This is a genomic window from Bradyrhizobium sp. Ec3.3 (assembly GCF_000472925.1).
Taxonomy (GTDB): Bacteria; Pseudomonadota; Alphaproteobacteria; order Rhizobiales; family Xanthobacteraceae; genus Bradyrhizobium.
Map to the genome: position 1 here is coordinate 1 of NZ_AXAS01000033.1, position 55,656 is coordinate 55,656.

Consider the following 55,656-nt stretch of genomic DNA (forward strand, 5'->3'; position numbering starts at 1 on the left):
CAGACCGGCGAGTACGGCAACCTCGTCACCAAGGGCATCATCGACCCGACCAAGGTCGTGCGCACCGCGATCCAGAACGCCTCCTCCGTGGCGGCGCTGCTGATCACCACCGAGGCCATGGTCGCCGAGCTGCCGAAGAAGGCCGCTGCCGGCCCCGCCATGCCCCCGGGCGGCGGCATGGGCGGCATGGACTTCTGATCCAGCCGTTCTGGCAAACTCAAGAAATGCGAAACCCCGGCAGCGATGCCGGGGTTTTTGTTTTTATGCGCACTTTCTCCGCCCGTCATTCCGGGGCGCGCGAAGCGCGAGCTATGATGCGCAATTGCGCATCTGAGAATCCATAACCACGAACGTCAGTTGGTTATCCCGGAATAGAGATCGTCCCAGTTCGGGTTCTGCTCCTCGATCAGCCGCGTCTTCCAATCGCGCCGCCACTTCTTGAGCTCCTTCTCGCGCGCGATGGCATCGCTGCGTCATCGTAGACCTCAAACAGCACGAGCTTGTCGACGCCGTACTTTGTCGTGAAGCCGGGAACGGCTTTCGTTTTGTGCTCGCAAACGCAGCGTACGAGGTCGTTGGTCACGTCGATGTTGAGCGTGCCGTGCTTCTTGCTCGCGAGGATGTAGACGTAGTAGGCCATTGCAAGCGCCTGGGGTTATGGATTCTCAGATGCGCAATTGCGCATCATAGCTCGCGCTTCGCGCGCCCCGGAATGACAGCTGAGAGAGCTGCAGCCCCCTCACCTCACCACCTTCCAGAACCGCTCCATGCGCGGGTCGCCGTCCTCGTCCATCGACCAGAAGATGCGGCTGACGCGGCCGACGAGATTGTCCATCGGCACGTAGCCGATCGAGGTCATCACGCGGCTGTCGGTCGAGCTGTCCCTGTTGTCGCCGAGCACGAAGACGTGGCCGGCCGGCACGGTGAAGACGAGCGTGTTGTCGTAGAGGCCGTTGTCGATGCAGTCATAGGTCTCGTAGCTCACGCCGTTCGGCAGCGTCTCGCGCCAGCGCTTCACTCTTGCGCGATCGAGGCCGCACACGTTGGTGCTGGGGGAATCCTTCAACCGCTCGCGCGCAACCGGGCGGTCGTTGATGACGAGCTCGCCCTCCTGCATCTGGATGCGGTCGCCGGGCAGCCCCACCACGCGCTTGATGTAGTCGACGTTCGAATCCATCCCTGAGCAAAACACCACGATGTCGCCGCGCACGGGATCGGATGCGGAGATGCGCCCCGAGAACAAGGGTAGTGCATAGGGAAAGGAGTAGCGGCCGTAGCCATAGGCATACTTGCTGGCGAGGACGTAATCGCCCGTTAGCAGCGCCGGCGCCATCGAGCCGGAGGGGATGCTGAACGGCTCGAACAGGAAGAAGCGAAACACGAGCGGCGGCGACCACAGCACCGGGATCAACAGAATCAGGATCAGAACCGCCTTCCATTCACTGGATCGCGGCTTCGGACGAACGGATTCTTGAAGAGTGGTCATAATCCTGCCCGCGATACCTTCGAACGCGTCGAGACTGTCGCGCGGCTCGGCGCACGCAATACTCGCCTCACCTTGGTCGCAGTGTCCCTGCACTTCGTTCACCGGATAAACGAAAGGCCGCCCGTGGGCGGCCTTTCTGACGTCACGCGCTCTCGGGCGCCTTCAGGCGCACCAGCCGGGTGAGCAGGGCATCGAGGCCCTCGCCGTCACCGGCATGGAGGTCGATGCGGCCGACCTTCTCGACCAGCCGCTCCAGCGACTCCAGCTCCTTGAGCCGCAGCAGCAGGGGGTTCTCCTCCATCAGGCGGGCGGTGTTCAGAAGCGAACGCGTCGCCGCGGTCTCTTCCTGCCGGCGGATCAGGTTCGCCTTCGCGACCCGCTCCGCCTCCACCACCTTGTTCACCAGCTCCCGGATTTCGCCGGGCAGGATCACATCCTTGACGCCGAGCTCGGTGACCTCGACGCCGGATACCGCGACGCGTGCGCGCACATAGTCGCGCAGCTCCGCATCCAGCGCCGCCTTCGCCGACAGCACCTCGTCCAGCGTTCGGCCCGCCACCGCCTCGCGGATCGCGAACTGCACCAGGCGGTACAGCCACGCATCCACGTCGGGCACGGTCGCAACCGTCCGCTCGGGATCGACGATCCTGCGGAACGCCGTCAGCGTCACCCGCAGCGCGATGCGATCCTTGGTCAGCATCTCCTGCGCGGTGATCTCGACCGCCTGGGGCCGCAGGTCGAGGCGCTTCACCTCGATCTTGCGGCCGACGGTCCAGAAGGCGTGCCGGCCGGGCGCAAGCCGCTCCACGAGCCGGCCCTCGACATAGAGCAGGCCCGCCTCGTGGTTCTCGACCACCGTCTCGCTCACGACGGTCGAACGATTGCGCTCGATCATGGTCAGGTGCCGCGCATCGACCTGGGGATCGCGCGACACATCGATGCGCTCGACATCGATGCGGGTTGCGACCTTCCAGTAGACGCGCACCTGCCAGGGCGTCATCAGGTGCACGGGCCGCCCGTCAAGGCTGACGATGGCGATCTCGTCCGCCTTGGTCTCGACCGCCTCGAACAGCTCGGCGGCAAGATCAGGCCGTGCGGCCTTCAGCACCGCGTAGCGATCCGCGGAGAATTCCGCGCGCACGACGTCGAACAGCTCGGCCCTGAGCTCGTGCAGGGGATCGAACAGGCGATGCCGACCGGGCGCAAGCACGCGCACGAGCTGCCCGTTGCGCGTGAGCAACGCACGCTCGCCATCCTTCACCGTCACGTTCAGCATCAGCAAATGCCAGCTCATGGCACGCCTCCATCATGTTGCCCTCCGGCCAGACGCGGCCGGACGGCGGGTTTCGTTTGCAAAGGACGTGAGGACGCGGACGACGCTTCCTGAGAAATCGGCGGGCCGGGGCTTGAGCTTGCGTGATGACGGGCGCACGCGCGCAATCGCCCGACGTGTGTCGAGCGGTCGCACGGAGCCACCCGGCATCGGCGCAAGCGGTATCTACCCGCGGCGCAAAGCCGGTCTCACAGTGTCGTTGTGCGGACGGAAAGCCTTTCGGCAAAACGGCCGGACTGCGACTGAAGCGCGCGTCCGGTCCCCTTCAGAGGAATCAGCTTTCTAGGCTGAAACGGAGCGCTGGAGCGGGATTCGAACCCGCGTCACGATGATTAAACGTCATCTGCTCTACCACTGAGCTATCCTTTGGTTGGTACAAGAAATCGGAATCGAACCGATGCCTTCGGATTTTACCCCGACGCTCTCCATGAGCTACATCCTGCATCTTCGTTCGGCGGAACACGAAACCGGAGACCGGCCCGCGCCAGTCGGGTCTCAGAGAGCCCGAACACATGGCCAACGCGAAGGAGCGCGCTCATAAGGCAAGCCGAGCTCGATTGCAAGCGTGATTCTTGCGACAATTTGAATTCGGCGCGCGAAGCCGCGAGATTGGTCGCCGGAAGCCGTTAGCTTTTCGCGAAATCCTTGAAGCAGGAGCGCACCCACTCGATCGTCAGACGCGTTGCGGGATCGCGCTTGAGGTGGTTTTGCACCAGCAGCCAGACGTCGCGGCGCCGGGGAAGCAAGGTGGCGCGCAGGCTGCGATCGGCGAGCAACGCCTCGCAGCTGTATTCGGGCAGCACGCCGATCACCTGATGCGACTGGATCAGGGTGCGCATGACGCGGATGTTGTCGGTGACGCAGCGCGCATTCTTCAGCCGCTTCGCGCGCAAGAATTGCGCCTCGGGGATCGCGTCGAGCTCGTCCGGATAGCCGCACACGATCGGGTCGATGTCGCTCCGATCCGCCGGCTCGAAGAAATACAGGCGCACGTCGGCGAGCTTCGAAATCGTGAAATCGCCCTTATCGGGCTTGCGCAGGCGAATGGCCAGATCGGCCTGCCAGCGCGAGAATTTCACATTCTCGCTCGAGGTGAGGAATTGCAGCGTCAGCCCGGGATTGTCGCGCAGAAAAGCTTGCGCGCGCGGCGCCAGCAGCTCCTCGGCGACCGTATTGGTGGAAGCGATACGCAAGCGGCCGACTGCACCGGGCTCGCTCTCGCCGATGCGATCGATCGCGGCGATATGCGCCGCCATGGCCTTGACGTGCTCGAGCACCGCTTCGCAATGGCGGGTCGGCCGGCGCAATCCGTCGACCGCCTCGAACAGGGGCACGCCGAGGTCGCGCTGGATCCGGGCGAGCCTGCGCCCGACCGTGGTCTCATCGATGCGCAGCCGTGCGCTGGCACCGGCATAGGTGCCCTCCTCCCGCACGGCCGCGATGATGCGGAGATCGTCCCAGTTCATGCAGCCATTTAGCACGCACGGCGCCACGCCTGCAAATTCGCAGCCATATGCTGCAATATTCCTGCACAATAGCAGGCGGGAGCTGCGCTAGGTTTTGTCGATCTGACGTCACCGAAAGGCAGCCTCACCATGACCGCTCCCAAGACCCTGCTCGAACTCGCCGGCGCCGATTTGAGCCTGCCCCGGCTCGGCGAGAGCTGTCTCGTCCTGATCGATCTCCAGAACGAATATCGCGCAGGCCCGCTGGCGCTGCCCGATGCGGAGGCGGCCATCGCGCGCGCGGCGCAACTGTTGGCCCGCGCGCGGCAGAGCGGTGCGGCGATCCTCCATATCGCGCACAAGGGCCGATCGGGCGGCCTGTTCGACCGCGAGGCGGAGCGCGGCGCGATCATTGCGAGCCTGGCGCCGCTCGCAACCGAGCCGGTGATCGAAAAGGCGCTGCCGAATGCGTTTGCCGGCACTGACCTGCAAGCACGGCTTGCCGCGACCGGGCGCAAGAACATCGTCATCGCGGGTTTCATGACCCACATGTGCGTCAGCTCGAGCGCGCGCGCCGCGCTCGATCTCGGTCTGCGCACCACGATTGCCTCGGATGCCTGCGCGACGCGCGACCTGCCTGACGGCCGCGGCGGCACGATCGCAGCCAGAACCGTTCATGACGTTGCACTCGCCGAACTGTCTGACCGCTTTGCCATCATCGCGCGCAGCGATGCGTTGATCTGATCAAATCCGAACACGGAGCATATCAACACATGCTGCAGCTCTTCTTCCGGCCAATGGCCTGCTCGCTCGCAAGCCGTATTGCGTTGATGGAGGCTGGCATCGAGGCGCGCTATCACCTCGTCGATCTCTGGACCAAGAAGGTCGTGGACGACGGCAGCGACTTCCGTAGCGTTTCGCCAAAAGGCGCCGTGCCGGTGCTGGTCCTGGAGAATGGCGAACGGCTGACCGAGAGCGCAGCGGTGCTGCAATATATCGCCGACTTGAAGCCTGAGCTCGGTCTCGCGCCGCGGCCCGGCGATCCCGATCGCTATCGCCTGCAGGAGTGGCTCAGCTTCATCGGCGCCGAGATCCACAAGGCGTTCCTGTTTCCGAGCTTCTGGTACAAGGACGAGGCGTCGCTTGCGAAGCCGCGTGCAAGAATCGGACAGACACTATCGATGCCCGCCACGCATCTCGCCGAGCGCGAATTCCTGGTCAGCGACCGCTTCACCGTTGCGGATGCGCATCTCACCTGGGCCTTGCTGCTGCTCCGTCCCGCAGGCGTCGACATTGCGCAATGGCCGTCGCTGGTCAGCTATCTCGCCCGCATGCAGGCGCGGCCCGCGGTGCGGGACGCGATTGCGACCGAAATGGCGCTGCGCAAGACAGTGACGGCTTAAGGTCTCACTCCACCCGCGCGAGCACGGCGAGCTTGCGGATGCCCCTGTTGCGGTAGGCATCAAGGAAGGCCGAGTAGTCGCGGAACGACACGCAGCCGTTGGAATCGCCGTTGGGTCCGAGCATGAAGGTGTGCGCGAGCAGGCCGTCGCGGCCGTAGATCGCGTTCTCGCCGCCGATCGGCGTCAGCCGCAACGCCGGTACGCCGTGGAACAGCGCCTCGCGCGGCTTCAGCGTATAGATGTGCGGCGGCGTCACGCCGCGCATGCGGACACGCGAGGAGTGCGGATCGTCGAGATTCGAGCCGAGGCCGGAATGCGCCTCGAGCTTCGTGCCGTCGGGCAGATACACCGTCTTGGCGGTGATGTCGTAGACCGCCGTGTCGCGGTCATAGGGCGGCGCACCGCCGAGCATCGGGTTCTGCTCCTTCGGCGCGATGCTCGCGGTCACACTCGCATCGGCTGAAGCGTAAGCAAGCAGGCCGCCTGACGGCTCGCGCTTGCCCCAGAGCTTCTCGACCATCGACTGCCGCGGCCCGGTGATCGCCATGACCGCCGCCTTCGCGCGATCGGCGAAAGACTTGGGCTTCGCCTCTGGCACGCGCGCGGTCTCGGCCGGCTCGGCCGAGGCAAGCTGCACCGGCGCATCTGCGCCGCGCTTGGCCTTTGCGGCGTCTGCGATCTTGGCGGGGCCTTGCGCCTTCGGCGCTTCCGCGACCTTCACAGGCGCGGCGGGCTTCGCGGTCTCCTTGGCGTCGGCAACGTTCGTGGCGGGCGCCTGCGGCGCCGCGCTCGCCGCGTTGGACGCCACGCTCTGCGGGGCTGCGGCGGCAAAACGCTCGTTGAACATTTCGCGGGTCATCGGCGTGACCACCCGCCCGCGATCGGGCAGCATCGCAAAAACTTCCCTGACCGCTTCGCCGGCCTCGCGCAGCGCGACCTTCGGCGCACGCTTGATCACGGGCTCGTCGTAGCCGGCGGTGCCAACGGTCGGATAGACGTTCGCGCCGAAGACGTTGTTGTAGACGGTCCAGCCGGCGCCCAGCACGAGGCAGCCGATCGCGGCGGCGCCGACGATGGTCTGGGTGGTCACTTTCCGGGAAGACTTCCGAGAATTCTTCTTGGACTTCCGTGCCGCGTTACTTTGCGCAGCGATACTCGTACTCATTCGCCTTGCGTCCAGGACGGTGTCACTCAGTCCCCCTTCGAAGTGCCGCTGCTGGTCACGGTCCGAGAGCTGCATCTCGCAGAGGGTCGGAGCGTCATTAAGGCGACTTTTAGTTAAATGCGGATTAAGTTCGGGCGGATATGGGGCATCCCGCAAAGGCTGTCCCATTTCGGGAAAAAGTCCGCAGAATTACGGACTTAGACGAAGTTGTTAACCATATTTCTCGACCGGTTTGGCGCGATGATCTGCCCCCTCCGGTCACATCTCATGACGCATCCAACCACGGCCTTTTCGTGATCTTGAACGCCGCCGGATCATAGCGACGGAGCGTTGCGCGAGGCTGGCGGACTCCTCTGATGCGACACGCGATGCGCCGGCTGACATCGGTCTCATCGCGCGCCGAACGCCCACGCTACACGGCGCGCTGACCCAGAGTTGATTGCTCACGATCTGGAAAAGAGCCCAGCGACAAAATAGGTCCCATCTCGGCACTTTTCGGCAGCCTCTGCGCGTGATACGGTACCGTATCAAGATCGCCTTGAAATGTGCCGAGCACGCCAATGGAGGCTGGCATGAGAAGGGTCGCACACGCCGGATTTTGGTCTCTGGCGTCGTCGTTCTTGTTGATCGGACAGGCTGTCGCGCAGCCTGCCGGCGCGGGTTGCACGTCATCGCCGTCGGCCGCGGGAACGCAGACCGCTCATACGCAGACTTGGCGCTGCGACAACGGCATCACGATCGTTGCGGAAAATGGCGCCAGATTTGAACTTAAGGACGCCAACCGCGACGGACATATCGACTCGGTCGAGTTGAGCAGCAAGGCACTGCTGGTCGAAGTTCCCAAGAAGCCCCGCGGCAATCCCTTCAAGGTGCTGACGCCGCAGGCGATCGCCGCGGTGCGCGGCACGAGATGGGCCGTCGATGCCGCCGACGGCAGCAAGACGTCCGTATTCGTCGCCGACGGACGTGTCGGCGTCAGCCGCAGGGCTCGCGGACGGGCCGTCGTGCTCGGACCGGGCGAAGGCGTCGACGTCGAGGCGACCAGCATGGCGGAGGTCAAGCGCTGGGGCCAGCCACGCATCGACGCCTTGATGGCAAGACTCGGACAATAAGACTCGGACAATAGAGGTTCGGACAATAGGTGACGGCAGAACGAAGGGTATGAGTAGCCGACGTGTTCAGATCCTGGTTGCGCTCGTCCTCACTGCGCTGTGGGGCGCCGCCATTTACGTCGCTCACGCGAACGGCCATCTGCGGTTTCTCGATCGTCTCGAGGCGACGCTGACGGACTTGCGAACCTTGGCGCGCGGCGCGCAGCCTCCGCCCGATCTCGTCACCATCGTTGCGATCGACGACACCGTCGTGAAGCGCGGCGGCCGTTATCCGCTTCCCCGCGCCGACCTCGCGCGCGTCGTCGATGCCGTCGCGCAGTTCAAGCCGAAGGTGATTGCCGTCGACCTCCTGCTGGTCGATCCAGGCGCCAGACTCGGCGATGCCATGCTGGCGCGTTCGCTCGCTGCCGGCCCAACGGTGCTTGCCGCCGCGGCGATCTTTCCAACCACCAGCGATACCGTGGCAAGGAGCAGCGAAGGGCCGCTCGCCGCCCTGCCCCAGGCCGAGCGTTTCCTGCTGCCGCTGCCGGCCTTCGCCGATCACGCCGAGGTCGGCATCGTCAATGTTGCGACGGGGCAGTCCGGCTCCCCGCTCTCGGTCCCGATGCTGTTCCGGACCGGCGACAAGGTTGAGCTGTCGTTTCCGCTGCGTGTTGCGAGCCGCGCGCTCGGCCAGCCGCTGACGATTGCGCCCGATCACCTGATGCTCGGCGATCGCACGGTTTCGACCGACACCGACTTTTCGCTACCGATTACATATTACGGCCCGCGCCGCACGATCCGCACGTTGAGCGCGCAGAACGTGTTCGACGGCACGCTCGATCGCGGGACAATCGAGAACCGGATCGTCGTGATCGGCGCATCGGTGTCCGGCGGCGGCGATTTCTTCCCGACGCCGTTCGACGCCCTGATGCCCGGCGTCGAGGTCGTCTCGACCGCGATCACGCACCTCGTCGCCGGCGACGGCATCGTGCGCGACCGCAAGGTTCATGTCGCGGACGCATTCGCCGCGATCCTGCTGCCAATGGTCCTGGTGGGTCTGCTTGCCTGGCGGCGCAGCGCGATCGGCCTCATTGCTGCCGTGGTGGTGGTGATGGCGTGGGCCGCTCTCAACCTGTTCGCGTTCACGCACGGTATCTGGCTCAACGCCGCAACCACGCTCGCGGCCGCGGTGCCGCCGGTTGCGATCTTTACCGGCGTGCAATTGTGGGCGGGCAGCCGCAGGACGCAGTACCTGACAGCAAAGAGCAGATCGTTGGCGCAATTCCAGGCACTCGCCGTACAGGAGTGGCTGGCGCGCGATCCCGATTTCCTCAGCGAGCCGGTTCGCCAGAATGCCGCCATCGTCTTCATCGACCTCTCCGGCTTCACTGCGCTCAGCGAACGGCTTGATCCGGACACGCTTCGCGAGCTGCTCAAGGCGTTTCATGCGCTGGTCGACAAGACGGCGGTCTCGTCCGGTGGAATGATCACCGGCTTCCTCGGCGACGGCGCCATGATCCTGTTCGGCCTGCCGCGCCCAACGCCTGACGACGCTGCGCGTGCCGTCAAATGCTCGCTCGAGCTGCACCGCGTTGTGAAAGACTGGATGGCATCGCTGCCAGCACCATACAGGGATCAGCTCGGCTTCAAGATCGGCGCGCATTTTGGTCCGATCGTCGCCTCGCGCCTCGGCGGAAGCCACCAGCACATCACCGCGACAGGCGACAACGTCAACGTGGCGAACCGGTTGATGGAGGTCGCCGCCCAGCACGATGCGCGGCTCGCGTTCAGCGATACCCTGCTGGACGCGGCCGACTTCCACGGTGATCCCCACGGCATTCTGACGGGACCGTTGCAGACGAAGGTTCGTGGCCGCGCCAGTGCGGTCACCGTCTGGTTCTGGCACGAAGAGCAGCAGCCGGGACAGACCGCGACTGAGGCCGACGCTGCGGGCTGCGAGCTCGAAACCCGTTACCGGGCTTCCGGCGGCGGCGAACGGTCGAGAACATCGCCTCTGGCGCCCTCCAGCAAATCGATCCCGTAGGTCTCGACGACAAACGGCCCCCGCTTGCGCTGCAATTCCGCAACGCGCGTCACCTGCGCGAAGATCTCGTTGAAGAAGGGGTGACCGCCGGCGCGGAGTTCGTCGACATAGAGCAGCTTGCCGGCCAAGAGTTTCGGATCGGGCTCGCCCATGTTGACCCAGCGGATACGCTGGTCCCGCTGGACCACGCAGGTGCCGGGCGGCAGATAGAAGGCGAGCCAGGCGGTGGTGCCGTAGTCCGGCGCCAGGATGCAGGTCGCGTCGGTCTTCGCGCGGACCGCCTCGATCTCGGATGCGAGCGCGCGCCAGCCGACGCCGACGCTGCGCACGGTGGCGTCGCGGCGATAGCCGGACAGCCAGCCGGTATTGGCCTGCACGATGAGGGCCGCAAACATCGCGATGCCGGCGGGGGCCGCCCATTTCAGACAGAATGCGACAAGGTCCTGCTGTCGCGGCTTCCATCGCGCGATGTGGGCGGCGACCGCGGCCGCGACCGCGAAGGCAGGGTAGACCGGCGCGAACCAGTTCGCCTCGACGCGGGCATGCAGCGAATGCCAGACGAAATAGGCGACGATGGTCCAGAACATCGCCTCGATCAGCACGCGCGAGGCCAGCGCGCCGGCCCGTCGCCAGGTCAGCGCGTGCAGGCCCATCGCACCGAGGATGAAGACCAGGGGTGTTGCGAACGCGATCTGAGTCGGGATCAGCTCGGCGATGAAGACCGGACGGAAGTCCTCGATCCTCGCGCGCCCGAGCTGCTTTGCGAACGAGACCCAGTGATGATCCGCATTCCAGAGGATCACCGGCGAGAACAGCGCGAGCGCAACGAGGCCGCCGAGATAGGGCCAGGGCGACAGGAACCAGCGCCGCAGCTTCGGCACCGCCGCGAGCCAGATCAGGATCGCGGCGCCAAAGAACATCGCGGTGTACTTTGACAGCAGCGCCGCACCGACGGCCGCTCCGACCGCAAGCCACCATGCGCCGCGGCCGGTCTCCAGAACCTTGGCCAGGAAGAACAGCACGAAGCTGGAAGCAACCAGCAGCGGCGCATCCGGTGTCACGATCAGCGTACCGATGGAAGCCATCATGGTCACGTTGAGCAGAATGGCGCTGGTTGCGGCCACGCGCGCGCCGCCGAACAGGATCGCGGCGGCGCGGTAGACCGCATAGCTCATCGGCAGCGCGAGCAGGACCGAGACCAGCCGCACGCCGAGCTCGGTGTCCCCCGCGATCATGGTGCCGGCGCGGATGACATAGGCGACCATCGGCGGGTGGTCGTAGTAGCCGCCCGCCAGGCTATTCGACCACATCCAGTAATAGGCTTCGTCGAAGGTGATCGGCGTTAAGGCGGCAGCGACCAGCCGCAGCACGACGAGCGCGATGATCATCAGCGCGGTGTTACGGACGATCCGCGCGTCGGCCCCGCCCATGATGCGCTATTTCTTGCGCCAGACGAACAGTCCGGACATCGCGTAGTTCCACACCACGCCCATCAGCGCGCCGGCCATGCCGGCAAGCCACCAGATCGGCTCCTGGTCGTAGACCGAAAAGGCGACGCCGACATTGGCGAACAGGCCGACGCTACAGACGATGTAGAAGGCGATCAGGCCGCGCACGATCGCAAAGCCTTTCAGCCGCTGGTCGCGATAGGTGAGGAAGTTGTTGAGGATGAAGTTGCTGGTCATGGCGACGAGCGCGCCGGAGGCCTGCGCCTCCGCGAACGGCGCCTTGAAGATCTCGAGGGCGATGAAAAGCGTCGTGAGATGCACGACGAGGCCGATGCCGCCGACCATCGCGAACAGAAGGAAGCGCAGCGACACCGCGTCGTTGGTCAGCTTCGCCAGCACGAGGCCCAGGAAATCGAGCGCGACCATGGAATCGAGCTTGCTCTCGCCATGCTGGCGCGCGCCGAAGGTGTAGGGAATTTCGACGGTGCGCAAGCCGCCGCGCGCGGACGCGACGACATCGAGCAGGATCTTGAAGCCATGCACCGAGAGTTTTGGCGCCAGTTGCTCGAAGCGGTCGGTGCGGATCATGAAGAAGCCGCTCATGGGGTCGGCGATCTCGACCTGCAGCACCTGCCTGGCGACTTCGGTCGCAAGCGCGCTGGCGCCGGCGCGCTGCTTGTTGAAGCCTTCGCTCTTGTAGCCCTCGATGTAGCGGCTGCCGACGACGAGTTCGGCCTGCCCGCTCGCGAGCAGCGAGAGCATCTTCGGCAGTTGCGTCTCGTCATGCTGGAGATCGGCGTCGATCACGGCCGCATAGGGCGCGCTTGAGGCCAGAATGCCTTCGATGCAGGCGCCCGACAGGCCGCGGCGGCCGATGCGGCGGATGCAGCGCACGCGGCTGTCGCGCCTGGCGAGCGCGCGCACCACGTCCCAGGTTCCGTCGGGCGAATTGTCGTCGACGAACACCACCTCCCAGGCGATGCCGGCCAGAGTGTCCTCCAGCCGCCGGTACAGGACCGTGACGTTGTCACGCTCGTTGAAGGTGGGGACGACGACGGACAGCTCTGGCGACCGCGGACCCGATTGCGGGGCCTGGGGCAGGGTCTCGGGGGCTGGTCTGATCGCTTCGTTCATGACGGTGAGCGTATATCCGCCGCGTCCTGCGATGCCAAGCCGGGGTTTTGAGGGGAGCGCACCCAAAAAAGGGGTACAAAAATGCCAACGACCCCAGAATAACGAGCCGCGCGTACATCCGGCGCAGCCCAAGCTATTCCAAGGTCGTCCCGGCGCCGGAGCGGTGAGCTGCAACGTCGCCGTTATCAGCTAGATAGGAACGTCACTGGCCCTCCGCAAGAGGGCCGGCTTATTGGTTTGGCACTTCGCGGATGACCGGTCCGCGCGGAGCAGGCGCGGCCGGAGCCGCGGGTGCCGCGGCCGCAGGCTGGGCCGCCGCCTTCGGCTTCGGCGGCTTGCCGTATTGGCCGATGGGCCCGAACACGACGGCAACCGCCAGCACGATAGCTGCGACGATCGCGCCAAAAATGCCTCCGACCGACTCAGACGTCATCCTGCCCGTTCCCGCTCCGGTGAGCCCTTCTGATATCACGGAAGCGCAGCCAGCCGGAAGGGCCGCAGGTTCCGACGGTTAATTCGCAGCCAGCTAGCGCTGAGGTGTCCTGTGCTTGGCGAAGGCCGTCACGATGTCCTTCTGCGCCGATTCTACCGCCCTGTTCGCGGTCGCGAGATGAGCGCCAGCATCGATGTTGGGATATTGCATCGTCAGATAGTCGAGCAACGCCACCCGGTAATACTGCCGCTCTGAGGGACAGGCGCCGGCGACCGAGCGGGAAAAATCCTGTTCCGAGAGGCCCTGATTGCTGTCGCGTGAATATTCCCGCGCCAGGCAGTGCCAGTAGTCGTCGCGGCCCTGGATCGCCAGCTTGTGCGCCCCTCCAGCATCATCGTCATCGGCAACGGCAGCAGACGTCATCATGACCAGCGCCAGTGCGATCAGCATCCGCATCTTGTTCTCCTGTTATCGCGGTCGAATTCGATGTCAATCGAAGACCGGTTCGCCCTGAGTTTTTACTGTCAGCTGGATTGTGCGACCCCTTGCGGCGAAATGTTTTTCCGCAGATGGCGTCATCATTTTGTGGCCAGCACTCCGACGGAATTGCTTCTGCATTCAGCACTCCCCCGCGCAGGTGCTTTCCCATTGCCCTCCCCTTCGATCCACAGATGCGCGCTCTTCGCAAGGGACTGATCGACGCTGGATTGAGGGTAAACCAATAAGACGAAGAGCTAGCTTGTCACGAGGTTTACGCGCTATGACGCCGACGACAAGCCGATATTGTCGGCCGATTCCTTCTATGTGATCGTCAAGAAGGATGGGTGCTGGTGAGCGCTGGTGCGATCAAGCTATGTCGGCATCACCGGCAAGAAGACCGCTTTCTGACGAACCCCACTCTCTCAACTGGAACGCAAGGAGCAGACGTCACATTGTGTGACGTCTTCTCATCGCCGCGGCGCATTTGACTAGACCTGCACCGAGGTCAGTTTCTTCAGGCAGCGTAGCGCAAACGACGACCGGCTGTGGCGGATGCCTGGGATGCGATAGAGCTTTTCGCGCAGAAACCGCTCGTAGCCGGCGGTGCTTTCAACGGCGACCTTCACGACGTAATCGTAATCGCCGGTGGTGAGATAGGCTTCGATCACTTCCGGCAAACTCGTGAGCAGTTGACCGAAACGTTCGAGCGCCTCCTCGTCGTGGCGATCGAGCGTCACCTCTATGATGACCGTTTCAGGCAGGCCGAGCTTGTCCTGATTGAGCAGCGCGACGTAGCCATCGATATAGCCCTGCGTCTCGAGGCGCTTCAGTCTATTCCAGCATGGTGTGGTGGAGAGGCCAATCCGGTCGGCGAGTTGCGCCGTGGTCAGGCGCGCATCCTGCTGCAAGGCGCGCAGGATCTTGCGATCGATCTCGTCGAGCCGAAGCGCATCCTTGCGCGGAGCCTTGACTGGCCCTGTGGCATGTCGGACTGGCGCCATACCAAGAACTCCATTCTGAGCCTATGGCCAATGTGCAGAAAATATATATCACATCTTCGCAGGATACCCAGATCAAAAGAACAACAATCCCGAACTTTGCCAGTACGATATACTAACAAAACGAGACACATGCGGTGTATTTTCTAGAGCTCCAGACCAGCGATATGCACGCCGCACTCGGCCGCCTGCTCGACCAGACGCGCGTCGCGGGACTTCGGCTCGTTGCCGTCAGCGCTCGGGCCGAAGCGAACGAATGCCGTATCTCGGCTTCCATAGACATTGATGATCGCGACGTCATCGACCGGCTCGCTCGCCGCGTCGACGCATTGTTCTGCATCGATGCAATTGAGGTGAGAGGTGAATGCCAATGCCCGAACCCAACCTCATGCGTGACGCCATGATCCCGCGGGGCGAGGCGGTTCAATCCGCGGAGCATGCGCCCCTGAAACTGCACGTGCCGGAGCCCGCGGTGCGCCCAGGCGGCACGCCCGATTTCTCGAACATCCGGATTCCCCGCGCAGGCCAGGTCGACCGTCCCGAAATCGACGTGGACTCCGAGGCGATCCGCGACCTCGCCTTCTCTGTCATCCGCGTGCTCAACCGCGAGGGCAAAGCAGTCGGTCCATGGGCGGGCACACTTTCTGACAGCGAATTGCTCGAGGGCCTTCGGCACATGATGACCTTGCGCGCGTTCGATGCGCGCATGCAAATGGCGCAGCGCCAGGGCAAGACGTCTTTCTACATGCAGCATATGGGCGAAGAGGCCGTGAGCTGCGCTTTCCGCAAGGCGCTCCTGCCGGGCGACATGAATTTTCCGACCTACCGCCAGGCGGGACTTCTGATCGCCGGTGGCTACTCGCTGGTCGACATGGCCAACCAGATCTACTCGAACACGCACGATCCCCTGAAGGGACGTCAGCTGCCCGTGATGTATTCCTCACGGCAGCACGGCTTCTTCTCGATCTCCGGCAATCTCGCTACCCAGTACATCCAGGCTGTAGGCTGGGCGATGGCATCTGCGATCAAGAACGATACCAAGATCGCCGTTGCGTGGATCGGCGACGGCGCAACCGCCGAGTCCGACTTCCACGCGGCGCTGGTGTTCGCTTCGACCTATCGCGCGCCGGTCGTGCTCAACATCGTCAACAATCAGTGGGCCATCTCGACCTTCCAGGGCATCGCACGCGGCGGCTCCGGCACGTTCGCGGCACGCGGTCTTGGCTTCGGCATTCCGGCGCTGCGCGTCGACGGCAACGATTACCTTGCGGTCCATGCGGTCGCGAAATGGGCCTGCGAGCGTGCACGCCGCAATCTCGGCCCGACCCTGATCGAGCACGTGACCTATCGCGTCGGCGCGCATTCCACCTCCGACGATCCCGCGGGCTATCGGCCGAAGACGGAATCCGAGGCATGGCCGTTGGGCGATCCCGTGATCCGGCTCAAGAACCATTTGATCGTTCGCGGTGTCTGGTCGGAGGAACGGCATAAGCAGACGGAGGCCGAGATCCTCGACACCGTGACCTCGGCACAGAAGGAGGCCGAAAGCTACGGCACGCTTCATTCCGAGCAACGTCCATCTGCGCGCGACATGTTCGAGGGCGTATTCGCGGCGATGCCGCCGCATCTGCGCCGCCAGCGCCAGGAAGCGGGAGTCTGAAACGTGCCACGGCGGACAATGATCGAAGCGATCCGGGACGCCATGGACGTGATGATGTCGCGCGATGACGATGTCGTCGTGTTCGGCGAGGACGTCGGCTATTTCGGCGGGGTATTCCGGGCAAGCCAGGGCCTGCAGGCGAAATATGGCACGAACCGTTGTTTCGATACGCCGATCAGCGAGCTCGGCATCGTCGGCATCGCCGTCGGCATGGCCGCTTACGGCCTGAAACCCTGTGTCGAAATCCAGTTCGCGGATTACATGTATCCGGCCTACGACCAGATCGTCTCCGAGGCGGCGCGGCTGCGCTATCGCTCCAACGGCCAGTTCACCTGCCCCCTTGTGGTGCGGATGCCGACCGGTGGCGGCATTTTCGGCGGCCAGACGCATAGTCAGAGCCCGGAAGCGTTGTTCACCCATGTCTGCGGTATCAAGACGGTGGTGCCCTCGAATCCCCGCGACGCCAAGGGTCTTCTGATCTCGGCTATCGAGGACCCCGATCCCGTGATCTTCCTCGAGCCGAAGCGGCTCTATAACGGCCCATTCGACGGCCATCATGATCGGCCGGTCACGCCATGGTCGAAGCACGATCTCGGTGAGGTCGACGACGGACATTTTGCCATTCCGCTCGGCAGCGCCGCGATCCGCCGGCCGGGCAAAGCCGTCACCATTCTCGCCTATGGGACGATGGTGCACGTCGCCGAAACTGCGGCAACCGAAACCGGTGTCGACGCCGAGATCATCGATCTTCGCACACTGCTGCCGCTCGATCTCGATACCATCGAAAGCTCCGTCAAGAAGACCGGACGTTGCGTGATCGTGCACGAGGCGACACTGACCTCAGGTTTCGGTGCCGAGCTCTGCGCACTCGTTCAGACGCGATGCTTCTATCATCTGGAAGCGCCGATCGCGCGTGTCGCCGGCTGGGACACGCCATACCCGCACGCGCAGGAATGGGACTACTTCCCCGGACCCGCGCGGATCGGCCGTGCGCTGATCGAAACGCTGGAGGCGTGAGATGGCGGAACGCGCCGTCAAGCTGCCCGACGTCGGCGAAGGCATCGCGGAAGCCGAACTCGTGGAATGGCACGTGAAGGTCGGCGACATCGTGCGCGAGGACGCCGTGCTCGGTGCAGTCATGACCGACAAGGCGACGGTGGAAATCCCCTCGCCCGCCGAAGGCCGCGTCATCTGGCTCGCCGGGCATGTGGGCGATGTGCTCGCCATTGGTTCGGACTTCGTTCGGCTGGAAGTTGAAGGCAAGGCCGAGCCACCGGCCGTGATGAAGACGACCAAAACAATCGCTCAACCTGCGGCCGCGACACCGCTTCAGCCCGCGGTTGCGGAACCTCCCGCCGAGCAAACCAAGCCGCTGGCTTCCCCAGCGGTCCGCTTGCGCGCGCGTGAAGCAGGCCTCGACCTGCGCCAGATACAGGGCACGGGTCCTGCCGGGCGCATCACCCATGCCGATCTCGACGCCCATCCTGCGCACAGTTCCGTCGGTGCCGCGGCGACCACATACCTGACGAAGACCGGCGTCGAAGACATCAAGATCGCCGGTCTCCGCCGCAGGATCGCGGAGAAGATGTCGATCGCGAACTCGCGCATTCCCCACATCACCTATGTCGAGGAGATCGACGTCACCGCACTTGAGGATCTACGTGGCAAGCTTAATGGCCAGCAGCGGCCCGGCAAGTCGAAGCTGACCTTGCTGCCATTCCTCATGCGCGCGATGGTCCGCGCGATCGCCCAACAGCCGATGCTGAATGCCCATTTCGACGACGAGTCCGGCATCGTGCACCGACATGACGGCGTCCACATCGGGATCGCCACGCAGACACAAAATGGCCTGGTGGTGCCGGTGGTTCGCCATGCTGAATCGCGCGACATCTGGAGTTGTGCCACGGAGGTCGCTCGGCTCGCCGAAGCGGCTCGGACAGGCAGCGCCTCGCGCGACGAACTCAGCGGCTCGACCATCACGATCACGTCCCTCGGGGCCATGGGCGGGCTTGCGACCACCCCAATCATCAATCATCCCGAGGTCGCGATCATCGGCGTCAACCGCATCGCCGTCCGTCCACATTGGGACGGCGCGGCCTTCGTACCGCGCCAGATGATGAACCTGTCGTCCAGCTTCGATCATCGCGTGATCGACGGTTTTGATGCCGCGCAGTTCGTGCAGCGAATCAAGACGCAGCTCGAGACGCCCGCCATGATCTTCATTGACGCATAGAGCGATGAACGAGATCACCTGCAAGCTCCTTGTCATCGGCGCGGGCCCCGGCGGCTACACCTGCGCGATCCGTGCCGGCCAGCTCGGCATCGACACGATCATTGTCGAAGCTGAAAAGCCGGGTGGCACCTGTCTTAACGTCGGCTGCATTCCCTCGAAGGCGCTAATCCACGCGGCCGCCGAGTATGAAACTATTGCGCTGGCCGCGGATAGAAACAGCGTACTCGGCATTTCCACGGCGAAGCCGTCGCTCGACTTCGCCAAGACCATCGCCTGGAAAGACAATATCGTCCGGCGCCTGAACGGGGGCGTGGCCGGTCTCTTGAAGCGAGCAGGCGTCAGGCTCGTGGCCGGATATGCCCGTTTCCGGGACGGCAAGACCGTCGAAGTCGAAACGCAATCTGGCCTGCAAATGATCCGTGCCGAAACGGTGGTGATCGCGACAGGTTCCGAACCGGTTGCGCTGCCGTTTCTTCCCTTCGGCGCCCGCGTGATCTCGTCGACCGAGGCGTTGGCGCTCACCGAAATCCCAAAGAAGCTTGTTGTTGTTGGCGGCGGCTATATCGGCCTTGAGCTCGGCACGGCATTCGCCAAGCTGGGCGCGGCCGTTACCGTGGTCGAGGCCGCACCGCGTATTCTGCCCCAATATGACGGCGACCTGAGCGATCCGGTCGCCAGGCGCTTACGAGCGCTCGGCGTCTCGGTTCTGACAGGCGCGAAGGCAAAAGCACTCGTCGCTGATGGCACGGCGCTTGAAATCGAAACCGCCGGCGGCGAGCGGAAAACGCTTGATGTCGACAAGATTCTTGTCACGGTCGGCCGCAGGCCCGCGACCTCCGGCTTTGGCCTTGAACTTCTTGATCTCGACATGGATGCCCCCTTCATCCGGATCGACGACAAATGTCGCACCTCGATGCGCGGCATCTCGGCAATCGGCGACGTCACGGGAGACCCAATGCTCGCGCATCGTGCGATGGCGCAAGGTGAGATGGTGGCTGAGATCGTCGCTGGCCACCGCCGCGCCTGGGACCGGATTTCGATTCCTGCGATCTGCTTCACCGACCCCGAGATCGTCACCGTCGGCCTGTCACCAAGCGAGGCGGGCCAGACCGGTTTCGACATCAAGACCGACCTGTTTCCGTTCAAGGCCAATGGCCGTGCCCTGACCCTGGATCGTGAGGATGGCTTCATCCGGACCGTGGCACGCGCCGACAACCATGTCCTGCTCGGCATCCAGGGCGTCGGTGCGGGCATTGCCGAACTTTCAGCAGCCTTCAGCCTTGCGCTGGAGATGGGCGCGCGCCTCGAGGATATCGCGGGGACGATCCATGCGCACCCGACCCAAAGCGAGGGCTTCCACGAGGCCGCGCTGAAATCGCTGGGGCACGCAATTCATATTTAACGTACGGGCGAGGCCTCCGTGTGTGCGGCGCGCATCATGACCCATGAAGCGATCGGCCATAGCCGTCCGCAGCATGCAGACGAAGCGGTCTCGCCGAGGCCGTCTCATGTGAACGAGCCTGAGAGCCAACGCGCTGCGGCTCATCAAAAATTGCTGATTATCCAGCAGCTTAGCTCGATGTAAAACTATCTGCAGAAGAAAGGAGTTTATGTCACTGTCAAAACTATTCAAAACTATATTGTCTCTCGATAATCGCAGATCCCGATGACGAGCTTTGACGGGGCGCCGCAACTGGCCAATCAGATCTGGTTTGATTAGGATGAAGGCCATCCCCTCATCCGCGCGAGATCCTCCGGTGGCCAAAGCAAAAACCGCGTCGCAAAAATCGGGCAACATCTTCATCGGCATCGGCGGCTGGACTTTCGAGCCCTGGCGCGGCGTATTCTATCCGGAGAAGCTCACGCAGGCGAAGGAGCTGTCCTATGCCGCATCGAAGCTGACCTCGATCGAGATCAACGGCACCTATTACGGCTCGCAGAAGCCGGAGAGCTTTCGCAAATGGGCCTCCGAAGTGCCGGACGGCTTCGTCTTCTCGGTCAAGGGACCGCGCTTTGCCACCAACCGGAGGGTGCTGGCGGAGGCCGGCGACTCCATCAAACGCTTCTACGATTCCGGCGTGCTGGAGCTGCGCGACCGCCTTGGCCCCGTGCTGTGGCAGTTCGCGCCGACCAAGAAGTTCGACGGCGCCGATTTCGGCAAGTTCCTGGAGCTGTTGCCGCGCAAGCTCGATGGCCGCGCGCTGCGCCATGTGGTCGAAGTCCGGCACGACAGCTTCTGCACGCCCGACTTCGTCGCGCTGCTGCGCGAGTTTGAGACGCCCGTGGTATTCGCCGAGCACGGCAAATATCCGGCGATTGCGGACGTCGTCAGCGATTTCGTCTATGCGCGGCTTCAGAAGGGCAATGACGAGCTGAAGACCTGCTATCCGCCCAGGGATCTCGATGCCTGGGGCAAGCGGTTTCAGGCCTGGGCCTCGGGTAGTGAACCGGATGACCTGCCGAAAGTTGACAAGGCAAAGCCCAAGAAGGAGCCGCGCGACGTGTTCGCCTATGTCATCCACGAGGGCAAGGTGCGCGCGCCGGCCGGCGCCATGGAACTGATCGCGCGGGTCGCCTGAGGTTTTGGCATGGCCAAAGCGAAAAAGCTCTTCACCATCGGCTATGAGCAGACACCGCCCAAGGCGGTGCTGGACGAGCTCGAGCATGCCGGCGTCAAGCTGCTGGTCGACGTGCGCGCGGTGACGTCGTCGCGCCGGCCGGGCTTTTCCAAGAAGCAGCTCGCGGCGGGGCTCGACGAGCGCGGCATCGCCTATGTCCACCTCGCGGCCCTCGGCACGCCCAAAGAAGGGCGGCTCGCCGCGCGCAGCGGCGAGTATGCGGTGCTCGAGAAGATCTACTCAAAGCACCTGAAGACGCCGCAGGCCAAGGAAGAGCTCGACGAATTGTCTGCGCTGGTGAAGAAGGCGGGTCCAGTCTGCCTGCTCTGCTACGAGCGCGACCACACTCACTGCCATCGCCAGATGATCGCCGAGATCATCGAGGAGCGCGACGGGGTGAAGGTGGAGAATTTGGTGGGACGGCAGATTTGACCGCCATTCCACTCTGGCTGTCATTCCGGGGCGCGACGAAGTCGCGAGCCCGGAATCCATTCATCCGCGAACTCTGCGGCCCGATGGATTCCGGGCTCAGGGCTTCGCGCTGCCCCGGAATGACGAGTTGAGAGAGCTTAGCCCTCCGCCGCCAAGCGGAACGTTCCTTCCATCATCTGCACGCACTGGCCGCCGACGTGAGAGGACAGCAGCGCGCCGTTCTGTTTCACCACGCGCGTCAGCAGGATGCTCGGCCTGCCCATGTCAAAGCCCTGGCCGATCGTGAGCTTCAGCTCACCGTCGCGCTGGGGATCGAGATCGGCAAACAAGGCGGCCGCGGCGACCGTGGCACTGCCGGTTGCGGGGTCCTCGATCAGGCCGCTGGCGCCGGGGAAGAACATCCGCGCCTGGAGATCACAAGGTTTCTCCGCCGCTGGCACGTCGCGCGTGTAGAAATAAACCGCGAAGGCGCCGTCGCGCGGCAACACCCGGCCAAACGCGGCAGCGTCGGGCTTCGCCCGTCGTACTGCATCGCGCGAGCGCACTTCCGCCACCACGAACGGCGTTCCGACGCCGACGACCTGCGGCGCATGGCGATCGATCTTAATGTCATTCGCAGTCAATGAGATGCAGGCCGCGACGTCCTCGGCCGAAAGCTGCGCGAAGCGCGACAGCGGCTGCGGCGCGGTGAGCTCGGTGCTAACCACGCGGCCCTGCTCCCTAAAAATGTCGACCGCCACGAGCCCTGCCTTCTCTTCGAATAGCAGGCGCGACTTCGGCTCCTTCGCGAGGCTCGCTAGCACGAAGGAAGTGCCGACATTGGGATGACCGGCGAAGGGAATTTCCCTCACCGGCGTGAAGATGCGCACCTCCGCATCATTGGCCTTGTCGCGCGGCGGCAGCACGAAGGTGGTCTCGGAATAGTTGAACTCGGTCGCGATCGCCTGCATCTGCTGCGTCGACAGCCCGCCGGCATCGAGCACGACGGCAAGCTGGTTGCCGCCGAAGGCGCGGTTGGTGAACACGTCGACGGTGATGTAGCGGCGTTGCATCTTTCTTCCCTCACGCAAAGTGCAGCCTCAACCAGCTGCATCGGCCTGCATGTTACAGGCCGACACCAGCAGCCGTCATGCCCCAAAACTCGGAGCACTCGGTGCAATCGCGCGAGATTCTTCTTTGAGCATGATCTCTTCGGAAAACCGCTTCACACTTTTCCGGATCATGCTCTAGAAGCGGAAGAGTGGTCGCGGCGAGGCAAGCACCTGCGCGCGCTCGTCCTTATCCGTGACGAGCTCGTCGAGGAAGCGGCGGTTCTTCTCGTAGACCTGCGTCGCCTCGAACTGTGTGTGCGGCCAGTCGCTGCCCCACAACAGACGGTCGAGACCGTAAGCTGTGCGCAGCGGCGGGTACGCTTCCTTCGCAAAACTCTCGCCGGCCGCACCGTTGCGGTACGGCGCGGAGATCTTGACCCAGACGTTTCTGGTCGCACCCAGCTTCAGCACCGACTGGAAGCCGGGATCGGCGACGCCGAGTTTTGGATCGGGCAGCGTGAAGTGATCGAGCACGACGGTGATGCCGCGATCGAGAAGCTGCGGCGCGAGCGCTGCAAGATCGGAAGCGTTGCGCTGGATCTCGACCTGCCAGCCCAGCGATTTGACCGATGCCAGCAGCGCCTTCCATTCTGGCGCAGCGAGATCCGGCAAGGGCTGGCCGACGAGGTTGAGACGGATGCCGACGACGCCGGCGCGGTCGAGCGTGGCAAGCTCCTCGGCAGGAACTGCGGGATCGACGACGGCGATGCCGCGCAGCCGGCCGCCGGTCGCCTTCAGGCATTCGACGAGATAGGAATTGTCAGTGCCGAGAAAGCTTGGTTGCACCAGCACGCCGTTGGTCATGCCATTGCGATCGAGCTGTTGCAGATAGAGATCGAGCGGCGCGTCATAGTCCGGCGCATAACGCCGGCCGGTCGCAAGCTTGAGGCCACGGTGAAAGACGTGGGCGTGTGTGTCGATCGTAGGCATGGTCACCTCACCCACCGCCCTGCCCGCAGCCGCGGTCACCGCCACAAGGGCGGCAGCGCCCGCGCCGAATTGACGGCGCGTCAGGCAGTGTTCGCTTGTCGTCATGTTCGTTACTCCACATTCGCAGGTCAGGCGCGCGTGCCGGCTACGGCCTGCTCAAAAACCTTGCCGCGGGTTTCTGGCAGTAGCAGCACCGCGATCAGCACCAGCGAATAGGCAAAGGCCGCATCGATGCCGATCGCCGGCCCGAGGCCGATGTGGTCACTGAGATAACCGACGAGGAACGGGAACGCGGCGGAGACGACGCGGCCGAAATTGTAGCAGAAGCCGACGCCGGTGCCGCGCACGCCCGCGGGATAGAGCTCGCTGAACAGCGCGGCCATGCTCGCCGGAATGCCCGCGGAGAAGAAGCCGAGGGGAAAGCCCAGCACCAGCATCTGCGAATTGGAGAGCGGCGCAAAGATGTAGATCAGCACGGTGACGATGCAGGCGGTGGCGAAGAATGCAACATTCGCGCGCCGCCCGATGCGGTCGCTGATGATGCCGCTCATCACGCAGCCGCAGAAGAAAGCGATGATGATGACGGCAAGATAGCCGCTCGAACCCAGCACCGACAAATGCCGCACCTCGCGAAGATAGGTCGGCAGGAACGTCGTCAGCGCGGCGTAGCCGCCATGCGCGCCGGTGCCGAAGAGGCCGCCGATCAGCGTCGCGCGCAGCACGTCGCGATGGAAGATGCCGGCGAGCGTGGCGAAGAACGGCGGCTGGGCTGCACTCGGTGCCGCGCGCTGCGGCTCCTTCAGGCCGCGGCGGATGAAGATGATCAGGAGCGCGGGTAACAGTCCGATCGCGAACAGGATCCGCCAGGCGATATCCGCCGGCGCATAGGTGAAGACCAGCGCCGACAGCAGCACGGCTGCGCCCCAGCCCACCGCCCAGGCGCTCTGCACCGAGCCGAGGGCCTTGCCGCGGTGCTCGGGGCGGATGATCTCGGCCATCAGCACCGCGCCGCAGGCCCATTCGGCTCCGAAGCCGAGGCCCTGAATGGCCTTGAGCACCAGGAGCTGGGTAAAGCTCATCGCGAAAGCGCAGGCGAAGGTCGCAAGCGCGAAGGTCGCGACCGTGATCTGGAGCGCCTTCACGCGCCCGAAGCGGTCGCCGAGCGCGCCGCCGATCCAGCCGCCGAACGCACCGAAGAACAGCGTGATCGAGCCGAGCAGGCCGGCGTCGGCCTTGCTGATTCCGAAGGCTGCGATCAGCGCAGGGATCGCAAGGCCGAACATCTGGACGTCGAGCGCATCGAGCGCCCAGCCGCCGAAGCTTGCCCAGAAGGTGCGCCGCTCCAGCGGCGAGCTTTCGCTGTACCAGTTTGCCATCGTCTCTCCCCTGAATTCTTTGATTGCTTGATGTATGTGACGCCCGCGCTCACCGGATCTCGGCGTGGTAGCGGAAGCGATTGGCCGGCCCACGCGAGCGGCGCCATTCGATCGGACGCCGTTCGAGATCGAGCGCGAGACGCTCGATGACGATGAGCGGCGCGTGGGCCTCGAGCCGCAGCAGGCGAGCCTGCATCTCGCTCGCGGTCTCGACGGTGAGGATTTCCTCCGCCGACACCACCACCTCGCCGCAGCGCTCCTCATAGAGCGGATAAAGCAGGTCGCCGAACTCGGACGGGTCGATGTCGAGGATCGCCGCGAAGCGCGATCGTTGCAGCCAGATTTCTTCGGCGAGCAGCGGCACGTCGTCGATCAGACGCAGGCGCGACAGGCTGATCACGGGCTCGCCGACGGGGATGCGCAGCGCGGATGCAACGGCGGAGGTCGCCGGCACGCATTTCCGCCTGAGGATGCGGCTCTGCGGCACGCGGCGCTCGCCGCTCTCGGACTGGAAGCGGAAGAAGCGGAACAGCGAGGAGTTGAAGCGCGCGCGGCGAACGAAAGTGCCGCGGCCCTGCTGGCGCTCCAGCACGGTGTCGCTGACCAGCTGATCGATCGCCTTGCGCACCGTGCCGATCGCGACGCCGTAGTGCGCGGCGAGCTCGGCTTCGGACGGGATCGGCTCGCCCGGCCGCCATTCATTGCGATTGATCCGCGCGGCGAGATCGTCGCGCAGGCGCTGATAGCGAGGCAGGCGGTCGTCGAGCGGGGTTGAATTCATATAGTCATATAGATGACTAGATGAAATGAGAGTCAAGCGCTACTATAATACCTCCGCCGACCAAACCAAACACTCCGTCATTCCGGGGCGGCTCGAAGAGCCGAACCCGGAATCTCGAGATTCCGGGTTCGCCCTTCGGGCGCCCCGGAATGACGGCATCATCAGCGGAGCGCCCTACCCCAGTTGAAACACCGCCATCGGCCGCTCATAGCCGCGCACCTCGACCTCGCCGAGCGCAACCGCGTCCTCACCATCGTCACCCAAGGCGTCGCGCACAGACTCCGAAATCAGGAGCTGCGATCCAAAATCCTTGTTCAGAGCCTCCAGCCTTGAAGCGAAGTTCACGGTGTCTCCGATCACCGTGTACTCCTTGCGCCGGGGCGAGCCGATATTGCCGGCGACGACCTCGCCGAAATGGATGCCGATGCCGATCCGCAGCGGCCAGCTCGATTGTGCGTTGATGCGGTCCATCGCGGCGAGCATCTCGCGGCCGGCGGCCACCGCCCGGTGCGCAGCGTCGGCCGCCGCCAGCGGCGCGCCGAACAGTGCGAGAAAGCCGTCACCCAGAAACTTGTTCACGATGCCGCCGTGGCGGTCGAGGATGTCGACCAGCACGGCGAAGGCGCCGTCGAGCCGGTCGACCACGTCCTGCGGCGAGCGCGAGCGTGCGCCCGCGGTGAAGCCGCGGAAATCGACGAACATCACCGCGACGCGCCTGATGTCGCCGCCGGCACTGGTGCCCTCCGCCATCAGGCGCTCGACGACCTGCGGCGAGACGTGCTGGCCGAACAGGTTCGTCACCCTATCGCGCGCGGTGGCGGCAGCAATGCTCGCGGCAAACTGCCGACGCAATTGCGCGCCGACCGAGCCTGCCAGCACGCCGCAGATCAGGATGATGCAGCTGCGCACTGCGTGGAAGTAAGCCTGAGGCTCGCCGGCGCCGCTGACGGGATCAAAATAGAGTGCGACTGCGAGAAGCTGGGCCGCCGCCACGAAACCCGTGAAGGCCGACAACCAGAAATCGAGGCGCAGCGTCGAGAGAATGATGAAGATGAAGTAGACCAGAGGCACGGCAAAACCGAGTGCCGGGATCGCCCCCATGCTCCGGATTTCCAGGACGAGGATAACCGTCGGGAGCGAGGTCTCGATCAGTGTCCCGATGTACCGCCTGACCACCGGCACATCCCGATCGAGCCTGAGATTTCGCCTGATCTGGGACTGAACCCAGACCTCGAACAGGACAAACCCGATCAGCAGGCCGTAGACCTCGATCAGCCCAGACGTCCCGTGCCAGACCCGGTCCACGACGCTGGGGGCGACCAGGTACATAGCAGTGATGAACAGGATCATGACGCATCCCGTCACGATCAGCGCCTTGACCCGCATCAGCTCGGTCCGCAGCACCTCGCGCGCCAGCTCGTGCTCGAAATCCGCCGATATCGCGGCTTTCTGCCCGGCTGCCCTGCTTGCAAAACTGACCATCGCGCCCCTCGTCGTTGCGGGGCATTTTGCCTCAATCGAGCGTGCGGCGGAAGCGCGTCACGGCGATGATCATGGCGACCAGCATGAGGGCCGCCAGCGCCAACGTGTCATATTGCAGGTTCTGGACAGTCGCGCCCTTGAGCATGATGGCGCGGACGATACGCACATAATGCGTTAGCGGCAGGCCCTCGCCGAGATATTGCGCCCAGACCGGCATTCCCGCGAACGGGAACATGAAGCCGGACAGCAAAATGCTCGGCAGGAAGAACATCAGCGACATCTGCATCGCCTGCAGTTGATTCTGCGCGATCGTCGAGAAGGTATAGCCGATCGCGAGATTCGTGGTGATGAACAGTGTCGAGAGCAGCGCCAACAGGGTGAGGCTGCCGAGCACGGGCACGCCGAACAGCAACACGCCGATCGAAAGAATCAGGAAGGCCTGGATGAAGCCGACCAGCACGTAGGGGACGATCTTGCCGAACATCACCTCGACCGGCTTGATCGGCATCGATAACAGGCTCTCCATGGTGCCGCGCTCGATTTCGCGCGTCACCGACAGCGCAGTGAAGATCAGCATGGTCATGGTCAGGATGGTGCCGACCAGCCCCGGCACGATGTTGAGCCGCGAGGACGCGGCCGGATTGTAGCGGGCGTGCGCGCGGATCTCGAACGGCATTTCCGGGGGATCGCCGATATAGAGATCGTGCTGGAGCGCTGTCTGCACGACCATGCCGAGCGAGCCGAGCGCGGCGCTTGCCGCGACCGGATCGGTCGCGTCGGCTGCGACCAGCAGCGCCGGCTTGTCGCCACGCCGCACTGCCCGCTCAAAACCGCGGGGGATCTCGACGCCGAACAGCACCTTGCCGGACTTCAGGAGATTGTCGAACTCGTCGACGTCGTGCACCTCGCGGGTGAAACGGAAATAGGCGGTGTTCTCCAGCGCCTTCAGCACCGAGCGGGCAAGATCGCTGTCCTCCTGGAGCAGGACGGCGCTCGGCAGATTGTGCGGCGTTGTGTTGATGGCGAAGCCGAACAACAGGAGCTGCATCACCGGGATCATCACGATCATCGCGAAAGAGACGCGGTCGCGCCGGAGCTGGATGAACTCCTTCACGACCATCGCATAGGAGCGTCGCCAGAAGCCGAAGCGCTCGCGGATGTCGTGACCGTGATCTGATATGTCTGTAGCGCTCATTGGAAATTGTCCTTCGAGCGGTTCATGAGTTCGATGAAGACGTCTTCGAGCGAGGGATGCGACTTCTGCCAGTGCAGGCCGCCCTTGTCGCGCCAAGGCGCGATGCTGGTCTCGAGCGCGGTGACATCGCGGCCCGAGACATGCAGCGAGGTGCCGAACGGCGCGACCATGTCGACGCCGGGCTTGCCGGTGAGCTCGGCGGCGAGGCCGTTTAAATCATCGCCGGTGACGGTGTAGGTGGTGAGCGCAGATTTTGCGATCACCTCATCCACGGTACCGTGCGTCAGGAGATGCCCATAGGCGATGTACGCGATCTCGTGGCAGCGCTCGGCCTCGTCCATGTAGTGGGTGGAAACCAGAACGGTGAGACCTTCGGCGGCTAGCGCATGAATCTCGTTCCAGAAGTCGCGCCGCGCCTTCGGATCGACGCCGGCAGTCGGCTCGTCCAGCAGCAGGAGCTGCGGATTGGGCAGCGTGCACGCCCCTAACGCCAGCCGCTGCTTCCAGCCACCGGAGAGCTCGCCCGCAAGCTGCTCCTCGCGTCCGGAGAGACCGAGCCGCTTGATCATCTCGGCTGCCGCGCCGCGCGCATCGCGCATGCCGTAGAGCCGCGCGACGAACTCCAGATTCTCGCGCACCGAAAGATCCTGATACAGGCTGAAGCGCTGGGTCATGTAGCCGACCTGGCGCTTGATGCGCTCGGCGTCGCGCCTGATGTCGTAGCCCAGGCAAGTGCCCTCGCCGCTGTCGGGCGTCAAGAGCCCGCAGAGCATGCGGATGGTCGTGGTCTTGCCGGAGCCGTTGGGACCGAGAAACCCGTAGATCGAGCCGCGCTTCACCTGCATCGACAGGTCATGCACGACCTCGCGGCCGCCAAAGGACTTTGTCAGCCCTTTGACGTCGATCGCGATACCGTTGCCGGCTGTCCCGTTCATCGCTTGTCCGCTACTGGAGTCTTGATTTCAGAAGTCTTGGGATTGAGATAGACGTCGATCGGCTGGCCCACCCGCAGCGCATCGGGCCGCGAGGGCCGCGCCTGGATCAGATAGACGAGCTTGTTGCGCTCATCGAGGCTGTAGATCACCGGCGGTGTGTATTCGGCCGTGGTCGCGATGAAATAGATCTTCGCGGTGAGGTCGGCCGCGCAATTGTCGCAGACGACCCGCACCTGATCGCCGATCGCAAGCTTTGGCAGTTCGGTCTCCGGCACGAAGAAGCGCAGCTTCATGTTGCCGGGCGGCATGATCGAGAGCACCGGCCGCTGCGCCGCCACCATCTCGCCCTCGCGGAAATAGATCTGCTGGATCGTGCCGGCGACCGGGGCAAAACCTTTCCGCCGCGCAAGCCGCGTCTCCGAGGTTGCCACGCGCGCCTGGGCGACCCGCAGGTCCGAGACGGCAGAATCGAGCGTCGCCTGCGTCCCGGAGCCGGTCTTTCTAAGTGACTCCGCACGATCATGGGTCTGCTGCGCGTTCGCCAGCGTCGCCTTGGTTTGATTGAGGTCGGCAAGCTGGAGATCGTCGTCGACCGAGTAAAGGGCATCGCCGACCTTCACCTCGTCGCCCTCGCGGACGTTGAGCTTGGTGACGCGGCCGGCCTCATCGGGGCTGACGAAGATCATGTCGGCCTCGACCCAACCCTGGAAGCCGGGATCGCGGTTGTCCTTGCAGGCGGCCAGCCCAATGGTGAGAGCAACGGCCAATGCCGCGCGGAAAATGACTTGCGACGACCTCATGTCGTCCTCCGTTCGCCAAAAATCAAATCAAGATGGACACGCAGCATCTCCTGAGCGTCGAGCGGGAAGTGCCGCGCAAACAGGCTCTGCCAGATCACCGCGATCAGGGCGGGCGCGACCAGGATCTGCGGAAAACGCGCCAGGTTCTTTTGCTGAATCTCGCCGCGGGCGATGCCGAGCTCGATCAGCGCGCGCATGCCGGCCATCCCGCGAGAGACGACCTCGCGGTAGTAGAAGTCGGCCACGGCCGGAAAACGCGGCCCCTCCGCCACGATCAGGCGCACGAGATCGCCACGCCTGGTGTTCGCAACCTCCTTCAGGAAATTGGAGGCAAAGGCCTCGACGAGGTCGCGCACCGAGCCGGTCGGCGGCGGCAGTGTGGTGAGCCGCTCGACCACCGGCACGATCACGATGCGCACCAGTTCCTCGAACATGGATTCCTTGTCCTTGAAATGCAGATAGATCGTGCCCTTGGCCACACCTGCGCGCTTGGCGATGTCGTCGAGCCGCGTCGCCGCAAAACCGCGCGCGATGAACTCTTCCAGAGCCGCCTCCACGATCGCCGCACGCCGCTCCGCCGCGCGCGCGGCGCGACTTGATCCGGGAGCGGCAGCTTCTTCGCTGGCTTCGAGCGCACGGCCTTTGGCGCGGACTGCGGATGGCATGGCGGGTTTGCTTGGCTTCTTTGTCATATGCAATATATGACTGACCGGTCAGTCAAAGTCAAGCGATCAATCCGCGCTTGAGATATCGAAACAAATTAGCGTTGACTAATGCATTAGCCATTGCTAATTGAATGACCATGCTCGAAGCCGTCTCAAACCCCGTCACCACCGTCATGCGCGCTCTCGCTGATCCGACTCGCCGCGCCGTGTTCGAGCGCGTCTTCGAGAACAAGGAGATCAGCGTCGCGGAGCTGACGCGCGGCAGCGGCGTGACTCAGGGCGCGATCTCGCAACACCTGAAGTCCCTAAAGCAAGCTGGCCTCGTCGCCGAGCGCGCGGAGGGCCGCAACGTCTATTACCGCGCCGCGCCGCAGGGGCTCGAGCCTCTGGTCGAATGGATGGATCACTACGGCGTCTTCTGGCGCGAGCGCTTCCAGAATCTGCGTGACCTGTTGAAGGAGATCGATCCGTGAGTGCTGTCGCTTCCAACGTTCAAACCCAGGACATCGTCATCGACGAGGTCTTCCCTCACGCGACCGCGACGGTCTGGAAGGCGCTGACCAGCGCTCAGTTGATCGCGCGCTGGCTGATGCCGCCGACCGGCTTCGAAGCGATCGAAGGCAAGACCTTCACATTCCAGACTACCCCGGGCGGCGCCTGGGATGGCGTGATCCATTGCCGGGTTCTGGAGGTCGTGCCGAACCGGCGTCTCGTCTACGCCTGGAAGGGCGGCAACGAACGCAACACCGGCTACGGTGCGCCGCTCGATACCGTCGTCACCTGGTCCCTCACCCCCATCGAAGCAGGCACACGGATCCGCCTGGTCCATGCGGGCTTCGTCATGCCCAGGAACGACTCCGCCTACAACGTCATGAGCGGTGGCTGGAAGAAGGTTGTCCGCCAGCTCGGCGAGATCAGCGGCGAAGAGTGAGCAGGAGATATCGCGATGACCAAGCCCTATACCGGCGGCTGCGCCTGCGGCGCGATCCGCTATTCGATTGCCGGCGAGCCCCTCTTCGCCAACCACTGCCAGTGCCGGGACTGTCAACGTGAAAGCGGCACCGGCCACGGCTCATACCTCACCTTCGCGCGCGCCGGCGTCACGGTGACGGGCGGGGCCAAGCAATGGGACATGGTCGGTGACAGCGGCAACGTGAAGACGCGCGCCTTCTGCTCCGTCTGCGGCTTGCCGGTCTACATGACCTTCGCCGCAATGCCCGAAATTTTCACCATCCGCGCCACGAGCCTCGACGAGCCTGCCCGCTACAAGCCGCAGGTGGTCACTTACGCAGCGCGCGGACATGACTGGGATCGCCTCGACCCCAACTTGCCGAAGTTCGAAACCATGCCGCCGGCGTGAGACGCCGGCGCTAGCCAAAATCGAGCACCATGCGGCCGTCGATCTTGCCGGCCTTCATCCTGTCGAACACCGTGTTGATCTCAGCGAGCGGCACCTTGGTGACCTCGGCGTGGACCTTCCCGTCGGCCGCGAAGGCGATGGCCTCGTCGAGATCCCTGCGGGTGCCGACGATCGAGCCGCGCACCGTGATGCGCTTGAGCACGACGTCGAAGATCGGGGTCGGGAATTCGCCGGGCGGCAGACCGACGAGGCTGACGGTGCCCTTCCGGCGCACCATCTTCAGCGCCTGCGCGAAGGCGGCCGTCGAGACGGCCGTCACCAGCACGCCATGCGCCCCTCCTCCGGTCGCGGCCAGCACCTTGTCGACGGCATCCGCATTCAGCGCGTTGACTGCGAGATCGGCGCCGGTCGTGCGCGCCAGCGCGAGCTTGTCCTCGGCGATGTCGATGGCGGCAACCTTGAGCCCCATCGCCTTGGCGTATTGGATCGCGACATGGCCGAGCCCGCCAACGCCCGAGATCACCACCCACTCGCCGGGCCGCGCCTCGGTCTCCTTCAGTCCCTTGTAGGTCGTTACGCCGGCGCAAAGGATTGGCGCCACGCCGGCAAAATCGATATTTGCCGGCAGCTTCGCCGCGAACGCGCCAGAGGCGACGACGTATTCGGCAAAGCCGCCATTCACGCTGTAGCCGGTATTGTGCTGGTGCTCGCACAGCGTTTCCCAGCCGGTCTCGCAATATTCGCAAGCCATGCACGAATCGTGCAGCCATGCGACGCCGACGGCATCACCGACCCTGAGATTGGTGACGCCGGTTCCCAGCGCGGCAACGGTGCCGGCGACCTCGTGGCCGGGGATGAAGGGCGGAACCGGCTTCACCGGCCAGTCACCGGAGGCGGCATGCAGATCGGTGTGGCAGACCCCACAAGCCTTCACCTTGACCAGGACCTCGCCCGGACCCGGCTGCGGCACCGGCACATCCTTGATCTCGAGCGGCTTGCCAAAGCTGGTGACGACAGCGGCTTTCATGGTCGGCATCGGTCTGCTCCTTTGCATTTGCGCAAAGTCCTTTGCATTTGCGCAAAGGCAGACTAGCGACCGCGCGCGGCACGCCCTTGATTGGCGTCAAACAGCACAATCTTTGCGCATGGCGAACCACCGGTATCACAACGTGGTGACAACGACTTCGCGCGAGCTCGCAGCGTCAGCTGTGGAACTTCAATCCATCGACAATTTTATCGATCACCTTGCGTTCGGCGCGCATCGCGATGCCGACAAGATTGAGATCGGCGCGCCCAACCGCCTTCACCGCCGCGCGATTGGCGGCATCATGCGTGGTCGCGAACATGTCCTCGGTATAGACCGCGGGTGCGACATTGCGCGACAGCGCGCGATCAAGCGCGCGGGACAAGGCCGGACCATCGGCGCCATAGATCAGGATCGGCTGGCCGATCAGCGAGAGATATTTCGTCCCCGAAGCGTCCTCGTAGGGCTCGCCGATGCATTCAGGAAAAGCCGCGGCGATGCCGCTGGTGAGGAAAGAGGCAACGTTGAGCTTTTGCCACGCCTGGAGGTCGGTGCGGATCACGACGGCGATCTTGGTGTCGAACTGCATAAATTCTCCCACGCATTGCATGCCGAGAAAGAAAAATCTTCACTCGTGGCCTGCTCGAGTATGCACGTAATCGAAATTGACCTATTTCTCACAGTTCGAAAATTTCAAGCTCGATTCAACCTCGTGGCGCTTCTCCCGGCGAATCGAGTCGGGTATACGTGTCGCACTGTCATTAAACTGTCACACAAGCGTAAATGTCGGAAACTGGTGCGATGAACCCAGCCGCCGAAAGCATGCCGAGCGTTGCGAGTCCCAACGGTCATGCTCCTGCGGAGGGTGGAAAGAAGATCAAGGACTCCCTCACGTCCGGCACGAAGCTAGAGCCCAACGTCCGGGAGCTCTTCCCCAACGAGACGTTTCGCAACGCACCCCCTCAGACCCAAGACCTTCGTGTTGATGAGGCTGATGCCGAGGCACCCGCACCGGAAATCTCTCCGCCTCGCGATGCTCCGTCGCTCGCCACCGAACTCGAACTCAAGCTGCTCGTGGAGGCCAATCGGCTGGCCGGTTTCAGCGATGCACCCATCATCGCAGCAAACGCGCGCAACAAAGGCACGCGAAAGCACCTCAAGGCCGTCTACTACGATACGCCCAAGCGTGCGCTTCAACGCAACGGATTGAGCTTCAGGGTCCGCCAGAGCGGCGCACGTTTCACGCAGACCGTGAAAGCCGAGTCCGGAAACGATCCGCTCCGGCGCGGCGAATGGGAAGCGAGCGTGCCCTCCGCTGCGCCCGACCTGGCGCTGGCACTGCCCTTCATCCCGGAGAAGCTGCGGGCCGATTTCGAACGACGCCCGCTCGAGGCGGTCTTCACGACAGACATTCACCGGCACCAGCGCATCGTCGACTTGCCGTCCGGCACGGTCGAGGTCGCTTTCGACCAGGGCGTCTTGAAATCCGGCGATCGATCGATGGCGGTCAGCGAGATCGAGCTGGAGCTCAAGTCCGGCAGCCCGTCGGCAATCTACGAGCTTGCGCTGCGGCTCGCCGAGCATGGGCCGGTGAGACCATCCATCCGCAGCAAATCGGCGCGCGGATTTGACCTCGCGGCCGACACCCCGCCCGCCGCGAGAAGGCCGCGCAAGCTGTCCCTCGATCCATCGGCCTCCCTAGATGAGACCTTTGCCGCGATCCTGCGCGCCTGTCTCCTCCATCTCCTCCAGTCGCTTCCCGCCGCCGAGGACGGCCGCAATCCCGAAGGGATTCATCAGCTTCGCGTCGCGCTGCGGCGCCTGCGATCCGCCATGCATCTGATGCAATCGGTCCTCTCGGAGAGCAAGCTCGACCTGCTGCGCGCAGAAGCAAAGTGGCTGTCGCAAAATCTATCAGCCGCACGCGAGTGGGACGTCTTCCAGCAGGACACGCTGCGCACTGTCGCGCAAGGCTGCCCCTCGATCGCCGGCTTCGACGCGCTGGGTGAAGCCGCAGAACAACGCCGGACGGCCTCCTACGATAAGGCGCGCCTGGCGCTGGCCGACCGCCGGGCTGCGTATTTCGTGATCGGGCTCGGCGGCTGGATCGAAGCGCGCGGCTGGCGCAGCGACGTCGTTCCGGAACATCTGGGCCAACTGGCAGAGCCCGCCACGAACTTCGCGCGGCGCATCCTGTCCGCCCAGCATGCGAAGGTGCTCAAGCGCGGCCGCCGCTTCAAGTCGCTCACGGCTGAAGAGCTGCACTGCCTGCGGCTGGCCGTGAAGAAGCTGCGCTATGTCGCAGATTTCCTGTTGCCGCTCTACGGACAGCGCAAGTCGGCAAGACGCTTCTCCGACCGGCTGGCCGAGTTGCAGCACGAGCTCGGTCTCTTCAACGACATGGCGACGACGGCGTCGCTGCTCTCCGAGATCGGTACGGAGTCTTCCGGGAGCAGCACTGCGGCTGCCGCGATCGCCGGCTGGCAGGCACACGCGATGGTCGGCACCGAACCGCGCCTTAGGAAAGTGTGGTCGGATTTCGTGAAGGCGAAGGTACCCTGGTCGATCGAGGCGGAGGCCTGATCGGCCAAGCCACCGCAAGCCACTGCGGACGATGCAGGCTTCAGCCCTTGGCGTCGCAGGCCCAGGCGCGGATCACGCATTCCTTGCCACCATATTTGTAGCATTCGCGCGTGGCGGCGTTGAGCGTGGTCGAGATCTTCGGCTTCACGGCATAGCCATAAGCGCCGCAGGGGTTGGCGAGATCGACGGACATGGCGGCGCAGGCGCGCTTCATGGTCACGGTCGTGCAGTCGCCCTTGCACTGCTTTTGTGCCGCGGCGCGCGCCGCAGCTTCGCCGGGGAAGTCATATGCATGGCCGTAAGCGCCGCATCTGCCGACCGCGAAGGCCCCGGCAGCGTGCGCGTCCGTGACGTAGCGGGCCCCAGCCACAGCAACGCTCAGCCCAAAGAAAAACATCGCGCAACGGCGCGCGACGACGTTCGAAGCCATGGAAATTCCCCTCCCCCGAGGCAGGCGGAGGAGACTCTATCGGCCGGTCGTTTCCAGATGGTGAACGAGTGGTTGAAATCGCCACTTCGTAGAAGCGTAACCCACCTCTTTGCGATCCGCGTGGAGAGAAGTGGTGGGTTACGCCTTCGGCTAACCCACCCTACGGCAGCGTCACACGCGTCTCGCCGCTTCCAGCGCCTGCGGCGTGTCGATGTCGAGGAAGGCGCTCTCGCCGTCGACCGGCACTTCGGCAACCACCTCCGCATGCTTGGCGATCAAGTGCCGTGCGCCGATGTCGCCGTCGAGCGTCATCAACTCGCTGAAGAAGCGGCGCGACCACAGCACGGGATTGCCGCGGCGGCCTTCGCTCACGGGCACGGCGATCAGGTTGCCGCGGTCGGGCGCAAAGCTGTCGATGAGGCGGTCAATCAGACCGGCATCGATCAGCGGCATGTCGCCGAGGCAGACCAGCGCGCCATCGCAGGTCTCCGGCACGACCGCGATGCCGGCCTTGACCGAACTTGCGATGCCGCCGGCAAAATCCGGATTGCGGACGAACTTCACCTTCAAGCCGCTGAGTGCCTGCTCGACCAGCTCGGCCTGATGGCCGGTGACGACGATGACCTCCGACGCTTTCGAGGCCAGCACCTGTTCGGTCGCGATCCGCACCAGCTTCTTGCCCTCCAGCTCGGCGAGCAACTTGTTCGGCCCGCCCATCCGGGTCGAGCGCCCGGCGGCGAGCACGATCGCCGCGACCCGGCTGTTGCCTTCGGTCTCGGGTTTTGCACGCGGCTGCGGCCGCGTGACGATCTCCATCAGGAGGCCGCCGACGCCCATGCCCATCAGCTCGGCGCGCGTGACCTTGATGCCGGCGAGTAACCGCATCAGCACCCAGTCAAAGCCGTTCTCGACCGGCGAGCGTGCACAGCCCGGCGCGCCCAGCACCGGCACTGCGCCGGCGCGGCCGATCAGCAGCAGATTGCCGGGATCGACGGGCATGCCGAAATGCTCGATCGCGCCGCCGATCTCGGTGATTGCCGCCGGGATCACGTCGCGACGATCGGCGATCGCGGAGGCCCCGAACACGATGACGAGCTCGGCGCCGAGTCCCAGCAGCTCCTTGATCGCAGCCGACAGCGCCGTCTCCTCATGCGGCACCCGCCGCTCGGCGATAATGGTCGCACCCGCGGGCGCGAGCCGCTCGGCGGTGACGCGGAGCGTCTTGTCGACGACCTTGGAGGACAGTCCGGGCAGCAGCGTCGAGACGACGCCGACGCGCTTGATCACGTAAGGCGCAACGCGCAGCACGTCGCGGCCCGCCGCCTTCACCGCGGCATCGCGCAAACTCCCTTCGACGCCGAACGGAATGATCTTGACCGTGCCGACCATCTCGCCCTCGACCACCGGCTTGAAGGCGGAGAGCGTCGCAAAGGTAATGGCTTCGTCGACATTGTTGATGCGGTCGACCGCAGCGCGGTCGATCACCAGAACGCCCGGGCGCGCCGCGAACAGATTGGCGCGACCGGTGAAGGCGCGCTCGACATGAATGCCCTCGCCGCCGACGGCCTCCGCAATGCTGGCGGCTGCGACGTCCTCGGAAACGTCGCCCTGCTCCATGCGCACCACGACGATGTCCTTGATGCCGGCGCGCGTCAGCGCCTCGACCTCGGCAGGCCCGATCGTCGTGCCCTTCTTCAGCACCAGCGGACCCTGGCGCAGGGTGTGGACGGTCACCCCGCCGATCGCATCCTTGGGGCTCGCCGGGCCGAACTTCATGCCGCTTCTTCTTTTTCTTTTGGAGGTAGCCGAAGCACCGCCGTGATCTCTGCCATGATCGACACCGCGATCTCGGACGGCGAGACCGCGCCGATCGCAAGCCCGACCGGCGCATGAATGCGGGCGATATCAGAGTCCTTCGCGCCCTGCGCCCGCAGCCGGTCCCCGCGCTTGGCATGCGTCTTCCGCGAGCCGAGCGCCCCGATATAGAAGCAGTCGCGCTCGAAGGCGTGCAGCAGCGCGGGGTCGTCGATCTTGGGATCGTGGGTCAGCGCGACGAAGGCAGTGTAGTGGTCGATGTTGAGCGGCGGCAGCGCGACGTCAGGCCATTCCGCGATCAGCGGCACATCCGGAAACCGCTCGGGGCTCGCAAAGGCCGTGCGGGGATCGACCACCGTGACGTCGTAGCCGAGCGAGCGCGCCATCGGCGCCAGCGCCTGGCTGATATGGACGGCACCGACGATCACCATCTTCGCGGTCGGCGCGTAGACATTGAGGAACAGCTTCTTGCCGCCGGCCTCGACGTTGCCGCTCTTGCCCGTGCGGAGCTGTTTTTCCAGCTCGGCGCGCAGCGGATCTTTCGCAAAGTCCCTGGCTTTCACCAGGCGCTGCTCACCGCTCTCCGTATCGGTGACGAGGATGACCGGCCGCCGCGCGGCGCGCTCGGCATTGAGTTCGTGCAGGGTTTCCAGCTTCACGGCTAGCCGACCTTCTCGACGAAGACGCGGATAGTGCCGCCGCAGGACAGCCCGACGTTCCAGGCGGTCTCGTCGGCAACGCCGAACTCCAGCATTTTTGGCTTGCCCGTCTCAATCACATCCATGGCCTCGGTGACCACGGCGCCTTCGACGCAGCCGCCCGAGACTGAGCCCAGAAACGTGCCGTCGTCGTTGATCACGAGGCTCGAGCCCGCCGGCCGCGGCGCCGAGCCCCAGGTCTCCACCACCGTTGCGAGGGCAACGCCATGGCCGGCCTTCTGCCAGTCCTCCGCCGCCTTCAGGATATCCTCGTCGCGATCGAGCATGGCCTACCTCTCAAGCTGCGGAACGGATCAGGCTGCGGTGATGCGGCGGCAGCGGCTGGGAGAGCGTCTTGATCAGCTCCTGGATCGAACTCAAATTATGCACGGGGCGGAATTCGTCAACGTGGGGCAGCATCATTTTGATGCCCTGCGCCTTGGCCTCGAAGCCGCCGAACCGCAGCAGCGGGTTCAGCCAGATCAGCCGGCGGCAGGAACGGTGGAGCCGGTCCATCTCGAAGGCGAGCTTGGAGTCGGCCTCGCGCTCCAGCCCGTCGGAGATCAGCAGCACGATGGCGCCCTGGCTCAGCACGCGCCGCGCCCACAATTTGTTGAAGTTGTGCAGCGAGGTCGCAATGCGCGTGCCGCCGGCCCAGTCCTCCACCGCCGCCGAGCAGCTTGCCAGCGCCTCGTCCGGATCGCGCTGGCGGAGCGCACGGGTGACGTTGGTGAGACGGGTGCCGAACAGGAACACGGAGACGCGCTTCCTCGCATCAGTGATGGCGTGCAGGAAGTGCAGGAACAGGCGGGTGTATTCGCTCATCGATCCCGAAATATCCAAGAGCGCCACGATCGGCGCCGGTTTCTCGATCCGCCCGAGCCGGTGGATGTCGATGATGTCGCCGCCGGTGTGCAGCGAAGCGCGCAAGGTTCGGCGCAGGTCGAGGCGCAGCCCGCGCCGGTCGGGCCGGTGCCGCCGCGTCAAGAGCTCGGCCTGTGGCAGCTTCATCTTCTCGATCGCGCGCAGCGCTTCGCTGATCTCGGCCGCGCTCATCTGCGCAAAGTCTTTCTTCTGCAGGATTTCCTTGTCGGAGACCGACAGGCGCAGATCCTGCTCCTGGCGCTGCGGCGTCTCCGTCATCTGCGGCTGCGACAGCGCCTCCTGGACGCGGCGCGAGGCCGGCGGCGGCTTCTTCTTGGCGTGATCGGGCAACGGCACCGAATCCAGCATGTGCTTCCACTCCTCCGAGGCGCGGAAGAACAGGTTGAAGGCCTGCCTGAAGATCAGCGCATGCTCATGGCGCTTGACGAAGATCGCCTCCAGCGTGGTGAAGACGTCGGCGCGGCTGCCGATGTCGATCATCTGGAGCGCGTTGACGGCGTCGATCACCGCGCCGGGGCCGACGGGAAGACCGGCGGCACGAAGCGCGCGGGCGAAGCCGATGATGTTGTCGGCGAACTGCTCGGTCGTCTCAGGCGCAAGGTGATTGATGGCCATGGTCGTAACCTACCCTCACGTCATTCCGGGGCGCGACGAAGTCGCGAACCCGGAATCCAGAAGTTGCGGCGCGAGATTCCGGGTTCACGCTCCGCGTGCCCCGGAATGACGGCTATTCGCTCGTCGCGTCTTTCAGCACCTTCTGCAAGGCATCGCCCTGCATGCGGACGATGTCGTCCTGATACTTGAGCAGCGCGCCCAGCGTGTCGCCGACGACCTGCGCCGTCAGCGAGCGGGCGTCGAGCTCGGAGAGCGCGGTGGCCCAGTCGATGGTCTCGGCGACGCCCGGGGACTTGTAGAAATCCTGGTTGCGCAGCGCTTGCACGAAGCGCACGACCTGCTGCGACAGCTTTGCGGAGATGCCGGGCACGCGCGTCTTGATGATCGCAAGCTCGCGCTCGGCGGAGGGATAGTCGACCCAGTGATAGAGACAGCGCCGCTTCAGCGCGTCGTGGATCTCGCGGGTGCGGTTGGAGGTGATGATGACGATCGGCGGATGCGGCGCCTTCACGGTGCCGAACTCGGGGATGGTCACCTGGAAGTCGCTGAGGATTTCGAGCAGATACGCCTCGAACGCCTCGTCGGCGCGATCGAGCTCGTCGATTAAGAGCACTGGCGGGCCGGCAACGTCCGGCTCCAGGGCCTGGAGCAACGGCCGCTTGATCAGATAGCGATCGGCGAAAATGTCGGACGAAAGCTGCTCGCGATCGGTGTCGCCGGCAGCCTCGGTGATCCGGATCGCGATCATCTGGGCGGCGCTGTTCCACTCATAGACCGCCGAGGAGACGTCGAGGCCCTCATAGCATTGCAGGCGGATCAGCTTCCGTCCCAGCGCAGCCGACAGCACCTTTGCGATCTCGGTCTTGCCGACGCCGGCCTCGCCTTCCAGGAACAGCGGCCGCCCCATGCGCAGCGACAGATACGTCACCGTCGCCAGCGACCGCTCCGCGAGATAGCCGCGCGAAGTGAGGAGTTCGAGCATCGCATCGACCGATGCCGGCAGTGCCGCTGCAGTCATGAAAGAGCCAGTCTCGCTACGCCCTGTCCGGGCCCATCACTCTTTGGCGTTGGCAGCGTCGACGGCGCGCCGCGTCAGCACCCCGATCAGGTGCGCACGATACTCGGCGCTGCCGTGGATATCGCTGTTGAGGCCTTCCGCCGGCACGTCGATGCCGTCGAGCACCTTCGAGGAGAAGCGCTTCTTCAAGGCTTCCTCGAACGCGGTGACGCGGAACACACCGTCCGAACCGGCGCCGGTGACGGCGACGCGCACATCCGAAGGACGCCGCGCCACGAATACGCCGACCAGCGCATAGCGCGAGGCCTGGTTACGGAATTTGACGTAGGCCGCCTTCTTCGGCAGCGGGAACATCACCTTGGTGATGATCTCGTCGGCCTCAAGCGCGGTCGAGAACAGGCCCTGGAAGTACTCTTCCGCCTTCAGGCGGCGCTTGTTGGTGACGATGGTGGCGCCGAGCGCGAGCACCGCGGCCGGATAGTCCGCGGTCGGATCGTTGTTGGCGAGCGAGCCGCCGATCGTGCCCTTGTGACGGACGGCCGGATCGCCGATGCCGCCGGCAAGGCTCGCGAGCGACGGGATCGCTTCGCCGACGATGGCCGACGTCGCGACATCGGCGTGCTTGGCCGTGGCGCCGATCACCAGCGAGCGGCCCTTCATCTCGATCGTATCGAGACCTTCGATATGCGAGAGGTCGACGAGATGCGGCGGGCTTGCGAGGCGCTGCTTCATCACGGGAATCAGCGTGTGACCACCGGCGATCACCTTGGCATCCTCGTTCTTCACCAGCAGATTGGCCGCCTGCCGCACGGTCCCAGGGCGATGATATTTGAATTCGTACATAATGGACTTCCTGATCGCGAGAGGCGCGCGAGTGTCGGTTTACGCGAGATCGGATTTCGCCATCGCCTTCGCGCCGGCGGCGATCGAGGCGACGATGTTCTGATAGCCGGTGCAGCGGCAGAGATTGCCCTCGAGCTCTTCGCGAATCGTATGGTCGTCGAGCTCGTGGCCCTTGCGATGGACGATGTCGATCGCGGTCATGATCATGCCGGGCGTGCAGAAGCCGCACTGCAAGCCGTGATGCTCGCGGAAGGCCTCCTGCATCGGATGCAGCGGCGCACCATCGGCGGCCAGCCCCTCGATGGTCTTGACCTCGTGGCCGTCGGCCATCACCGCAAGCGTGGTGCAGGACTTCACGGCCTTGCCGTCGAGATGCACGACGCAGGCGCCGCACTGCGAGGTGTCGCAGCCGACATGGGTCCCGGTCAGGCGCAGATGCTCGCGCAGGAACTGCACCAGCAGGGTGCGGGGGTCGACGTTGGCGTTGACGGGATTGCCGTTCACGATAAGGGAGATTTTGGCCATCAGGACTCTCTGGTCAGCACCCCGCCGGGTCCCGGCGAAGCGGTTCTTATAGTTATTCCAGCCCATCATATGGGCCATTGCACCTTCGGGCAACATCGCCCGAAATGCAGGCAGTTATGCCTTAAGGCGCAGGGCTAACCCTGTACCGCCTTGGCGAAATTCGCAAAAAATTCGTCGGCGAGCTTTTTGGCGGCGCCGTTGATCAGGCGCTGGCCGAGCTGCGCCAACTTGCCGCCGATCTGCGCCTCGACATCATAGGAGAGCAGCGTGCCGCCGTCCTTCTCCGACAGCTTCACCGACGCGCCGCCCTTGGCAAAGCCGGCCACCCCGCCCTCGCCTTCGCCGGAGATCTTGTAGCCGTTCGGCGGGTCGAGATCGCTGAGCATCACCTTGCCCTTGAAGCGCGCCGACACCGGGCCGACCTTCATCTTGGCGACCGCGCGAAATCCGCCGTCGTCGGTCTTCTCCAGTTCCTCGCAGCCGGGGATGCAGGCCTTCAGCACCTCGGGATCGTTGAGCTTGGCCCACACGGATTCGCGCGACGCCGCAAGCTGAACTTCGCCGTTCATTGTCATGGCCATGGGCTGCCTCCCGGGATCACTGACGCAACGCTGCTCAAGTAACGCAGGGCCGCCGCAAAGGAAAGGGCAGCCGGCGATCACATGCAATGCATATTCGCAACTGCAAAAAGCTTGCGCCAGCGGTTTGGGATTGGCAGACGCTGCCCTTGGTGGTTAGGTCCCGCGCAACATGAGCACATCCCTCTCCCCCCTGCTTGCGCCGATGCTGTCGAGCGCAGCCATGCGCGCGATCTGCGATGATCGGGCTTACCTGCAAAACATGCTCGAATTTGAGGCAGCGCTGGCCCGCTCGGAAGCTGCTACCGGCGTGATTCCCGCAAGCGCGGTCGGCCCAATCGAAGCCGGCTGTCAGGTGGCCGCGTTCGACCTTGGCGCGCTTGCGGAGGCCGCGACCAGGTCGGGCAATCTGGCGATCCCCCTCGTCAAGGCGCTGACCGCCAGCGTCGCCAAGGCCGATGCGGAGGCCGCGCGCTACGTGCATTGGGGCGCGACCAGCCAGGACGTCATCGACACTGCGACCATGCTCATGCTTCGCGCCGGGATCGATGCGCTGGATGCCGATCTCAGCCGCGCCATCAAAGGGCTCGCCGCACTGGCGCGCACCCACCGCAACACCGCCATGGTCGCGCGCACCTGGCTCCAGCACGCGCTGCCGATGCCGTTCGGATTGAAGGCTGCCGAATATGCCGCAAGCCTTGCCCGCGCGCGCTGCCGGCTGCGGCGGCTGCGCCGCGAAGGCCTCGCGCTGCAATTCGGCGGCGCCGCCGGCACGCTCGCAGCGCTCGGCGACAAGGGGCTCGTCGTCGCCGAGCGGCTTGCACAGGAGTTGGACCTGCCATTGCCCGAGGCGCCGTGGCACACCCATCGCGACCGACTCGCCGAGGCGGCATCAAGCCTTGCCATTCTTGCCGGCAGCTGCGGCAAGATCGCCCGCGACGTCTCGCTGATGATGCAGACTGACGTCGCCGAAGCCTTTGAGCCCGCCGGGGAAGGCCGCGGCGGCTCCTCGACCATGCCGCACAAGCGCAATCCGGTCGCAGCGGCAAGCGCGCTTGGGGCGGCCACGATGGCGCCGCAGCTGGCCGCAACGATCTTCGCGGCCCAGGTCCAGGATCACGAGCGCAGCGCCGGCCCGTGGCACGCGGAATGGCCGACACTGCCGCAATTGATGCTGGTCGCCTCAGGCGCGCTTGCGGCCATCGTCGATATCGCCGAAGGCCTCGACGTCGACGCGGCGCGCATGCGCGCCAATCTCGACACGACGCATGGCCTGATCATGGCGGAGGCCGTCACCTTCGCGCTCGCCGAGACGATCGGCAAGAGCGACGCACATCACCTGGTCGAGGCTGCCAGCAAAAAGGCGGTTGCCGAGAGGAAGCATTTGCGCGACGTGCTCGCGGCTGATTCGAAGGTCACCGCGCATCTTGCCCCGGAGAAAATTGCGGCATTGTTCGAGCCGATGGCCTATCAAGGCGCTTCCCAGGCCCTGATCGACCGGCTGCTCGACAGCCTCGACCGCGAATAGAACGGAGACCCCGCCATGCCCATGATCGATGCCGACGGGTGCCTGCTCAACGTCTCCGTCGAGGGCCGCGACGGCGGCCCGACCCTGATGCTCTCCAACTCGCTCGGCTGCACGCTGCAGATGTGGGAGCCGCAGATGAAGGCCCTGACGCAGGTATTCCGCGTCATCCGCTACGACCGCCGCGGCCACGGCAAGTCCACCGTAGCCCCCGGCCCCTATTCGATGGAGCGCTTCGGCCGCGACGTGCTGGCGATCCTCGACGACCTCAATATCGAGAAGGTGCATTGGTGCGGCCTGTCGATGGGCGGCATGGTCGGGCAGTGGCTGGGCGCCAATGCGCCGGAGCGGCTCGGCAAGATCGTCCTCGCCAACACGAGCTGCTACTACCCCGATCCGACCAACTGGCACAACCGCATCAAGGCGGTGAAGGAAGGCGGCATCGCAGCGGTGGCCGACACCGTGATCGCCGGCTGGCTGACGGCCGACTTCCGCGAGCGCGAGCCGCAGATCGCCGCGAAGATGAAGGCGATGCTGGTGGCCTCACCGGTCGAAGGCTATCTCGCCTGCTGCGAGGCGCTGTCGACCCTCGACCAGCGCGCGCTGCTGCCGAAGATCAAGAGCCCGACGCTGGTGATCGCCGGCCGCCACGACACGGCAACCCCGATCTCGGCGGGCGAACTGATCCGCAGCCAAATTCCAGGCGCCAGCATGACCATCATCGATGCCGCCCACATCTCCAATGTCGAGCAGCCGCACGCCTTCACCGACGCGCTGGTCGGCTTCTTGACGCAACGCTGATTTCAGAACGCGTCATTGCGAGGAGCGCAGCGACGAAGCAATCCAGACTGTCTCCGTGGACACATCTCTGGATTGCTTCGCTGCGCTCGCAATGACGGATAGGAGGACACACATGGACGACCAGACGCTGGACGACGAGAAGCGCCGCGATGCCGGCATGAAGGTGCGCCGCCAGGTGCTCGGCAACGCCTGGGTCGACAAGTCGATCACCAACCGCAATGCGTTCAACACCGATTTCCAGGACCTGATTACCCGCTACGCCTGGGGCGAGATCTGGACGCGGCAGCATTTCGACGAGCGGACGCGGCGCGTGCTCGTCATCGGCACCATGGTCGCGCTCGGGCAATGGGACGAATTCCGTCTGCACGTGCGCGCAGCCCTCGCCGAGGGCGGCTTCACCCCCGACGATATCAAGGAAATCCTTCTTCAGCAGGCGATCTATTGCGGCGTGCCGGCGGCCAACCACGCCGTCAAGGAAGCCTCAGCGATTGTGCAGGAGCTCGGCCTGCTCAAAAGCTAGCGGAGCCTTTTCCAGAACGTTGGCTTCCAGAACCCTGGCTTCAACAGGTCGCCGGGCCGGCCGTTCGATCAGCAGCACGATCGCGGCGCCGAGCAGCAGCAGGAGCTCGGTCGCATGCAGCCTGAGGGCGGCCATCTCGCCGACCTTCGAGGCCATCACCATGCTTGCGAACGAGATCAGGCTGCCAATGAAAAGCGCAATCCCGAGCGCCTCGTCGGAGCCGCCCGCCCTGCGGACCCGGGGGATCGAGAGCAGCGCCAGAAAAATGGCAAAGAACGCCACCACGGTGAGGCGGCCGAGCGCCAGCAGCCACGCCGCGCGGACCGTGCTCATGCCCGATATCTGGAACTGGTCGCTGATGAACAGCGCCACCGCGACGCTCGGCCGCTCAAAGAGGCCGTGCACGGGGGCGACCATGATGTTGACGGCAATCAACGTCCAGGCCGGGATGAAATAGGCGGCCAACACCACGCCATTGATTGAGCCGATCCGCCAGTTTTTCAGCATTGCCGCTTCCCGCATGATTTCCGTCGGCCCGAGCCGGTCGGGCCTTTTTCAGCAGCTAACCCCCCTCGACTTGAGGCGGCAATTTAAACCCTTTGTTTACCTTAACCGCTGTGGACAAGCCGCGGCGGGACAAAAGGAAAAGTCCCGCCTTTCGGCGGGACTGTCACAATTCCAAGGTGCTTCGAGATCAACGCTGGTCCTGACCATGCTGGCCCGGCTTGTCGCCCTGGCGCGTCGGATCCTGCTGCTGCTGTCCGGGTTTTTGGCCGCCACCCTGCTGCTGCTGATCGGGGCGCTGGCCGGGCTTCTGATTCTGCTGGCCCGGATTCTGGTTCTGCTGCTTCGTCATCGCGGGAAACTCCCTTGTTGGGCGTCACAACGTGAGATAACGGCCCACACCTATTTTAGTTGCCCGGAACCGGGTTCCCTACCCCGAGGCGGGAACCAGGATGCGAAATGAACTCTGTACAAGCCTTTATGCCAAGGCCAGCCCAGTTGCGGCGGTCAGTTCCCTCCTGTTACAACAAATGAAATGCTCAAGGGCTGCCGGGGCCCAAGAACTCTCTCAAGAGCTCCCTTTGAGCGGCGTCAAGTTGAGACAACGGCAGCCCATGGACTATTTCACCCAGCAGCTCATCAACGGTCTCGTCCTCGGTTCGATCTACGGCCTGATCGCCATCGGCTACACGATGGTCTACGGCATCGTCGGCATGATCAATTTCGCCCATGGCGACATCTTCATGATCGGCGGCTTCATCGCCCTGATCACCTTCCTGATCCTGATCTCGATCGGCGTGACCGCGGTTCCCCTCATCCTCCTGGTCGTGCTGCTGGTGGCGATGGCGATCACCGCGCTCTATGGCTGGACCGTCGAACGCATCGCCTACCGCCCACTGCGCCACTCCTTCCGCCTCGCCCCGATGCTGTCGGCGATCGGCATGTCCTTCGTGCTCACGAACTACTCGCAGGTGGCGCAGGGCGCCCGGGTCAAGCCGATCCCGCCGTTGATCACCGGCGGCTACACGCTGCACGAGAGCGCGGACGGTTTCGTGATCCAGCTCTCCAACATCCAGATCCTGGTGGTCATCACCACGATCGTGCTGCTGTTGATCTTCAACCGGCTCGTCTTGCGGACGCGGCTCGGGCGCGACATGCGCGCCTGCGAGCAGGACCAGACCATGGCGGCGCTGCTCGGCGTCAACGTCGACCGCACCATCTCCATGACCTTCGTGATCGGCGCGGCGCTCGCGGCGGTGGCGGGCTTGATGTACCTGCTCTACTATGGCCAGGTCGATTTCAACATGGGCTTCGTCGCTGGCATCAAGGCCTTCACGGCCGCCGTGCTTGGCGGCATCGGCTCGCTGCCCGGCGCGGTGCTGGGCGGGCTTGCGATCGGCCTGATCGAGACGTTCTGGTCGGCCTATTTCTCGGTCGAGTACAAGGACGTCGCCGCGTTCTCGATCTTGATCATCGTGCTGATCTTCATGCCGACCGGCCTGCTCGGCCGTCCCGAAGTCGAAAAAGTCTGACGGGTCGCCAGTGTGACAGCTCTTTCGCAAGAAACGGTATCCGCAACCCGCACCGCAGCGGGCATCCCCTTCATCCTGAAAAAGGCCTTCCTGAGCGCTCTCGTCGCGCTGGTGCTGTTTTCGCTGATGATCGGCATCCGCACCGAGGCCGGTCCCGATGGGCAGCTGACCTACTGGACGCGGTTCGGCGAACTCGCCTCCATCGTCGGCATCGTGTTCGGAGGATCGATCCTCATCGAATTGGCGCGGCAATGGATCGGCCCTATCGGCGCCGAGAAGCTGGTACCGCCCGCCGTGCATCGCGGCATGTCGATCCTTGGCAACTACCTGGCGCCGGCGCTTCTGATCTTCACCCTCCTCGTGCCGGTCATCTTCTATAACCAGCGCTACATCCTCGACCTCGCGATCCTCGTGCTCACCTATGTGATGCTGGGATGGGGCCTCAACGTGGTGGTCGGGCTCGCCGGCCTGCTCGATCTCGGCTACGTCGCTTTCTATGCGGTCGGGGCCTATTCCTACGCGCTGCTCGCCACCAATTTCGGCTGGTCGTTCTGGATCTGCCTGCCGCTCGCCGGTATCCTCGCAGCCATGTGGGGCGTTATGCTCGGCTTCCCGGTGCTACGGCTGCGCGGCGACTATCTCGCGATCGTCACGCTCGCTTTCGGCGAGATCATCCGGCTCGTCATCATCAACTGGCAAAGCCTGACCGGCGGCCCGAACGGCGTCACCGGTATTCCGCGCCCCACCCTGTTCGGCATCCCGCTCGACAACAGCGACGACGGGCTCGCCGCAAAGCTCGGCATCGAGTACTCGCCGACGCACCGCATCGTCTTCCTGTTCTACCTGATCCTGGCGCTGGCGCTGCTCACCAACTGGGTGACGATCCGCCTGCGGCGCCTGCCGATCGGCCGCGCCTGGGAAGCGTTGCGCGAGGACGAGGTCGCCTGCCGCGCGCTCGGCATCAACACCACGACCACGAAACTGACGGCGTTCGCGACGGGTGCGTTGTTCGGCGGCTTCGCCGGCGCCTTCTTCGCCACGCGCCAGGGTTTCATCAGCCCGGAATCCTTCACCTTCCAGGAATCCGCACTTGTGCTTGCCATCGTGGTGCTCGGCGGCATGGGTTCGCAGCTTGGCGTGGCGCTCGCCGCTCTCGCCATGATCGGCGGCTTCGAGCTGTTCCGCGGGCTTGAGATCTACCGCATGCTGGTGTTCGGCTGGGCGATGGTGCTGATTATGATCTGGCGGCCGCGCGGCCTGATCGGCCATCGCGCGCCGACCGTGTATCTGAAGAAAGCGCAGGCCATCTCCTCCGACCTCGTCAAGGAAGGCCACGGATGAGCGGCGAGCGTATCCTCAACGTCGATCAGCTCACCATGCGCTTTGGCGGCATCGTCGCCGTGCAGGATCTGTCGTTCTCGGCGGACCGGCGCAAGATCACGGCGCTGATCGGACCGAACGGCGCCGGCAAGACCACGGTGTTCAACTGCATTACCGGCTTCTACAAGCCGACCGGCGGCGCCATCCGCCTCACCCACGATGACGGCAAGGAAATCGTGCTCGAGCGGCTCAACGACTTCCGCATCGCCAAACAGGCCAAGGTCGCACGCACCTTCCAGAACATCCGCCTGTTTCCCGGGATGACCGTGCTGGAAAACCTGATGGTGGCGCAGCACAACATGTTGATGCGCGCCTCCGGTTTCACCTTTCTCGGCCTGGTCGGCGCGCCGAACTACCGCAATGCGGAAGCGCATGCGATCGGTCTCGCCACCGATTGGCTGAAGCGGGTTAGCCTGTTGGATCGCGCCGACGATGCGGCCGGCAACCTCGCCTATGGCGACCAGCGCCGCCTCGAGATCGCGCGCGCGATGTGCACGGAGCCTGCACTATTGTGCCTCGACGAGCCGGCTGCCGGCCTCAACGCGCGCGAGAGCGCCGCCTTGAGCGAGCTCCTGCTTTCGATCCGCAACGACCTGGGAACCTCGATCCTCCTGATCGAGCACGACATGTCGGTCGTGATGGAGATCTCCGACCACATCGTGGTGATGGACCACGGCGTGAAGATCGCGCAAGGCACGCCGCGCGAGGTGCGCGACGATCCCAAGGTGATCGCCGCCTACCTCGGCGCCGACGAGGAAGAGGCGATGGCGGTCATGGAGAGCGGGTCGTGACGGCGGCATCCCCCCTGCTCGCGATCCGGGGCCTGCGTGCGGCCTACGGCAAGATCGAGGCGCTGAAGGGCGTCGACGTCGAGATCAATTCCGGCGAGATCGTCGCGCTGATCGGCGCCAACGGCGCCGGCAAGTCGACGCTGATGATGACGATCTTCGGCAAGCCGCGCGCCCGCGCCGGGCAGATCCTCTACGAGGGCAAGGACATCACCGCCGTCCCGACCCACGAGATCGCCCATTTGCGCATCGCGCAATCGCCGGAAGGCCGCCGCATCTTCCCGCGGATGAGCGTCGCCGAGAACCTCCAGATGGGGGCCGACGTCACCGACAGCACGCCAGCGGAACGGGAGAGCACGCTCGAGCGCGTGTTCGCCCTGTTTCCCCGCCTGAAGGAACGTTTCGCCCAGCGCGGCGGAACCCTGTCCGGCGGCGAGCAGCAGATGCTGGCGATCGGCCGCGCCTTGATGAGCCGCCCTCGCCTGCTCATGCTCGATGAACCCTCGCTGGGGCTCGCCCCGCTCATCGCGCGGCAGATTTTCGACGCGATCCGCACCCTGAACCGGCAGGACGGCCTGACCGTGCTGATCGTCGAGCAGAACGCCAACCATGCCCTGAAGCTCGCCCATCGCGGCTACGTCATGGTCAACGGCTTGATCACGCTGGCGGGCAGCGGCGCCGAATTGCTGCAGCGCCCCGAAATCCGCGCCGCCTATCTGGAAGGTGGCCGGCACGCCTGACCGGCCCCGCCCTGCGCGAGAATGGGCCTAGATATCTTTGCTAATGCCCGTATTTTGCCGGTGACTTCTCCGTAAATTCATTCAAGAATGGCGCCGGTTTGAACCGGGCCAACCCGGCAACTCCCAACAGACGACCACCCGCGAGGTATCTCATGAAATCACTGAAGCTCATCGGTCTGGCATTTGGCGCGTCCGTAGCGCTGTCGACGGCAGCGTTCGCGCAGGATATCACCATCGCAGTTGCGGGCCCGATGACTGGCACCGAGTCCGCATTCGGCCGGCAGATGAAGAACGGCGCCGACCTGGCGGTGGCGGACATCAACGCCGCCGGCGGCGTCAACGGCAAGAAGCTCGCGCTCAACGCCGAAGACGACGCCTGCGATCCGAAGCAGGCCCGCTCGGTGGCGGAAAAGATCGCCGGCGCCAAGATCCCGTTCGTCGCCGGGCATTTCTGCTCGTCGTCCTCGATTCCGGCCTCTGAAGCCTATGCGGACGGCAACGTCCTGCAGATCACTCCGGCTTCGACCAACCCGCTCTTTACCGAGCGCAAGCTGTGGAACGTGGCGCGTGTCTGCGGCCGCGACGACCAGCAAGGCCTGATCGCCGCGCAGTTCATTGCCAAGAACTACAAGGGCAAGAACATCGCGATCCTCAACGACAAGACCACCTACGGCAAAGGTCTTGCCGACGAGACCAAGAAGGCGCTCAACAAGGCCGGCATCACCGAGAAACTCTACGAGTCCTACAACAAGGGCGACAAGGACTTCAACGCGATCGTCTCGCGTCTGAAGAAGGAGAACGTCGACCTCGTCTATGTCGGCGGCTACCATCAGGAAGCCGGCCTCATCCTGCGCCAGATGCGCGACCAGGGCCTGAAGACGGTGCTGATGTCGGGCGACGCGCTGGCCGACAAGGAGTACGCCTCCATCACCGGCCCGGCGGGCGAAGGCACGCTGTTCACCTTCGGCCCCGACCCGCGCAACAAGCCGTCCGCGAAGAAGATCGTCGAAGCCTTCAAGGCCAAGGGCATCGATCCGGAAGGCTATACGCTCTACACCTACGCCGCGCTGCAGGTCTGGACGCAGGCGGTCAAGAAGGCCGGCACGACCGATCCGAAGAAGGTGATGGAGACCATCAAGGCCGGCAAGTGGGACACCGTGCTCGGCCCGATCGAGTATGACGCCAAGGGCGACATCAAGCAGATCGACTATGTCGTCTACAAGTGGGACGCCAAGGGCAACTACGCCGAACTCGGCGCCAAGGGTTCCTGACGAGAGTTCGCAATGCCTCGGCCTTGAGGCCATCATCACAAACGCCCCGGCTCGCCGGGGCGTTTTCGCATCCGCCGGTCAGACCGCCGCCTTGAGCTTGCCCGATTGCGCCGTCTTGAGCGCCTGGAGGAGATCGTTGGGCCGGAACGGCTTCTGCAGGCAGACGACGTTGGCGAGGCCGGGCGCCTCCTCCATGAAGTCGAGGGCGGTCATGCCGGAAACGGCGACGATCGGGAAATTTGGCGAGCTCTCGCGGATCGCCGTCATGACCTCGAGGCCGCTGGTGTCGGCCAGGAAAATGTCCACGATCGCCGCATCGAACGCCGATTCGCCAAATGCCTTCAGGCCGGCCGCACCGCTCTCCGCCTCCACGACCTCGAAACGATTGACCCGGAGCACGATGGACACCATCGCCCGGACCTCCTTCTGGTCGTCGATCACGAGGATACGGGGCATGGGAACAACTCCCGGCATCATGAAATTGGTATCGCTCCAGGAATCTGCCTTCCGGAACGGGATCCCGCCACAGCGGAAGAGGTATTATTTCCCCGATCGGTAAAGGCCAGCTTACCCGGCCTCGGCTCCTCGTTCTCAGAAAAATTAAGTAAGCTCTAACCCTCGGTTGAGTCGCGTATCTTCCCATCAGAGCGCGTGCCCAGACCCTGCTACCGCACAGAGAGGTAGCGGGCAAGATGCTTCCCAGGGAGTGTCTTACTGGAGGCGTCAATGGCGGTCCGCAAGAGGTGAACGTGCTGGCACCGAACGACCGAAGCGCCTTCCTTTCGACCTTGCCGGCCGCTCGGAGCGATCGCACTGCAGCATTGGCGATCGTCGGCGTCTCGTCGATTCTGTTCGCACTTGCCGTTCCCTTCGCCCGCGTGCCGCTTGCGCGCATTCCGGCCTTCGTCGCGAGTTACCAGTCCGCGCTCGCCGTCAGCGACATCGTCACTGCCGTGCTCCTGCTGTCGCAATTTGCGGTCTTGCGGACCCGCGCGCTGTTGATGCTCTCGACCGGCTACCTCTTCACCGCGGCCGCAGCGATTGCCCACGCCCTGACCTTCCCCGAGCTATTTGCGCCGACAGGACTGCTGGGCGCGGGTCCACAGACCACCGCCTGGCTCTACATGATCTGGCACGGCGGCTTTCCGCTGTTCGTGCTCGCCTATGCAGGGCTGAAGGACGCTGGCGGCGGCGTCAAAATAAGGGGGACGGTGCGCCGCGCGATCCTCTGCAGCATATTGGGATCGGCCGTGGCGGTCATCGCCTTCGTTTGGATCGTCACGGCCAAGCACGACCTGCTGCCGGACCTCTTGCGCAACGGCCACTTTACGCCCACGCAGATCGGTGTGATCTCGTTCGTATGGTCCCTGAGCGCCGCCGCCCTGGTCACGCTGTGGTTTCGGCGGCCGCATTCGGTGATCGACGTCTGGCTCATGGTCGTCATGTCCGCCTGGCTGTTCGATATCGCCCTGTCGGGAATCCTCAATGGCGCGCGTTTCGATCTCGGTTTTTACGCCGGGCGCGTCTACGGTCTTTTGGCCGCGAGCTTCGTGCTCGCGGTGCTGTTGATGGAGAATGTCCGCCTCCAGGCGCAGACCATAGATCTGCTCGGCATGCTGCGACGGCAATCGGCATCGGAGCGCGATCGCTTCGGCGAGCGCGAACGGCTGTTCAGCGCAGTCGTGGAATCCTCCAACGATGCCATCATCACCAAGGCGCTCGATGGCACCATCACCGCGTGGAATCGCGCCGCCGAGCGCTTGTTCGGCTTCTCCGCGGCGGAAGCCGTCGGCCAGCCGATCGACATCATCATGCCGGAAGGTCGTCGGGAGGAGACGGAAGAGATCCTCGCCCGCACCCGCAATGGCGAGGTCATCGAGCAGCACGAAACCGTGCGCGTGAACAAGAGCGGGCAGCCGCTCGACGTCGTGCTCAGCCTGTTCCCGCTGTGGTCGTCAGACGGCAAGATCATCGGCGCCTCCAAGATCGCCCGCGACATCACCGAGCGGAAGCGAACGCAGGCCGCGCTCAATCGCGAGGTCGAGGAGCGTCAGCGCATCTTCGAGACGTCACAGGACCTGATCCTGGTCACCGACGGCTACGGCAATTTCGTCCAGGTCAGCCCGAGCGTGAGGGATATCCTCGGCTTCAGGCCGGAGGACATGATCGGACACAACGCGACGGAGTTCATCCATCCCGATGATCTCGAGAGGACGCGCGAGGAAATGCGCGCCGCGCGACGCGGCCTGACCAAGCGCAGCTTCGAGGCGCGCTACCCCCACAGGGACGGGCACGACGTCACGCTGAACTGGATGGGCACCTGGTCGGAGCCGGTGAAGCGCCATTTCTTCATCGGACGCGACCTCACCGAAAAGCAGGCGGCTGAAGCGCAGTTCAGGCAGGCGCAGAAGATGGACGCCGTCGGCCAGCTCACCGGCGGCGTCGCGCATGATTTCAACAACGTGCTCACAGTCATCACGGGCACGATCGGGATCCTGTCCGAGGCCGTCGCCGACCGGCCCGATCTGGCAGCGATCACCAGGCTGATCGACGATGCGGCCGAACGCGGCGCGCAATTGACCAGGCACCTCCTCGCCTTTGCCCGCAAGCAGCCGCTGCAGCCGCGCGAGGTCGACCCCAACGCGCTGGTCGTGGAAGCCGCCAAGCTGCTGCATCCGACGCTCGGCGAGCAGATCACCATCACGCCGCAACTGACCGAGGACGCCTGGCCGGCGCTGGTCGATCCGAGCCAGCTCACCACCGCGATCCTGAACCTCGCTCTGAACGCGCGCGACGCCATGCCCGACGGCGGCACGCTGGTCCTGGAGACCCGCAACGTCTTCCTCGACGAAGGCTATGCGAGCATGAACCCCGACATCATCGCCGGCAATTACGTGATGATCGCGGTGAGCGATACCGGGACCGGCATTCCGGCCGAGCTGATCGAGCGGGTGTTCGACCCCTTCTTCACAACGAAAGAGGTCGGCAAGGGTACCGGACTTGGGCTGAGCATGGTGTTCGGCTTCGTCAAGCAGACCGGCGGGCACGTCAAGATCTACAGCGAGGAAGGTCACGGCACGAGCGTGAAGATCTATCTGCCGCGTTCGACCGGCGTGCAGGAGACCGCGCTCGAGGCGATGCGCAACGTCCCGATCGAGGGCGGCGACGAAAAGATCCTGATCGTCGAGGACGACGCGCTGGTACGCCAATATGTCGTGACCCAGATCAGGAGCCTCGGCTACAACGCGCTGGAAGCGGCGAATGCGGCGGAAGCTTTGACGCTGATCGACGGCAATGCCGACATCGACCTGCTCTTCACCGACGTGATCATGCCCGGCGCCATGAACGGCCGCCAGCTCGCCGACGAAGCGGCCAGGCGCCGCCCGGCGCTGAAGACGCTGTTCACGTCAGGCTATACCGAGAACGCCATCGTCCATCACGGCCGGCTCGACTCCGGCGTGCTGCTGCTCGCAAAACCCTACCGCAAGTCCGAGCTCGCCAGGATGCTCCGCACCGCGCTCGCCAGTTGAGCGCGGCTTGCTCCTGCGCTATCGCTGAAG

General features: G+C 64.4%; 56 protein-coding genes, 2 tRNA genes and 2 pseudogenes. 24 read left to right on the forward strand and 36 right to left on the reverse strand.

Features of this window, described 5'->3' with window-relative positions:
* A pseudogene (groEL, locus tag YUU_RS51850) lies at positions 1-198 on the forward strand (chaperonin GroEL); the annotation flags it as partial.
* Between the two features lie 155 nt (positions 199-353).
* Here groEL and YUU_RS51855 read toward each other — a convergent pair.
* From YUU_RS51855 to YUU_RS0127535, 6 genes and pseudogenes are all read right to left on the reverse strand, one after another.
* A pseudogene (locus YUU_RS51855) lies at positions 354-640 on the reverse strand (GIY-YIG nuclease family protein).
* 99 nt (positions 641-739) lie between these two features.
* A complete protein-coding gene (lepB, locus tag YUU_RS0127515) occupies positions 740-1,486 on the reverse strand; it encodes a signal peptidase I (protein ID WP_027525284.1) in 747 nt (248 codons plus the stop codon).
* A gap of 142 nt (positions 1,487-1,628) precedes the next feature.
* Complete coding sequence (locus YUU_RS0127520; protein ID WP_027525285.1) at positions 1,629-2,780, reverse strand: slipin family protein; 1,152 nt, start codon at positions 2,778-2,780, stop codon at positions 1,629-1,631.
* Between the two features lie 340 nt (positions 2,781-3,120).
* Positions 3,121-3,184 (reverse strand) — tRNA-Lys (locus tag YUU_RS0127525).
* 6 nt (positions 3,185-3,190) lie between these two features.
* Positions 3,191-3,262 (reverse strand) — tRNA-Leu (locus tag YUU_RS0127530).
* A gap of 183 nt (positions 3,263-3,445) precedes the next feature.
* Entirely contained in the window at positions 3,446-4,285 is an 840-nt protein-coding gene (locus YUU_RS0127535) for a LysR family transcriptional regulator (protein ID WP_027525286.1), read from the reverse strand.
* Between the two features lie 129 nt (positions 4,286-4,414).
* Between YUU_RS0127535 and YUU_RS0127540 the strand changes: the two genes are divergently transcribed.
* Positions 4,415-5,008: a cysteine hydrolase family protein gene (locus tag YUU_RS0127540; protein WP_027525287.1), complete on the forward strand. Its 594-nt coding sequence runs from the start codon at positions 4,415-4,417 to the stop codon at positions 5,006-5,008.
* 29 nt (positions 5,009-5,037) lie between these two features.
* A complete protein-coding gene (locus tag YUU_RS0127545; protein ID WP_027525288.1) occupies positions 5,038-5,667 on the forward strand; it encodes a glutathione binding-like protein in 630 nt (209 codons plus the stop codon).
* Positions 5,668-5,671: 4 nt separating this feature from the next.
* On the opposite strand, the gene YUU_RS0127550 is transcribed toward YUU_RS0127545, so the two are convergent.
* Positions 5,672-6,832: a DUF2778 domain-containing protein gene (locus YUU_RS0127550; RefSeq protein WP_371260508.1), complete on the reverse strand. Its 1,161-nt coding sequence runs from the start codon at positions 6,830-6,832 to the stop codon at positions 5,672-5,674.
* Positions 6,833-7,404: 572 nt separating this feature from the next.
* On the opposite strand from YUU_RS0127550, the gene YUU_RS0127555 reads away from it, so the two are divergent.
* Both YUU_RS0127555 and YUU_RS51860 read left to right on the forward strand, forming a co-directional pair.
* Positions 7,405-7,944 carry a FecR domain-containing protein gene (locus YUU_RS0127555; RefSeq protein ID WP_027525290.1) on the forward strand — a complete coding sequence of 180 codons (540 nt, stop codon included), beginning with the start codon at positions 7,405-7,407 and terminating at the stop codon, positions 7,942-7,944.
* A gap of 49 nt (positions 7,945-7,993) precedes the next feature.
* Positions 7,994-9,970, forward strand: coding sequence for a CHASE2 domain-containing protein (locus tag YUU_RS51860; RefSeq protein WP_035663496.1), 1,977 nt, complete (start codon positions 7,994-7,996; stop codon positions 9,968-9,970).
* On the opposite strand, the gene YUU_RS0127565 is transcribed toward YUU_RS51860, so the two are convergent.
* The 6 genes from YUU_RS0127565 to YUU_RS0127590 all read right to left on the reverse strand — a co-directional run bounded on the left by YUU_RS0127565 (position 9,898) and on the right by YUU_RS0127590 (position 14,834).
* Positions 9,898-11,400 (reverse strand): glycosyltransferase family 39 protein, encoded by a 1,503-nt coding sequence (locus YUU_RS0127565; RefSeq protein ID WP_027525291.1) that lies wholly within the window; start codon positions 11,398-11,400, stop codon positions 9,898-9,900. The genes YUU_RS51860 and YUU_RS0127565 overlap by 73 nt on opposite strands.
* A gap of 6 nt (positions 11,401-11,406) precedes the next feature.
* Positions 11,407-12,552: a glycosyltransferase family 2 protein gene (locus YUU_RS0127570; protein ID WP_027525292.1), complete on the reverse strand. Its 1,146-nt coding sequence runs from the start codon at positions 12,550-12,552 to the stop codon at positions 11,407-11,409.
* Positions 12,553-12,781: 229 nt separating this feature from the next.
* Entirely contained in the window at positions 12,782-12,985 is a 204-nt protein-coding gene (locus tag YUU_RS0127575; protein ID WP_027525293.1) for a hypothetical protein, read from the reverse strand.
* A 93-nt stretch (positions 12,986-13,078) separates the two neighbouring features.
* Entirely contained in the window at positions 13,079-13,441 is a 363-nt protein-coding gene (locus YUU_RS0127580) for a hypothetical protein (RefSeq protein WP_027525294.1), read from the reverse strand.
* A gap of 512 nt (positions 13,442-13,953) precedes the next feature.
* Positions 13,954-14,466 carry an Lrp/AsnC family transcriptional regulator gene (locus YUU_RS0127585; RefSeq protein ID WP_051389911.1) on the reverse strand — a complete coding sequence of 171 codons (513 nt, stop codon included), beginning with the start codon at positions 14,464-14,466 and terminating at the stop codon, positions 13,954-13,956.
* 143 nt (positions 14,467-14,609) lie between these two features.
* Complete coding sequence (locus YUU_RS0127590) at positions 14,610-14,834, reverse strand: hypothetical protein (protein WP_027525296.1); 225 nt, start codon at positions 14,832-14,834, stop codon at positions 14,610-14,612.
* A gap of 29 nt (positions 14,835-14,863) precedes the next feature.
* On the opposite strand from YUU_RS0127590, the gene YUU_RS0127595 reads away from it, so the two are divergent.
* From YUU_RS0127595 to YUU_RS0127620, 6 genes are all read left to right on the forward strand, one after another.
* Positions 14,864-16,123, forward strand: coding sequence for a 3-methyl-2-oxobutanoate dehydrogenase (2-methylpropanoyl-transferring) subunit alpha (locus tag YUU_RS0127595; protein ID WP_035663515.1), 1,260 nt, complete (start codon positions 14,864-14,866; stop codon positions 16,121-16,123).
* Positions 16,124-16,126: 3 nt separating this feature from the next.
* The gene (locus tag YUU_RS0127600) at positions 16,127-17,140 is read left to right on the forward strand and encodes an alpha-ketoacid dehydrogenase subunit beta (protein ID WP_027525298.1); all 1,014 of its coding nucleotides are present in this window, start codon (positions 16,127-16,129) and stop codon (positions 17,138-17,140) included.
* Between the two features lies 1 nt (position 17,141).
* Positions 17,142-18,356, forward strand: coding sequence for a dihydrolipoamide acetyltransferase family protein (locus tag YUU_RS0127605; RefSeq protein WP_027525299.1), 1,215 nt, complete (start codon positions 17,142-17,144; stop codon positions 18,354-18,356).
* Between the two features lie 4 nt (positions 18,357-18,360).
* Positions 18,361-19,758, forward strand: coding sequence for a dihydrolipoyl dehydrogenase (gene lpdA / locus YUU_RS0127610; protein WP_027525300.1), 1,398 nt, complete (start codon positions 18,361-18,363; stop codon positions 19,756-19,758).
* A gap of 319 nt (positions 19,759-20,077) precedes the next feature.
* Positions 20,078-20,935, forward strand: a complete 858-nt coding sequence (locus YUU_RS0127615) for a DUF72 domain-containing protein (RefSeq protein ID WP_156944540.1) — start codon at positions 20,078-20,080, stop codon at positions 20,933-20,935.
* 9 nt (positions 20,936-20,944) lie between these two features.
* On the forward strand, positions 20,945-21,406 hold the full coding sequence (locus tag YUU_RS0127620) for a DUF488 family protein (RefSeq protein WP_027525302.1): 462 nt from the start codon (positions 20,945-20,947) through the stop codon (positions 21,404-21,406).
* Positions 21,407-21,543: 137 nt separating this feature from the next.
* On the opposite strand, the gene YUU_RS0127625 is transcribed toward YUU_RS0127620, so the two are convergent.
* The 9 genes from YUU_RS0127625 to YUU_RS51865 form a co-directional block, all read right to left on the reverse strand.
* Entirely contained in the window at positions 21,544-22,458 is a 915-nt protein-coding gene (locus tag YUU_RS0127625; RefSeq protein ID WP_027525303.1) for a PhzF family phenazine biosynthesis protein, read from the reverse strand.
* A 174-nt stretch (positions 22,459-22,632) separates the two neighbouring features.
* A complete protein-coding gene (locus tag YUU_RS0127630) occupies positions 22,633-23,532 on the reverse strand; it encodes an amidohydrolase (protein ID WP_027525304.1) in 900 nt (299 codons plus the stop codon).
* 23 nt (positions 23,533-23,555) lie between these two features.
* Positions 23,556-24,803: an MFS transporter gene (locus YUU_RS0127635; RefSeq protein ID WP_027525305.1), complete on the reverse strand. Its 1,248-nt coding sequence runs from the start codon at positions 24,801-24,803 to the stop codon at positions 23,556-23,558.
* A gap of 49 nt (positions 24,804-24,852) precedes the next feature.
* Complete coding sequence (locus YUU_RS0127640) at positions 24,853-25,584, reverse strand: GntR family transcriptional regulator (RefSeq protein WP_027525306.1); 732 nt, start codon at positions 25,582-25,584, stop codon at positions 24,853-24,855.
* A 174-nt stretch (positions 25,585-25,758) separates the two neighbouring features.
* On the reverse strand, positions 25,759-27,066 hold the full coding sequence (locus YUU_RS0127645; protein WP_027525307.1) for an adenylate/guanylate cyclase domain-containing protein: 1,308 nt from the start codon (positions 27,064-27,066) through the stop codon (positions 25,759-25,761).
* 31 nt (positions 27,067-27,097) lie between these two features.
* Positions 27,098-28,261 carry an ABC transporter permease gene (locus tag YUU_RS0127650; protein ID WP_027525308.1) on the reverse strand — a complete coding sequence of 388 codons (1,164 nt, stop codon included), beginning with the start codon at positions 28,259-28,261 and terminating at the stop codon, positions 27,098-27,100.
* Positions 28,258-29,196 carry an ABC transporter ATP-binding protein gene (locus YUU_RS0127655; protein ID WP_027525309.1) on the reverse strand — a complete coding sequence of 313 codons (939 nt, stop codon included), beginning with the start codon at positions 29,194-29,196 and terminating at the stop codon, positions 28,258-28,260. The genes YUU_RS0127650 and YUU_RS0127655 overlap by 4 nt, the downstream gene beginning before the upstream one ends.
* Positions 29,193-29,996, reverse strand: coding sequence for an HlyD family secretion protein (locus tag YUU_RS0127660; RefSeq protein ID WP_027525310.1), 804 nt, complete (start codon positions 29,994-29,996; stop codon positions 29,193-29,195). The genes YUU_RS0127655 and YUU_RS0127660 overlap by 4 nt, the downstream gene beginning before the upstream one ends.
* The gene (locus tag YUU_RS51865) at positions 29,993-30,688 is read right to left on the reverse strand and encodes a TetR/AcrR family transcriptional regulator (RefSeq protein ID WP_027525311.1); all 696 of its coding nucleotides are present in this window, start codon (positions 30,686-30,688) and stop codon (positions 29,993-29,995) included. The genes YUU_RS0127660 and YUU_RS51865 overlap by 4 nt, the downstream gene beginning before the upstream one ends.
* 110 nt (positions 30,689-30,798) lie before the next feature.
* Between YUU_RS51865 and YUU_RS0127670 the strand changes: the two genes are divergently transcribed.
* From YUU_RS0127670 to YUU_RS0127680, 3 genes are read left to right on the forward strand one after another with little or no spacing between them, the layout of a single operon-like run.
* Positions 30,799-31,134, forward strand: a complete 336-nt coding sequence (locus YUU_RS0127670) for a helix-turn-helix transcriptional regulator (protein ID WP_027525312.1) — start codon at positions 30,799-30,801, stop codon at positions 31,132-31,134.
* Complete coding sequence (locus YUU_RS0127675; protein WP_027525313.1) at positions 31,131-31,592, forward strand: SRPBCC domain-containing protein; 462 nt, start codon at positions 31,131-31,133, stop codon at positions 31,590-31,592. The genes YUU_RS0127670 and YUU_RS0127675 overlap by 4 nt, the downstream gene beginning before the upstream one ends.
* Positions 31,593-31,607: 15 nt before the next feature.
* Positions 31,608-32,021 (forward strand): GFA family protein, encoded by a 414-nt coding sequence (locus tag YUU_RS0127680; RefSeq protein WP_027525314.1) that lies wholly within the window; start codon positions 31,608-31,610, stop codon positions 32,019-32,021.
* A gap of 10 nt (positions 32,022-32,031) precedes the next feature.
* On the opposite strand, the gene adhP is transcribed toward YUU_RS0127680, so the two are convergent.
* Positions 32,032-33,057, reverse strand: a complete 1,026-nt coding sequence (adhP, locus tag YUU_RS0127685) for an alcohol dehydrogenase AdhP (RefSeq protein ID WP_027525315.1) — start codon at positions 33,055-33,057, stop codon at positions 32,032-32,034.
* Between the two features lie 166 nt (positions 33,058-33,223).
* Positions 33,224-33,634: a DUF2000 family protein gene (locus YUU_RS0127690; RefSeq protein ID WP_027525316.1), complete on the reverse strand. Its 411-nt coding sequence runs from the start codon at positions 33,632-33,634 to the stop codon at positions 33,224-33,226.
* Positions 33,635-33,846: 212 nt separating this feature from the next.
* Between YUU_RS0127690 and YUU_RS0127695 the strand changes: the two genes are divergently transcribed.
* Complete coding sequence (locus YUU_RS0127695) at positions 33,847-35,628, forward strand: CYTH and CHAD domain-containing protein (RefSeq protein ID WP_051389912.1); 1,782 nt, start codon at positions 33,847-33,849, stop codon at positions 35,626-35,628.
* Positions 35,629-35,668: 40 nt separating this feature from the next.
* Here YUU_RS0127695 and YUU_RS0127700 read toward each other — a convergent pair whose 3' ends face one another.
* The 9 genes from YUU_RS0127700 to YUU_RS0127740 all read right to left on the reverse strand — a co-directional run bounded on the left by YUU_RS0127700 (position 35,669) and on the right by YUU_RS0127740 (position 43,038).
* Complete coding sequence (locus tag YUU_RS0127700) at positions 35,669-36,058, reverse strand: DUF4189 domain-containing protein (protein ID WP_027525318.1); 390 nt, start codon at positions 36,056-36,058, stop codon at positions 35,669-35,671.
* A 171-nt stretch (positions 36,059-36,229) separates the two neighbouring features.
* Entirely contained in the window at positions 36,230-37,834 is a 1,605-nt protein-coding gene (locus tag YUU_RS0127705; RefSeq protein ID WP_027525319.1) for an NTP transferase domain-containing protein, read from the reverse strand.
* On the reverse strand, positions 37,831-38,532 hold the full coding sequence (locus YUU_RS0127710) for an XdhC family protein (RefSeq protein WP_027525320.1): 702 nt from the start codon (positions 38,530-38,532) through the stop codon (positions 37,831-37,833). Before YUU_RS0127710 ends, YUU_RS0127705 begins: the two co-directional genes overlap by 4 nt.
* Positions 38,533-38,534: 2 nt before the next feature.
* Entirely contained in the window at positions 38,535-38,858 is a 324-nt protein-coding gene (locus YUU_RS0127715; protein WP_027525321.1) for an XdhC family protein, read from the reverse strand.
* A gap of 10 nt (positions 38,859-38,868) precedes the next feature.
* The gene (locus tag YUU_RS0127720; protein ID WP_027525322.1) at positions 38,869-40,071 is read right to left on the reverse strand and encodes a VWA domain-containing protein; all 1,203 of its coding nucleotides are present in this window, start codon (positions 40,069-40,071) and stop codon (positions 38,869-38,871) included.
* Positions 40,072-40,183: 112 nt separating this feature from the next.
* Complete coding sequence (locus YUU_RS0127725; RefSeq protein ID WP_027525323.1) at positions 40,184-41,089, reverse strand: MoxR family ATPase; 906 nt, start codon at positions 41,087-41,089, stop codon at positions 40,184-40,186.
* Between the two features lie 36 nt (positions 41,090-41,125).
* Positions 41,126-41,932: a xanthine dehydrogenase family protein subunit M gene (locus YUU_RS0127730; RefSeq protein ID WP_027525324.1), complete on the reverse strand. Its 807-nt coding sequence runs from the start codon at positions 41,930-41,932 to the stop codon at positions 41,126-41,128.
* 39 nt (positions 41,933-41,971) lie between these two features.
* Positions 41,972-42,457, reverse strand: a complete 486-nt coding sequence (locus YUU_RS0127735; protein WP_027525325.1) for a (2Fe-2S)-binding protein — start codon at positions 42,455-42,457, stop codon at positions 41,972-41,974.
* 134 nt (positions 42,458-42,591) lie between these two features.
* The gene (locus YUU_RS0127740) at positions 42,592-43,038 is read right to left on the reverse strand and encodes a carbon monoxide dehydrogenase subunit G (protein WP_027525326.1); all 447 of its coding nucleotides are present in this window, start codon (positions 43,036-43,038) and stop codon (positions 42,592-42,594) included.
* Between the two features lie 169 nt (positions 43,039-43,207).
* On the opposite strand from YUU_RS0127740, the gene YUU_RS0127745 reads away from it, so the two are divergent.
* From YUU_RS0127745 to YUU_RS0127755, 3 genes are all read left to right on the forward strand, one after another.
* A complete protein-coding gene (locus YUU_RS0127745) occupies positions 43,208-44,563 on the forward strand; it encodes a 3-carboxy-cis,cis-muconate cycloisomerase (protein ID WP_027525327.1) in 1,356 nt (451 codons plus the stop codon).
* A gap of 15 nt (positions 44,564-44,578) precedes the next feature.
* Positions 44,579-45,361, forward strand: coding sequence for a 3-oxoadipate enol-lactonase (gene pcaD / locus YUU_RS0127750; protein ID WP_027525328.1), 783 nt, complete (start codon positions 44,579-44,581; stop codon positions 45,359-45,361).
* A gap of 127 nt (positions 45,362-45,488) precedes the next feature.
* Entirely contained in the window at positions 45,489-45,881 is a 393-nt protein-coding gene (locus YUU_RS0127755) for a carboxymuconolactone decarboxylase family protein (RefSeq protein ID WP_027525329.1), read from the forward strand.
* On the opposite strand, the gene YUU_RS0127760 is transcribed toward YUU_RS0127755, so the two are convergent.
* Together YUU_RS0127760 and YUU_RS60365 are read right to left on the reverse strand one after the other, a co-directional pair.
* Positions 45,843-46,388: a hypothetical protein gene (locus tag YUU_RS0127760; RefSeq protein WP_027525330.1), complete on the reverse strand. Its 546-nt coding sequence runs from the start codon at positions 46,386-46,388 to the stop codon at positions 45,843-45,845. The two genes, YUU_RS0127755 and YUU_RS0127760, sit on opposite strands and share 39 nt — an antisense overlap.
* Before the next feature lie 187 nt (positions 46,389-46,575).
* Positions 46,576-46,737, reverse strand: coding sequence for a hypothetical protein (locus tag YUU_RS60365; protein WP_198031832.1), 162 nt, complete (start codon positions 46,735-46,737; stop codon positions 46,576-46,578).
* Positions 46,738-46,999: 262 nt separating this feature from the next.
* Here YUU_RS60365 and YUU_RS0127770 point away from each other — a divergent pair, with 262 nt between their 5' ends.
* The 5 genes from YUU_RS0127770 to YUU_RS0127790 all read left to right on the forward strand — a co-directional run bounded on the left by YUU_RS0127770 (position 47,000) and on the right by YUU_RS0127790 (position 52,096).
* Entirely contained in the window at positions 47,000-47,917 is a 918-nt protein-coding gene (locus YUU_RS0127770) for a branched-chain amino acid ABC transporter permease (RefSeq protein WP_027525331.1), read from the forward strand.
* A 12-nt stretch (positions 47,918-47,929) separates the two neighbouring features.
* A complete protein-coding gene (livM, locus tag YUU_RS0127775; RefSeq protein ID WP_027525332.1) occupies positions 47,930-49,258 on the forward strand; it encodes a high-affinity branched-chain amino acid ABC transporter permease LivM in 1,329 nt (442 codons plus the stop codon).
* A complete protein-coding gene (locus tag YUU_RS0127780) occupies positions 49,255-50,088 on the forward strand; it encodes an ABC transporter ATP-binding protein (RefSeq protein WP_027525333.1) in 834 nt (277 codons plus the stop codon). Before livM ends, YUU_RS0127780 begins: the two co-directional genes overlap by 4 nt.
* On the forward strand, positions 50,085-50,825 hold the full coding sequence (locus YUU_RS0127785) for an ABC transporter ATP-binding protein (protein WP_027525334.1): 741 nt from the start codon (positions 50,085-50,087) through the stop codon (positions 50,823-50,825). Before YUU_RS0127780 ends, YUU_RS0127785 begins: the two co-directional genes overlap by 4 nt.
* A 152-nt stretch (positions 50,826-50,977) precedes the next feature.
* Positions 50,978-52,096 (forward strand): branched-chain amino acid ABC transporter substrate-binding protein, encoded by a 1,119-nt coding sequence (locus YUU_RS0127790; RefSeq protein ID WP_027525335.1) that lies wholly within the window; start codon positions 50,978-50,980, stop codon positions 52,094-52,096.
* Between the two features lie 78 nt (positions 52,097-52,174).
* Here YUU_RS0127790 and YUU_RS0127795 read toward each other — a convergent pair whose 3' ends face one another.
* Complete coding sequence (locus tag YUU_RS0127795) at positions 52,175-52,552, reverse strand: response regulator (RefSeq protein WP_027525336.1); 378 nt, start codon at positions 52,550-52,552, stop codon at positions 52,175-52,177.
* Between the two features lie 236 nt (positions 52,553-52,788).
* On the opposite strand from YUU_RS0127795, the gene YUU_RS0127800 reads away from it, so the two are divergent.
* Positions 52,789-55,626 carry a PAS domain S-box protein gene (locus tag YUU_RS0127800; RefSeq protein ID WP_051389913.1) on the forward strand — a complete coding sequence of 946 codons (2,838 nt, stop codon included), beginning with the start codon at positions 52,789-52,791 and terminating at the stop codon, positions 55,624-55,626.
* Positions 55,627-55,656 lie beyond the last annotated feature (30 nt).

Coding starts and splice junctions, on each gene's coding strand:
- lepB (WP_027525284.1), bottom strand. CDS start 1,486: ATGACCACTCTTCAAGAATCCGTTCGTCCGAAGCCGCGATCCAGTGAA.
- YUU_RS0127520 (WP_027525285.1), bottom strand. CDS start 2,780: ATGAGCTGGCATTTGCTGATGCTGAACGTGACGGTGAAGGATGGCGAG.
- YUU_RS0127535 (WP_027525286.1), bottom strand. CDS start 4,285: ATGAACTGGGACGATCTCCGCATCATCGCGGCCGTGCGGGAGGAGGGC.
- YUU_RS0127540 (WP_027525287.1), top strand. CDS start 4,415: ATGACCGCTCCCAAGACCCTGCTCGAACTCGCCGGCGCCGATTTGAGC.
- YUU_RS0127545 (WP_027525288.1), top strand. CDS start 5,038: ATGCTGCAGCTCTTCTTCCGGCCAATGGCCTGCTCGCTCGCAAGCCGT.
- YUU_RS0127550 (WP_371260508.1), bottom strand. CDS start 6,832: ATGAGTACGAGTATCGCTGCGCAAAGTAACGCGGCACGGAAGTCCAAG.
- YUU_RS0127555 (WP_027525290.1), top strand. CDS start 7,405: ATGAGAAGGGTCGCACACGCCGGATTTTGGTCTCTGGCGTCGTCGTTC.
- YUU_RS51860 (WP_035663496.1), top strand. CDS start 7,994: ATGAGTAGCCGACGTGTTCAGATCCTGGTTGCGCTCGTCCTCACTGCG.
- YUU_RS0127565 (WP_027525291.1), bottom strand. CDS start 11,400: ATGGGCGGGGCCGACGCGCGGATCGTCCGTAACACCGCGCTGATGATC.
- YUU_RS0127570 (WP_027525292.1), bottom strand. CDS start 12,552: ATGAACGAAGCGATCAGACCAGCCCCCGAGACCCTGCCCCAGGCCCCG.
- YUU_RS0127575 (WP_027525293.1), bottom strand. CDS start 12,985: ATGACGTCTGAGTCGGTCGGAGGCATTTTTGGCGCGATCGTCGCAGCT.
- YUU_RS0127580 (WP_027525294.1), bottom strand. CDS start 13,441: ATGCGGATGCTGATCGCACTGGCGCTGGTCATGATGACGTCTGCTGCC.
- YUU_RS0127585 (WP_051389911.1), bottom strand. CDS start 14,466: ATGGCGCCAGTCCGACATGCCACAGGGCCAGTCAAGGCTCCGCGCAAG.
- YUU_RS0127595 (WP_035663515.1), top strand. CDS start 14,864: ATGATCCCGCGGGGCGAGGCGGTTCAATCCGCGGAGCATGCGCCCCTG.
- YUU_RS0127605 (WP_027525299.1), top strand. CDS start 17,142: ATGGCGGAACGCGCCGTCAAGCTGCCCGACGTCGGCGAAGGCATCGCG.
- lpdA (WP_027525300.1), top strand. CDS start 18,361: ATGAACGAGATCACCTGCAAGCTCCTTGTCATCGGCGCGGGCCCCGGC.
- YUU_RS0127615 (WP_156944540.1), top strand. CDS start 20,078: ATGAAGGCCATCCCCTCATCCGCGCGAGATCCTCCGGTGGCCAAAGCA.
- YUU_RS0127620 (WP_027525302.1), top strand. CDS start 20,945: ATGGCCAAAGCGAAAAAGCTCTTCACCATCGGCTATGAGCAGACACCG.
- YUU_RS0127625 (WP_027525303.1), bottom strand. CDS start 22,458: ATGCAACGCCGCTACATCACCGTCGACGTGTTCACCAACCGCGCCTTC.
- YUU_RS0127630 (WP_027525304.1), bottom strand. CDS start 23,532: ATGACGACAAGCGAACACTGCCTGACGCGCCGTCAATTCGGCGCGGGC.
- YUU_RS0127635 (WP_027525305.1), bottom strand. CDS start 24,803: ATGGCAAACTGGTACAGCGAAAGCTCGCCGCTGGAGCGGCGCACCTTC.
- YUU_RS0127640 (WP_027525306.1), bottom strand. CDS start 25,584: ATGAATTCAACCCCGCTCGACGACCGCCTGCCTCGCTATCAGCGCCTG.
- YUU_RS0127645 (WP_027525307.1), bottom strand. CDS start 27,066: ATGGTCAGTTTTGCAAGCAGGGCAGCCGGGCAGAAAGCCGCGATATCG.
- YUU_RS0127650 (WP_027525308.1), bottom strand. CDS start 28,261: ATGAGCGCTACAGACATATCAGATCACGGTCACGACATCCGCGAGCGC.
- YUU_RS0127655 (WP_027525309.1), bottom strand. CDS start 29,196: ATGAACGGGACAGCCGGCAACGGTATCGCGATCGACGTCAAAGGGCTG.
- YUU_RS0127660 (WP_027525310.1), bottom strand. CDS start 29,996: ATGAGGTCGTCGCAAGTCATTTTCCGCGCGGCATTGGCCGTTGCTCTC.
- YUU_RS51865 (WP_027525311.1), bottom strand. CDS start 30,688: ATGACAAAGAAGCCAAGCAAACCCGCCATGCCATCCGCAGTCCGCGCC.
- YUU_RS0127670 (WP_027525312.1), top strand. CDS start 30,799: ATGCTCGAAGCCGTCTCAAACCCCGTCACCACCGTCATGCGCGCTCTC.
- YUU_RS0127680 (WP_027525314.1), top strand. CDS start 31,608: ATGACCAAGCCCTATACCGGCGGCTGCGCCTGCGGCGCGATCCGCTAT.
- adhP (WP_027525315.1), bottom strand. CDS start 33,057: ATGCCGACCATGAAAGCCGCTGTCGTCACCAGCTTTGGCAAGCCGCTC.
- YUU_RS0127690 (WP_027525316.1), bottom strand. CDS start 33,634: ATGCAGTTCGACACCAAGATCGCCGTCGTGATCCGCACCGACCTCCAG.
- YUU_RS0127695 (WP_051389912.1), top strand. CDS start 33,847: ATGAACCCAGCCGCCGAAAGCATGCCGAGCGTTGCGAGTCCCAACGGT.
- YUU_RS0127700 (WP_027525318.1), bottom strand. CDS start 36,058: ATGGCTTCGAACGTCGTCGCGCGCCGTTGCGCGATGTTTTTCTTTGGG.
- YUU_RS0127705 (WP_027525319.1), bottom strand. CDS start 37,834: ATGAAGTTCGGCCCGGCGAGCCCCAAGGATGCGATCGGCGGGGTGACC.
- YUU_RS0127715 (WP_027525321.1), bottom strand. CDS start 38,858: ATGCTCGATCGCGACGAGGATATCCTGAAGGCGGCGGAGGACTGGCAG.
- YUU_RS0127720 (WP_027525322.1), bottom strand. CDS start 40,071: ATGGCCATCAATCACCTTGCGCCTGAGACGACCGAGCAGTTCGCCGAC.
- YUU_RS0127725 (WP_027525323.1), bottom strand. CDS start 41,089: ATGACTGCAGCGGCACTGCCGGCATCGGTCGATGCGATGCTCGAACTC.
- YUU_RS0127730 (WP_027525324.1), bottom strand. CDS start 41,932: ATGTACGAATTCAAATATCATCGCCCTGGGACCGTGCGGCAGGCGGCC.
- YUU_RS0127735 (WP_027525325.1), bottom strand. CDS start 42,457: ATGGCCAAAATCTCCCTTATCGTGAACGGCAATCCCGTCAACGCCAAC.
- YUU_RS0127740 (WP_027525326.1), bottom strand. CDS start 43,038: ATGGCCATGACAATGAACGGCGAAGTTCAGCTTGCGGCGTCGCGCGAA.
- YUU_RS0127745 (WP_027525327.1), top strand. CDS start 43,208: ATGAGCACATCCCTCTCCCCCCTGCTTGCGCCGATGCTGTCGAGCGCA.
- pcaD (WP_027525328.1), top strand. CDS start 44,579: ATGCCCATGATCGATGCCGACGGGTGCCTGCTCAACGTCTCCGTCGAG.
- YUU_RS0127760 (WP_027525330.1), bottom strand. CDS start 46,388: ATGCTGAAAAACTGGCGGATCGGCTCAATCAATGGCGTGGTGTTGGCC.
- YUU_RS60365 (WP_198031832.1), bottom strand. CDS start 46,737: ATGACGAAGCAGCAGAACCAGAATCCGGGCCAGCAGAATCAGAAGCCC.
- YUU_RS0127770 (WP_027525331.1), top strand. CDS start 47,000: ATGGACTATTTCACCCAGCAGCTCATCAACGGTCTCGTCCTCGGTTCG.
- YUU_RS0127780 (WP_027525333.1), top strand. CDS start 49,255: ATGAGCGGCGAGCGTATCCTCAACGTCGATCAGCTCACCATGCGCTTT.
- YUU_RS0127790 (WP_027525335.1), top strand. CDS start 50,978: ATGAAATCACTGAAGCTCATCGGTCTGGCATTTGGCGCGTCCGTAGCG.
- YUU_RS0127795 (WP_027525336.1), bottom strand. CDS start 52,552: ATGCCCCGTATCCTCGTGATCGACGACCAGAAGGAGGTCCGGGCGATG.
- YUU_RS0127800 (WP_051389913.1), top strand. CDS start 52,789: ATGCTTCCCAGGGAGTGTCTTACTGGAGGCGTCAATGGCGGTCCGCAA.